Origin of the sequence: Marinobacter sp., assembly GCF_041687235.1 — a bacterium.
In the GTDB taxonomy this organism is placed as follows: domain Bacteria; phylum Pseudomonadota; class Gammaproteobacteria; order Pseudomonadales; family Oleiphilaceae; genus Marinobacter.
Genome location: NZ_JAWLCH010000016.1, coordinates 27,317 through 84,131, shown reverse-complemented (window position 1 = coordinate 84,131; position 56,815 = coordinate 27,317). Strand labels below are relative to the sequence as shown.

Genomic DNA, 56,815 nt, shown 5'->3' with positions numbered 1-56,815 from the left:
AGTCGAAGTTTTCCATGGTATGGCCCGAAACAAACGGGGCCACAGCAGCGAGGATGAAAGCGACCATTATCGCATTCGAGGCTGGTTCGATCTGTACTGCACACATGCGGAGCGGGACACCGCCAAATTCAGCGAACTGGCTGAGAAGCATCGGCATTTCTCCGTGGCGCATACGGGCTGGCCAAAGCTGGACCCGCTTTTATCCCAGCCGGTGCGTGGGCCAAGGTTACGGGAGGCGGATGAACCGCCGGTGGTGTTCTATGCATCCACATTCAGCCGATCGGTTACGTCGGCGCCGGCTCTGGTTGAAAAAATCGGCGAGCTCTCCAGAAGTGGCCGCTGGCGGTTCATCGTGACTCTGCATCCAAAAATGGATCCGCAGGTCGTCGAGCAGTACCGGAAACTGGCCGGCGACAACCTGCGTTTTGTGGAGAGCGATGAGGACCTTCTTCCGATTCTCCCGCAAGCAGACGTGATGCTCTGCGATACGTCCTCAATCATGTTCGAATTCATGTTTCTGGATCGGCCAGTCGTTACCTACAGGACAAAAATGCCCGGGCCTTACCTGATCGATGTGGATGACATTGGAGAAGTTGAGGCTGCGTTGTCGAAAGCGATGGAGTACCCGGTTGAGCTGATGGAAGCAACGCGGGAGCTCTGCAACGATCTTCACAGTTTCCGTGATGGTTGTTCCAGTGTTCGAGTCATGGACGCCGTGGACGACTTTTTGGAGAACCAACAGGGGAGGCTCCGGCGCAAACCCCTCAATATTGTGCGGAAACTGAAGGTCCGCCGCAGGTTGGCTCGCGAGATGCGTTTGAATTCTTTCTAAAGGCGGTTTTCACGATAGTCGGCTCGGAGTCTTTCCAGGGCGGAGTTCTGTCGCTCGAGAATCTGGCTAAGTGCCGCGTCGGAGGACAACTGCTCTTCCCTGTGCTCCGTCAATGACCTCAGACTGGCGATTAGCTGATCTCTTTGCCTGGACGGTGAAGCCCTTAATGCATAGGGTAGTCTCGCCCACTTCTCTGGCCCCACGCCCATCCTGTTTAGCCACCTTTTCCCACGATTTTCCAACCCTCTCCAAAACGGCGGCGTCTGTTGGTAGACCATCGGTAGCGGCTGGATTTTCAATTCGAGGGACATGGATTCTGCCCAGTCAAACCATTTCTCGGCATTGAAGTTTGGTGCAAAGCTGACCGCAACCCAGGGAATTCTCAAAATATCAGAGGTGATTGCTCCATGCATTGCTTCGGTGATGACGGCTCTACACTGCGAAATCGAGTCGATAAAGGACTCTACCGACTGCCTTGGTGAGATAAACGTCAAGCCAGCAGCGTCGCACACTGATTGCCAGTCAACGTAACGTTCACTTCCGTGATGGGGCACGAAACCGATTTCGCCGCCGGGGTGTTTGATATTACCCTGAGGCAGGTTCTTTAGCAGGTAGGCTCCGTCACCGATTACGTGCTCTGGTGTAAGTCCGAGTGCCCGGGCCGTTCTTGGGCCCCTGACGCCATACACACGGCAACGATGGTCGAGAACTGGAAGGTCGACGCCCCAGCTCCCCGACGAAAAGACCACTATCCGACGAGTCTGAGCCAGCTTGGTCTCGAACCTGCGAGCCTTCAGCAAGGTCCCGATTCCGAGAAAATGAATTCCGTCGGTCTCACTGAGGCATTCCGGCATAAGTTTGGGCCAGAGCCAGGCATTCAGGTCGTCCCCAAAATTCATTTTCTCTGGAGCGTGTTTATCAATCTTCATCTTTATCCAATGGTTGACCTGAGGCGGGACGTCCCAATGTCCACAGTCCTGCGTATTTGTTGAACGTAACCTGTGCATACGTTACAGCCGTAAGATAGCCCACAGCGCCGTCCAGAAAACCGAACCGAATGAAGTAAACCTGCAAAAATGTCATCAACCCTCGCACGGTGGGGTAGATCATGGTTCGGGTTTTTTTGCCCCTCCGGTGTTTCTCCTTCGCCCCCAGCCAGGCATATTTGGCGCTCTTTTCCAGGGAGTGACCGAAATCCCGGTGGGTGTAATGGGTCAGGCGACCGCGAAGTGTTCTGGTTTTGCGTCCACCGGGGATCAGAATTCGTTCGTGCACCAGTGCATCGGAAAAGCGGACGCCTTCCCGGCGGAAAAGCCGCAGGGGCGCACGGCCACTGCGCCCGAAGTCCAGCCGCTTCCCGTAGATGGTTACCGCCCAGGGCAGTTTGTATGCGTCTGCGTCCGGGTCTGCCAGGTGGTGATTTATCTCACGGGCCAGCTCCGTGGTAATCCGCTCGTCGGCATCCAGTGAAAGCACCCAGTCGCCAGTCGCTCTTTCCAGAGCCCTCTGTTTCTGTACACCGAATCCGGGCCAGTCTGTAACCTCAACAACGTCGGCATATTCTCTGGCGATATCCGCGGTTCGGTCACTGCTGCCACTGTCGAGAACGATGATCTCATCGGCCACAAGTCTGGCCGATTTCAGGCAGTCAGCGATGTGCTCCTCTTCGTTCTTGGCAATAATTGTCGCAGAGACTTTCACCTTCCGCTTACGGGTAAAAGAAGCGTTCAGTTCGGTGAACAATGCTGAGGCCAGAGCTGAAATCGAGAGCAGGTAGAAGGTAAGAAACAGGCTTCGGTTGAAGGTGGCTTCTGTCAGCCCGAACACCAGGTATCCGATGCTGACCATGGTGCCTGCCACGGCGATATGTGCCGTGGGTTGGTGTTTGTTAAAGAGATTTCTGGCGAATACAGCCAGCGGTATGAAAATGAGGAACGCCCAGCTCAGTACTCCAGGTATGCCGCTTGTTGCCGCGTTATTGAGCAGGTCGTTGTGGGCGTGCCCGGTACAGCAGGCTGCCAGATGGGCGTGTTCCGGTTCTGACTCTGCTACCTGCTCAACATGAGTGGTGTAACCACCCAGGCCGACGCCTGTCCAGGGTTGGTCCACGAACATGCCTGCTGCTACTTGCCAAAGCTCCAGGCGTATTTCGATTCCCGGGTCAAGTTTTTCGCCCTCAAGGGCATTTTCGATAGACTGCTGCATGCGGTCACTGCTGAATAAAAAGATCAGCGATATAAGCGCGATGGCGGCAAGACCCGCTAGACGCAGTTTCCGGCTGACCAGGGGTAGGAGCAGAAACAGGAGAACGGGAAGGGCAATGAGGTTGCTTCGGGTTCCTGAAAGCATCGAGATGATGATGGCACAAGCGCCAAGCCCGAAGACAGCGATTGCCACCCCTGATTTGCCGGTCTTCAAGAAATAGGAGCCACCCACAAGGGCGAGGGAACCCCCAAGCAAGGAAAGGTTGCCGAAGCTGATCGGATTGATACCGGCACCGAAGCGCGTCTGAAGCAGCTGGCTCAAGCTTTCATATTCAGTTGCGAGGGCCACCAGTAACGCGACTACCGAAGAAAGGGCAACAATCGCGGTGGTTGCGAACAGATGGTTGGCACGAAACCCTGAAACCGTAAAGGCAATCACCAGAGGCCAGAACAGAATAAAGCGCGCGTGGGTACCCAGGGTTTTTCCGCCTTCATAATCAAACCCTTCCATAGTCCATGAAAAGGCACTCGCAAGCACGAAGAACCAGAATGCGAAATGCAATAACCGGAGCTCTTTTGGCGTGTCCCAACCTGCTTTGGGCAAGGCCCTGGTTTTGATGAACGCCAGCCCGAAAATTGCCGCAAGCAAGGTCGCAGCGGCCAGGATGCTGGACGAAAGAAGTGCTCCTCCGAGACCGACCATAATCAGGACAGTGGGAAGCAGGCGAATCGGTTGGGTCATAGCGTTGGTATCCGTTCTCAGCTTTTTAGCAGACTCTGTCGGGATTGTAGGGGTTGATCTCTCCCGGCGGCCGATGGCGCATACGCTTGTACTCCCATTGATACTGCTCGGGGATTTCTCTTACGCACTGTTCAATGGCGTGATTCATCGCGGTGGTTGCGGCAACCGGGTCTTTGTCTCCCAGGCCGGGGCCAGTCTCGCGCACGACGATCCGGAACCCGGAAGCGTCCGGAAGGCGTTCCGCATAGGTGATCAGCACGTTGGCGCCGGTGCGCTGGATCAGCTTGGACACCAGGGTCATGGTCTTCACTTCCATGCCAAAGAACGGCGCAAAGGCGTTGCCTTTCCCTCGGGGAGACTGGTCCGGCAGGATGCCGGCAACGCCCCCTTCCCGGAGAATCGAGGCGAGTCGGGCGAGGCCCCTGCGGTCGCCCCGGACCAACTCCGAACCAAGTCGCCCGCGGACCTTGATCATATAATCCTCAAACTCCGGCATATTCGGGGGGCTGTAAAGCGCTGCCATTTTGTACCGCGAGGAAAAGAACAACCCGGCCAGTTCCCAGTTGCCCAGGTGCGGCGCGAGCAGGATCAGCCCCGTGTCGCCGGCCATGGCCTTGTCGATCAGTTCCAGACCTTCGGTTTCCCGGATCAGGCCAAGGCATTTCTCCACCGGCCATTCCCACATAAGGGGAACCTCGAGCATGGTCATGCCGGTCTGGGCAAGGGACCTTTTTGACATGACTGCGCGTTGGGTGTCTGAAAGCTCCGGCAAGCAGATGGACAGGTTAATGTCGGTTACCTGTCTGGACTTGGAAGGCAGTCGCCATACCAGATAGCCTACGAAACGACCCACCCGCTGAGCGCCAGCAAGGGTTAACCAGCCGGCAACCCTGAGCAGCCCGGCAATGACGAAATACTTGAGCTTGCTCATTTCCGGCCGTACCGATCCTCGTAACGGACAATATCGTCCTCACCCAGGTAAGAGCCCGACTGGACTTCGATCAGTTCCAGGTCAATGACCCCCGGATTCTCCAGCGAGTGCACCTGGCCAACCGGAATGTAGGTGGACTGGTTCTCGGTGACCAGATAGGTTTTCTCGCCGTTGGTGACCCGGGCGGTGCCACTGACTACGATCCAGTGCTCGGCTCGATGGTGATGCATCTGCACAGAGAGCTTGGCGCCAGGTTTTACCGTGATGCGCTTGACCTGGTAGCGGGCGCCGTTATCGATGGAATCGTAAACACCCCAGGGCCGGTAGACTTCCCGATGGTTCATATGTTCGTGGCGGCCATCGGTCTTGATCCGTTCCACCACGGTTTTGACGTCCTGAACGCTGTCTTTATGGGCAACCAGCAGGGCGTCCTTGGTTTCGATCACCACCAGGTTGTCCACGCCAACCGTTGCCACCAGCCGGCTATCGGCACGGACCAGGGTGTTGGTGGTGTTATGGGTGATGACGTCGCCGGTCAGGCTGTTGCCGTCTGCGTCCTTGTCACTGACTTCCCAGAGCGCAGACCAGGAGCCGATATCGCTCCATCCCGCATCCAGGGAAACCACGGCGGCCCTATCGGTCTTCTCCATGACGGCATAATCGACGGAGTCTGAGGGGCACTCCGCGAATCGTTCGGCGTTGATCCGGGTGAAGTGCAGGTCATCGGCGGTATCCGCGATGGCGGCACGGCACGCGTCCAGGATATCCGGGCGATGGGCTTCCAGCTCCTCGAGGTATTGACGGGCACCGAACAGGAACATGCCGCTATTCCAGAGGTACTCGCCGGAATCCAGGTAGCGGTTTGCCGTCGCCTGGTCCGGCTTTTCGACAAACTTGTCCACCAGGTAGCTGTCGGGACCCAGTTCTTTGCCACGATGGATGTAGCCGTAGCCGGTTTCCGGATGGTTCGGGACAATGCCGAAGGTGACCAGTTTCCCTTCCCGTGCGAGCGGAATGGCTTTTTTCACCCCTTCCTGAAAGGCGGTGACGTCCTTGATCAGGTGGTCAGCTGCCAACACCAGCATCAGGGGATCATCGGCTCCATTTTCTGCAGCCTCGGTCAGCTGTAGTGCTGCCAGTGCAATGGCCGGTGCTGTATTGCGGCCGCAGGGCTCAAGAATGATCCGCGTATCCTCGTGGCCGGATTGGCGCATTTGTTCCGCAGCCAGGAACCGGTGTTCCTCGTTGCAGATCAGAAGAGGATTTGCTGCGTCCATGCCCTCAAGCCGCGCAACGGTGGCCTGCAGCATCGACAGAGGGCCGTTGGTCAGTTTCAGGAACTGTTTCGGATTCAGCTGGCGCGACATCGGCCAAAGGCGCGAGCCGGTGCCGCCAGCCATAATGACGGGGTGAATCATCTGTACACTCCGGGCTTGAGTTAGAGAATTCCATTAAAAACATCGAAATCAGGCGCGTCATCTTATCATAAGGCAACCGTGATATTGTTCTGACCACGCCGTAAACTGAATGCGCTGACACCAGGATTTGTGATGAAGCTACCGCTGTCCGTTTATTACATCACCCAGGACGAAGAACTGCGACTGCCAGAGTCCCTGGCGAAGGTTTCGGGTTGGGTCGATGAGATTATCGTAGTCGATTCCGGGAGTACTGACAGAACCCGGGAAATCGCAGAAGCGGCGGGTGCCCGGTTCGTACACAATGACTGGCAGGGGTTTGCCTGCCAGAAAGCCTTCGCCGCAAGCCTGTGCCGCAATAACTGGGTGCTGGATCTGGATGCGGATGAGGTGCTGTCGGATGAGCTTGTGGCCAACATCAAGAACCTGTTTTCTAAGCCGGTTGACCCGGATATTGCGGGGTTCCGGATGCGCTGGGTGCTGTCCCAGCCGGATCCCCGGCATCCGTTCCGCCACGACAAATCGAAAATGATCCTCAGGCTCTATAATCGCAACAAGGCGGTCATTGAGGCAGAAAAAGACAGCAACAACGACAGGCCCCAGGTGAAGAGCGGGACCGTTCAGGACCTCAGGGGTGATGTGTTGCATCGCACGCTGATTTCACTGGAGCAGATGGAGCGCAAGTATTGCCAGTTATCGACGGAGCAGGCCCGTTTTCTTGCTGCAAAGGGCCGACGTATCTCGAGCGCGCGTCTGTTTGCGGAGTTTCCCCTGAAGTTCCTGAAGTACTATCTGCTGCATCGGCAGATCCTGAACGGATGGTTTGGCCTGAGCGTCGCTATTACGGCGGCCAATCGCAATTTTATGCGACTGGCCAAGGCCCGGGAGATGCAGATGCTGTCGAAGTTTGAGGATGAAAATACCCGGTAACACTGAGCCTATCGCCATGGTTTGTGAGTGACTGGGCGTTCACGGATTGCTTTCACGTAAAGGGCTTCTGTCTGTTCAGCCATGGCGTTAACGGTCAGCGTTTCATGGGCGAACGCCATGGCGGACTGTTGGCTATGCCTCAATGCCTCCAGATTCGCAAGCGCCCGGGAGATAAGATCGACGAGGTCCTGAACCTGGTGTCCGGCGCTGAGAGATGAGTCCGGGAGGAGGTCCCGGGGACCTGACACTGGCGTGGAGACGACCGGACAGCCGTAAAGCAGGGATTCGACCAGAACATAGGGGAAGCCCTCACGCTCGGAGCTGATCACCGTCAGGCTGGCCTTGCGGTAGACCGACGCCAGGTTTCGGCTGAATCCGGCCAGGGTAACCGAGTTTTCGAGTCCAGACTGTTGGATCAACCGTTCAAGATGTGGCCGCTGGGTTCCCTCGCCAAAGATCGTTAGGTGGGCATTGCCTAAAAACGTGCCCAGTTTGGCCCAGGCCCTGATCAACGTCTCAAAACCTTTGACGGGTTCCAGTCGCCCCGCGGCGATGACGTTGGTAACTCCTTCCGGGAGTCGCGGCCCGGTTTCTGGTCGATCGTTCTGAGGTTGGGTTTTCACGCCGTTATAGATCAGGTGCTTTTCGGGGTGTCGCAGAGCTATCAGGATCTGGGGGCTTACCGCGATGACATAGTCAAGGCGGTCAAAGGCTTTGTGGCTGGATTTGATGCCGTGAACTGTCCCCAGGCGCACCCGGGCGAGTTTCCCGGTTTTGCCTGCCAATTGCGCGGCCTTGTTGCCCTGGGCGTGCAGAACATCCGGTGACAGCTCCCGAAGGCGCCTGCGAAACATGAGTTGGAGCCAGAGATTTCGCCGCCCGAGTTGAACCGGTATCGGATGAAAATCGACAGCAGCCGGGAATTTGTCCCGGTAGGTTCTGTGGCCAAAAACATGTACGTTATGTCCCCGTTCGGCCAGCGCGCCCGCAAGGTCAGCGGTGTGCTGCTCCATGCCGCCCCAGGTGGTGCCGGGTGTGGCAAGCAGAAGGGCAATGGTTAATGGCTGTGAGGTGATCATGATCGGCCAGCGGCGCTCTTCAGGACGTTTTCATACACCTGCAAGGTCGCCTCGGTCTGTGCTTCCAGCCGGAATCGATGGGGGATCTCGATGGCCGGCGGTTCGGCATCCAGCAGCCGGGAAACGGCCAGGGCAAACGCCTCGACGTCATCCGGAGGCACCAGTCCATCCCGGAAACAGGCCTGGAGTGTTTCCGCTGCGCCTCCGCGGTTATAGGCGACGACGGGCGTTCCGGATGCCAGGGCTTCGGTCACCGTCCGGCCGAAGGGTTCCGGCTTGGTGCTCATGTGGCACACCACATCGGCAAGCAGGTACAGCGTGGTCATGTCATTGCGCTGGCCAAGAAAGCTGACCTTGTCGGTCAGGTTCAGGCGGGCGCGTTCCTTTTCCAGTTCCTCAAGAAAGTGCTCCTTGCCCGGTTCCGCACCTCCCACGATGATGCCATGGCAATCGGGTCGCTCCCGCACCAGTTTCGACATCATCGCGAGAAAATCCAGTTGGCCTTTCCAGCGGGAAATCCGCCCGGGCATCATGATGATTTTCTGGCCGGCGAGCTGGGGGTATTGCCGGAACCAGCGGTCCAGCCATTGCTGGCTGAGTTCCCGCTGGTGAAAGGCATCCACATCGACACCACGCTGAATGACGGTCAGCTTTTCCGCCGGCACCGGATAGTTGCTCATGACGTAGTCTCTTACACACTGGGACACAGCAATGATGTGATCCGCGCGGGTCATGATGGCGCTGTAGGGCGTGACGGAGTACATGCCATGGAATGTGGATACAATCGCAGGGCGTTCCTGCTTCGGAATGCTTTTCAGGGCCAGGAAGATAATCCAGGCGGGCATGCGCGAGCGGACATGAACGATGTCCGGTTTCAGCTCGAGAAGCAGTTTCCGCATCGGCAGTATCTGCCCGAAGGATGCCGGGGTCTTCCGGTGTATCGGCATGAAGATGTGCTTTGAGCCCTGTCCACGCAATTGCTCGGCCATAGGGCCGCCCTTGGAGACGACAAAGGATTCGTGACCGCGCTTGACGAGATCGGCGGCGAACTCGACGGTGCCTCGTTCCACCCCGCCGCTGTAAAGCGCTGGAAGCGCCTGAAGAATTCTCAAGTCTGAGCCCCTTTATGCTTGCCTTGTATGGTTTGAGTGTTCTGTGGCAACAGTCCCTGTTCGAGCACCCATCGGGCGGCGCGGTTGGCTTCCCAGAGCGTTCGATCATGGTCAGCCCGGCCTGCCATAACGCTGGCGTGATCTGTCCATTGGGCGACATAACCGCCCCGCACCAGTCGTTCCACACCGTCCACCACCCGGCTTCCGGCTCGGGCCGGCAACTCAAACAGCCCGGTCGGTACACCGGACGTTGCCGCCTCGCAGACCATGGACATGCTGTCAGGAGTCACCCAAACCGCCCGGGAGGCAGAAAGTTGATGGCTCAGCCAATCCTCGTGAGTCTGCTCGGGATGAACAACGGTAATCCGAAGCCCGGCCATGTCGTTAAGTCGCTCCTTCATGGGCTCCGGTGTTCGCCGCGAGGTGCTGATGGTCCAGCGCCAGTCGGGATAGTGGCCGATCAGGTGAGCTACCTGGCCGAGGACGACATCGTCGTCCCAGTCGAAATGGGGTGACGGCCCACCAATAAGCAAAAGCGCTTCCCGCTTTTCGGTGATTCTGGCCAGGGGTGTAATGGTATTCAAAACGCCTTCGGTTAACAGGATTCTCGGGCCTGGCTGGACGCGATCATGAGCTGGAATCAGGGCGCCACTTACCAGGCCCAGCGGAAACGCGGGCTTCATCATAACCAGCGTCCGGGTTCGGCGGCGTTTTCGCAGTGCAAGCAGCAATCGATGCGTGCCGGACCCTGCGGCAATCACCAGATCGGGGCGCGGCAGATGCGCGTCCATCCGGGGCGGCGAAGCCAGCAAGGCCCGCCAGAGCGGTACCCTGACTGACAATGTATCGACCCAGTAGGTGCTCGCTCCTGCCAGGACGCGGAGCCGGTTGCCAAGCCCTTTCAGCTGGTTCCGGTGGCCCGGCTTGTTGTCGGTCAGAAGCCACACCACGGGGGCGGGTTCGTCCTGCTTCCTGGACTCGGGTCTGGCCATGGCGTTCCGGCATGCAATGCCGGCCTCCGTATTGCCTGAGTTCTTTGGTTTCACCGGCGTTTGTAGAAGCCCGGATCGTTTTCATCCGGGCGAGTTTTGAAACGCCGGTGCATCCAGAGGTACTGATCCGGTGCGCGCCGAACTTCTCGCTCGATAGTCTGGTTGACCAATGTTGCATCCTTGAGATCATCTCCGCTGGGAAAATTCTCAAGGGCAGGGTGGAAGTAAATGTCATAGCCCGGTCCATCGTCACGCCGAAAATGGCTGAACGGAACCACCTTGCACCCGCTCCGCTCTGCAATCCTTGATGTAGCGGTAATGGTGCCAGCGGGAATGCCGAAAAACGGCGCAAACACGATATCCTTACGGCCATAGTCCTGATCGGTGGCGTACCAGACTGCCCGGTTTTTCTTGAGGCTGCGGAACAGGCCACGCAGGTCTCTGGCGCCCAGAACGGTGCCGTAGCGACGCTCCCGGGCTCGGGTCATCACGGCGTTCATCAGGGGGTTATTGTGGTCCCTCTGCATGACGTCCGCCTCGATGAACTCGGTCACCAGACTCCCTCCAAGATCCAGGGTGCTGTAATGGCCGCCAAGCAACAAAACGCCTTTGCCTTCGGCTCGCGCTTGCTCGAAATGCTCAAGGCCATGGACTTGTGTGATGTCTGTCAATTTGGCGGGATTGCGAAACCAGGCGATGCCAAGTTCCAGCAAACCGATACCATTGGCAATAAACGCATTCCTGACCAGCGCTGATTGCTGAGCGGCCGTAAGTTCCGGAAAACAAAGCTTGATATTCACCTCGGCGATGTGCCGGCGACTGCGGGCAAAGCGGAACGCCAGCAGTCCCGCCAGCTTGCCTAACCCCCACTGAACACGAATTGGCAGCCGGGATACACACCACATCAAAGCAATTCCCAGCCAGGTTGGCCACCAACGGGGATGGCGGTAGGCTGAGTAATCGGTGTTTCGCGGTAATTTGCGGTATTTCTTTTTCACGTAAAGCGGGTCCTGCCAGGTCTGAATCGATTGAAGGTGGCACAATGGCTCAAGCGATCAATCGGAAGCAAATCAATAGGTTTTACGCTATGATAGCGCACTGTTTTGCCCGGAGTCCTGTGTGCTGCAATTTATCTACTCCCAGCTTATTAGGCTGATTCTGCCTTTCATTTTACTGCGTCTGTGGTGGAATGGTCGTCGAGCTCCAGAACTCAGACGCAACTGGTATCAGCGCCTTGGGATCGTGCCGAGGGCGAGCGGTACGGTGGTGTGGGTTCATGCCGTCTCTGTGGGCGAAACCATCGCGGCGGCGCCGATGGTCCGGCGTCTGTTGGCTCGTAACCCCGGGATTACCATCCTGATGACCGCCATGACTGACACCGGTCTGGCCCAGGCGCGCAAGATGTTCGGTGACCAGGTGCAGTATGCTTACGCGCCCTATGACACGCCGGGCGCGATACGTCGGTTCCTCGACCGGGCCAACCCCCGGATCCTGGTCATCATGGAGACCGAGATCTGGCCAAACATGATTCGCCAGTGCCGGGCACGCCGGGTACCGGTGTTTCTCATAAATGCCCGCCTCTCAGAACGTTCCGCCCGAGGCTATGAACGAATTCGCAGCCTCGCTGCCCCCATTATGCGCAGTATCAGCTGGGTAGCTGCCCAGGCCGAGAAAGACGCCGAGCGGTTCCGGCGAATCGGTGTTGCGTCAGAAAAAGTGGCCGTCACGGGCAGTGTGAAATTTGACGTCGATATTCCAGACGATGTGCGAAATGCCGCAATGGAACTCCGGAAAGACCTGGCGGATCGGCCAGTATGGATTGCCGGCAGCACCCACGGTGGCGAGAACGACCAGCTGCTGGCGGCTCATGGAAAAGTCCTGGAAAGGCATCCCGATGCCCTGCTGATCCTGGTCCCGAGGCACCCCGACCGATTCGTGCCCGTGGCGGAAAAGGCGGTCAGAGAGGGGCTGACGCTTGCCCGGCGGTCCTTGGGGGAGAATCCCTCCTCGGCGCAGGTGTACCTCGGAGATACCATGGGGGAACTGATGATGCTCTACGGAGCCAGCGACCTGGCTTTTGTTGGCGGTTCGCTGATTGAGCGCGGTGGGCACAACCCCCTCGAGCCGGCAGGGTGGGGCATCCCGGTTTTTTCAGGCCCTCATATCTTTAACTTCGAGACGATTTACCAGCGCCTGCTTGATGACCGGGGCGTTAAGCTGGTTGGAGATGCAGACGAGCTGGCCGAGCATGTGTCGTCACTTTTCAGTGATGAGCAGGAGCGAAAAGAGATTGGCCAGAGAGCGTTGAAAGTGGTCAATAAAAACCGGGGCGCCCTGGACAAGGTCGTCGATGGCATCATCGAGCGAGTCTGAGACGCTTCCAGAGTGACCCGTGGGCGAGCCGTCAGGCCCGCCCAGCCGAGACGTTACTGGGTCGGATCGTCCAGAATCTCTTCTTCGTTTGCCAGTGCCTCGATGCCCGGTGCGGCCGCGCTCAACCAGTTGTTCAGGTCAATCAGGTCCCGGGGACTCAGCGTGCCTGCGGCCTGTTTCAGCTGGAGCGAATTGATCACATAGTCGTAACGGGCGTTGGCATAATCTCTCAGGGCAACGTAATAGGCCCTCTCTGCATCCAGCACTTCCACTATGTTTCGTGTTCCTACCTCATACCCTGCACGCGTGGCGTCCAGTGCGCTGCGGCGGGATACTATCGTCTGCTCCAGTGCGGAGGCGGTTTCAACGTTGTTGTTGACGGTCAGGAACAGGCTGCGGGTGTTCACCCGGACATCGCGACGAACGGTATTCAGGGATTGTTCAGCGACTGTCACCAGCGACCGCTGCTGGCGCACGCCGGCCTGGGTACCGCCCCCGGAATAGAGGGGGACATTCAGCGTGAGCCCGATGGTTCCGCGGGTCGTTGTGCCGTCCCTCTGGGTTTGAATGCTGGCCGGGTCTTCAATGCCATCCAGGTCGGTTTTGCCATAGGACGCGTTCAGATCCACGGTCGGGTAGTGTCCGGCCTTGGCTTCCCGGAGGCTGGCTTCATTGGCATTGAGCTCGTAAAGAGCCGACTGGATAGACCAGTTCTGCTCCAGAGCGGTTGCTTCCCAGGCGGAAGGATCCATCGGATCCGGGCGACCGAGGGGGAAGTTCCGGCGCAGGTTGTCCAGTTCCTCAGCGTATTCGCCTGTCAGCCGGGCCAGTTGTTCCCGGGCGACATTAAGCTGGTTCTCGGCTGCAATGCGCTGGCTCTTGCTGTCGTCGTAGCTGGCCCGCGCCTCATACACCTCGGTGATGGCGATCAGCCCCACATCAAACCGTTCCTGGGCCTGTTCGTACTGGCGCTGAATAGCGGCCTCGGTTGCTCGTGCGGTGGTGACCGTGTCCCGGGCCCGCAGCACGTTGAAGTAAGCAGTTGCTACGTCCAGAATCAGCTGCTGTTGGGCCAGATTGTATTCTGCCTGCGCGGATTCTGTCTGAAACTTGCTGGCGTCATAACGGAACCAGGCGTCGGCCCGGAACAGGGGTTGGGTCAGCTGAAGACCGTAGTTCAGCTCCCGGTAGCTGTTATCCTGGTTGGGACCGTCCACATCGATGTAATTGCCTTCGCCGTAAGCGCCGATCTGGGGCAGTAATGTGCTCAGGCTGACATCGCTGGCTGCCTGCTGCGCCTCAAAGCTTGCCCGGGCAGCGGCAATGCCGGAGTCGTAGGAAAGCGCTTTCTCATAGGTCTCGACCAGATCCATGGAAAGGGCGGACTGGGCGGCCATGAGGCCAATAAGTCCGGAAAGCAATCGCTTCTTCATTCTATCTCCTGAATACAGTTACGCATCTTTGCCCGGTAGTCGGGGGGCATGTCAGGCTGGCAGCCACGCATCTTTGCCCCGTTATTGTGGGCCGACGGGTCTGGTTGGCCATTATGGACAATAATTGCCCGCAGCTCTACACTTGCAAATGGCACTCATTGTGGGTGTCATGCATTACAGATTCGCGTCTTGACGGGGTGCTGGTCTGCTTTCCGGAAACTGGAAGCAACCGGCTGAGATTGCATCGCAGAACCCGCGACCTGATCCGGATAATACCGGCGTAGGGATTTAAGACCACAGTGCTGCCTGACCAGTATTCTCCCCAGAGAGAAACCGTGTCGAAAGCTCCGTCATACGCGACCCGAAATCCAAAAATTGTTCCGGGAGCGAATGATGACTGACTTGCCTGATTACCTCAGCGATTCCGCAAAGGTGGATTCCGCCGCCATCAAACCCCTGCCAAGCTCACGCAAGATCTACGTACAGGGTAGCCGACCCGATCTGCGGGTGCCCATGCGGGAAATTACCGTGCAGGACACGCCAACCGAGATGGGCGGTGAAAAGAATCCGCCGGTGGTGGTGTACGACACCTCTGGTCCCTATACCGATCCGGACGCGACCATTGACCTGCGCAGGGGGCTTAAGCCTGTGAGGGCCGGCTGGATTGCAGAGCGTGGCGATGTGGAACAACTTTCCGGTTATTCCTCCGAGTTCACCCGCCGCCGCATGAAAGATCCGCAGCTCGACCCACTGCGGTTTATGGACGAGCGCAAACCCCTGCGTGCAAAACCGGGCTATAACGTTTCCCAGATGCATTACGCCCGTCAGGGCATTGTTACCCCGGAAATGGAGTACATCGCCATTCGGGAAAATATGAAACTGCAGGAAGCCCGGAAGCGGGGGCTGCTGAAAGACCAGCATCCCGGTCAGTCCTTCGGCGCCAATTTGCCTCCGGAAATCACACCGGCATTCGTCCGCGATGAGGTGGCTCGTGGTCGTGCGATTATCCCGGCCAACATCAATCACCCGGAAATCGAACCGATGATCATCGGTCGCAACTTCCTGGTGAAGATCAACGGCAATATTGGCAACTCTGCGGTCAGTTCCTCCATTGAAGAAGAGGTGGAGAAACTCACCTGGGGCATCCGCTGGGGCGCCGACACCATCATGGATCTGTCCACCGGCAAGAACATCCATGAAACCCGTGAGTGGATCATCCGCAACTCGCCGGTTCCCATCGGCACCGTTCCAATCTATCAGGCGCTGGAGAAAGTCGGCGGTGTGGCCGAGGACCTGACCTGGGAAATCTTCCGGGATACGCTGATTGAGCAGGCCGAGCAGGGGGTGGATTACTTTACCATCCACGCGGGCGTTCGCCTGCATCATGTGCCCATGACTGCAAAGCGCACCACGGGCATTGTTTCGCGGGGCGGTTCGATCATGGCCAAATGGTGCCTGGCCCACCACAAGGAAAGCTTCCTGTACGAGCATTTCGACGACATCTGCGAAATCATGAAAGCCTACGACGTGTCCTTCAGCCTCGGCGACGGGCTGCGCCCCGGCTCCATCGCCGATGCCAACGACGCGGCCCAGTTTGGCGAACTGGAAACTCTGGGGGAGCTCACGAAAATCGCCTGGAAGCACGACGTCCAGTGCATGATCGAAGGCCCGGGCCACGTGCCCATGCATCTGGTGAAGGAGAACATGGACAAGCAGCTCGAATGCTGCGACGAAGCCCCGTTCTACACCCTCGGCCCGCTGATCACCGACATTGCGCCAGGTTACGATCACATCACCTCCGGCATCGGTGCCGCCATGATCGGCTGGTACGGCTGCGCCATGCTCTGCTACGTAACTCCCAAGGAGCACCTGGGCCTGCCAAACAAGGACGACGTGAAAACTGGCATTATCACCTATAAGATCGCCGCCCATGCGGCAGACCTGGCCAAAGGGCATCCAGGCGCCCAGATCCGCGACAATGCGCTCTCCAAGGCTCGCTTCGAGTTCCGCTGGGAAGATCAGTTCAACCTGGGGTTGGATCCGGACACGGCTCGTGCCTATCACGACGAAACCCTGCCGAAAGAATCCGCCAAGATGGCCCACTTCTGTTCGATGTGCGGACCGAAGTTCTGCTCCATGCAGATTTCCCAGGAGGTTCGGGATTATGCCAGGGAGCATGGTCTTGATGAGGTGTCAGCAGTGGATGTTGGCATGCAGGAGAAATCCCGCGAGTTCGTGGAGTCCGGGAGTAAGCTGTACGACAAGGTTTGAACTTGAAGTAATACCCAACTAAAGGCTATCGTTCCAAGTCGATTCAACGACCGGACAAAAAATGGCCAAACCGTTCCAGTTCAAAGCCAGCGACGTCAACGTCGAAAAGCGTGAAACCGTCTTCCAGGGCTTCTTCCGCATGGATAAGCTCTGGTTGACCCACCCGCGTTTTGATGGCCGGGATATGCCTTTGTTTACCCGGGAGCTTTTTATTCGGGGGGATGCGACCTGCGTGCTTCCCTACGACCCGGAGCGGGACGAAGTGGTACTGCTGGAACAGTTTCGCCTCGGTGCATTGGGCCGAGACCAGTCGCCCTGGTTGCTGGAGCTGGTGGCCGGCATGAACGAAGACGGCGAAACCCCGGAAGAGGTGGCTCAGCGGGAAGGGCAGGAAGAGGCCGGGCTGACGTTTGAGCCGCTGGAAAAGATTTGCGATTACCTGGTTTCGCCCGGCGGCAGTACCGAGATGATTCATCTGTACTGCGGCCGCGTGAGCACCGAAGACGCGGGTGGGCTGTATGGTATGGAGCATGAGCACGAGGATATCCGCGCCCATGTGGTGTCATCCGACGATGCCATAGCGATGATCCACGATGGCCGTATCAACAATGCTGCGGCCATTATTGCCCTTCAGTGGCTCGAGCTGAATCGGGCCCGTTTGAGAGAAGGGTGGCAGTGATGGGTGAGTGGACCATGAAGCCCAAGCGGTACGTTCCGGATCTGCGACAGCTCGGTGCCCTGTGTGATGGGAACTATCAGCGGTTAAAGAAACTGCGGCAGCTGGAGGTGGACGGCAAGCCCGTCTGCGAATTCGAGCTGCACCGTGAAAACCATTATCTGGGGCGAGTCCGGATTCAAGTGCTGCAGACTGCAAAATTCACCGAAACCCTGTTGCTTGAACAGGTTCATAACTCGGGACGCTGGCTCAACAACCCGCAGATGACCGTGCGGGTCTACCACGACGCCAATATGGCCGAGGTGATCAGTTGCTACCGTGATCGCCAGATTGCCCCTGTAAACGATTACCCGAATCGCTTCATGCACCACCCGGACGAGAAGGTGCAGGTAAACGGTTTTCTTGCCGACTGGCTGGATTACTGTCTGCGATTTGGTCACCTACCCATGGAACATGCCGCCTGGTCTGCCGGTGAAGGCGTCGACTGAGGCGGCCTGTTAAGGATCCAGGCAGGACTAAAGTGGTGTGGCTATGGCCTGTTGATGTGCCATAGTTGTCAAAAATTGCAATATTTCGCCAGCGTCTGGCCAGAATGTGACCCCCGTTCGATTCGAAAGTGATAAATCCGCGAACCGGCGTCGTACACTTGGGTTCAGACCACGTATTGCCAGTGAGTAGATCCAGAAAGCCATGACCACGAAGGAACAAACCCGGCCACTGCGGGTACTGCAGCTGACTGATCCGCACCTGATGGCGCATGCCGACGGAGACCTGCTGGGCGTAAAAACCCGGGAAAGCCTGCAGGCCGTGATTGCAGAAGTGTTGAAAGTGCACGGCCAGCCGGATCTGATTCTGGCAACCGGCGATCTTGCCCAGGACGGGTCGGTGGAAGCATACCGGGTGTTCGGCGACAGCCTGAAGGTCTTTTCCTGCCCTTCAGTCTGGATTGCCGGCAACCATGACCACGTTGATCATCTGGTCAAGGTAGCAGGCGAGTATGATGCCAATGCCCGCCATGTTGTTCAGGGGGGCTGGCAATTCGTCATGCTCGACTCCTCTGTGCCCGGCAAGGTGTTTGGTGCGCTGGCCGATTCGGAACTGGCATTTCTGGAGGAAACCCTGGCGCAGCATCCGGACCTGCCAGCTGTAATTGCCTTGCATCACCATCCGGTAGACATCGGATCGGACTGGATGGAAAAGATCGGCCTTACCAACCGCGATGCGTTCTGGCAGGTGGTGGAGCGGTTTCCTCAGGTCCGGATCGTTCTGTGGGGCCATATCCATCAGGAACATGAGCGGGAACGTAACGGGGTACAATTGATGGCAACCCCGTCTACCTGTATCCAGTTCACCTCCGGTTCCAGTAAATTCTCGGTTGAAGACTTGCCGCCGGGTTACCGATGGTTCGAGTTCCATGACTCCGGGGACTTCACTACGGAAGTCCGCCGGGCCACAGATTTTCAGTTCGATCTGGATCAGAACAGCACAGGTTACTGAACCCCCTCCCGCAGTTCCCGGGCTGCAGCCACCATGCTTTCAAGCGCAGGAATTACCTCCTCCCACTGACGGGTCTTCAGACCACAGTCCGGATTGACCCAGAGCCGCTCCGCCGGTATGCGCTCTGCGGCCTTCACCATCAACGATCGGATTTGCTCGCGGTCAGGGATGTTGGGTGAGTGGATGTCGTAGACTCCGGGACCGATGTCGTTCGGATACTGGAAGCCCCGGAAGGCATCGAGAAGCTCCATGTCGGACCGGGAGGTTTCGATGGTGATGACATCCGCGTCCATCCGGGCGATGGCCTCGATAATGTCGTTGAACTCCGAGTAGCACATGTGGGTGTGGATCTGGGTTTCGTCTCGAACGCCATTGGCGGCAATCCGGAATGCGTCAATCGCCCAGTCCAGGTATTGGTTCCAATCGGATTTCCGCAGTGGCAAGCCCTCTCTCAGGGCCGCTTCATCAATCTGGATAATGCCCACGCCGGCGGCTTCCAGATCAAGAACCTCCTCCCGAATGGCCAGTGCCAGTTGGAGGCAGCTCTCCCGCCGGGGCTGGTCGTCCCGAACAAACGACCAGTTAAGGATGGTCACGGGGCCGGTCAGCATGCCCTTGAGAGGCTTTTTGGTCAGGGACTGGGCATACCGGATCCACTCGACAGTCATGGCCTTTGGTCGGGAGATATCGCCGAACAGGATGGGTGGTTTTACGCACCGGGAACCGTAGGACTGAACCCAGCCGAACTGGCTGAATGTGTAGCCGGCCAGCTGCTCGCCGAAATATTCCACCATGTCGTTCCTTTCGGCTTCACCGTGTACGAGAACATCGAGCCCAAGAGCTTCCTGCTCGGCAATGCAGCGGCGCACTTCCTCTCGAATCCGGGTGGTATAGTCTGCCTCGGTCAGTTCGCCCTTGCGGAACTGGCGCCGTGTTTGGCGGATATCCCGGGTCTGGGGGAAAGACCCGATGGTGGTAGTCGGAAAACGCGGCAAGCCAAGCTTCTGCTGTTGGGCAGTGATGCGTTCCGGGTAGGGGGTTCGACGCTGACCGAGCGCCGGGTTGATCTCTGCGGTTCGGGCCCGAACCGCCGGGTTGTGGACTCGTTCGGATGTTTTCCTGCTGTTGATGGCTGCAGTCGATTCCGCGAGTTGTTTGAGAACCACAGTTCTGCCGTGATTCAGCGCGGTGGCGAGAACATGCAGTTCATCAAGCTTCTGGTTTGCGAATGCCAGCCAGTTGCGGATTTCCGGATCCAGCGTCTGTTCGTTGGCCAGATCCACCGGCACGTGCAGTAGTGAGCATGAGGGAGCGATCCAGAGGCGGTTTCCCAGTTTTTCATGGACGGGTTCCAGCCAGTCCAGGGTTTTTTCCAGATCGGTTCGCCAGATATTCCGGCCGTTAACGACCCCCAGCGAAAGCTGTTTGTGTGGTGGCAGCCAGTCAACCACCCGGGCGACTTCCTGTGGCGCGCTGACAGCATCGATGTGCAACCCCGCCACCGGCAGTTCGAAGGCCAGCTGCAGGTTTTCTCGCAATTCGCCGAAGTAAGTGGTTACCAACAGCTTTGGCGCGCTGGTTTTCAGGTGGTGGTAGGCCAGGCTGAAAGCGTGGCGCCAGTCTGCCTCCAGATCAGTAACAAGGGCGGGCTCGTCCACCTGGACCCAATCGACGCCCTGATCTGCCAGTACACTCAGAAGCTCTGAATAAACCGGCAGGAGTGACTCCAGCAGCGCCAGTCGATCGCTTTCATCCTTGGCCTTACCCAACCAGAGATAGGTGATCGGCCCGATGATGACCGGCTTTGGTGTGAGACCCTGGTGTCGGGCCTCGGCGAGTTGTTCAATCAACCGGTCAGCGTTGAGCTGGAAGCGGGTGTGCTGGTGGAACTCGGGCACGATATAGTGGTAGTTGGTGTCGAACCACTTGGTCATTTCCCCCGCCTGCACGCCGCAGCACGAAGACTCCTGTCCGGAGCGACCCCGGGCTACCCGGAAGTACCGTTCGAGCTCGCTGCCTCCGGATTCTCTGACCCGTTCAGGCAGATTGCCCAGGGTGACGCTCATATCCAGTACCTGATCGTAAAAGGAGAAGTCCCCCACGGGCACCCGGTCGAGGTGCTGCTGACTCTGCCAATGCCTGCGACGCAGATCCGCGCCGGTTATCTGCAGCTCCTCTTCGCTGACCTGCCCCTTCCAGAAGGCTTCCTGAGCAAACTTCAGCTCGCGGCGGGTTCCGATACGAGGGAATCCGAGATTGTGTGTGGTTACCATGCTGGGTCCTCTGCTTGATCCGTTGGTTTGCAAGAGGGGGCAGAATATCCGCTCGATGTGATGAAGAATAATGGTAATATTTCAGGTATCGATGAATATTAGTCATGCATGGGGTGGTAATGATCGAACGTAGCCATCTGGCGATTCTCAGGGCAGTCAGTCAGCAGGGTTCTCTCACAGCGGCGGCCGAGCACCTGCATCTCACCCAGTCTGCCCTCAGCCATTCCGTTCGTAAGCTTGAGCATCAGTTAGGCACCGATATCTGGATCCGGGAAGGGCGACAGCTTCGGTTGACCCAGTCAGGTGAGTATCTTCTGTCACTTGCCACCAGGCTGTTGCCACAGCTGGAACACGCGGAGATGCTGATTGGCCAGTTCGCCCGGGGGCAGCGTGGCACTCTTCGCATCGGAATGGAGTGTCATCCCTGTTACCAGTGGCTGCTGAAAGTGGTCGGTCCTTACCTTGAGCGCTGGCCTGGCGTGGATGTGGATGTGAAGCAGAAATTCCAGTTCGGTGGCATTGGGGCTCTGTTCGGTCACGATATCGATATGCTGGTGACCCCGGACCCGTTGCATAGGCCGGGGCTGGTTTTTGAACCCGTGTTCGACTACGAGCAGGTGCTTGTTGTGGGCGAAGACCATCCGTTGGCAGGCAAGGCCTGGGCTGAACCCGAGGATCTTGAGAAGGAGGTTCTGATTACCTACCCGGTGGAAATTGAGCGGCTGGATATCTATACGCGTTTCCTGCTGCCGGCCCACACCAGTCCGGCGCGGCACAAAACCATTGAAACGACGGATATCATGCTGCAAATGGTCGCCGCAGGGCGTGGCGTGGCAGCTCTTCCGCGCTGGTTGGTAGAGGATTACGGTGCCCGGATGCCGGTTCGACCGGTCCAGCTTGGTGAGGCTGGTATTCCCAAGCAGATCTTCCTGGGCCTTCGTGAGCGGGACCGGGAAGTGGATTACCTGAATTCGTTCATGAAGCTGGCAAGTGAGGTTCGCTGGAGCTAACGTCTTCGGTTAAACTGCGCAAAAAATTTTCTCAGGAAAACAGACTATGAGCGAGATACCCGCAGATCTGAAATACATTGAGACCCACCAGTGGGTTCGCGTGTCCGATGATGGCACGGCGACGGTCGGCATTACGGATTTTGCCCAGGAGCAGCTGGGTGATGTGGTTTATATCGGGGTTCCGGATGTGGGCGCTACGGTTAACGGTGGTGAAGAGGCTGGTGTGGCCGAGTCGGTCAAGTCGGCTTCGGATGTGTTCAGCCCGGTGACGGGCGAGGTTATTGAGGTGAATGAGAGCCTTGAGGATGAGCCGGAGAAGGTCAACGAAGATCCTTATGGCGACGGCTGGCTCTACAAGGTTCGGCTGGAGGATGCCGGTGAGCTGGATGGCCTGATGGATGCTTCGGCTTATGCGGAGCATGTGGCTGCCGAGGAATAATACTTCCATTTGGGAGGCTGGCCTGACGGGGCGGGCCTTCCAAAACACGCTGTGAATACGTCCCTGTACGCTTGGCTCCGCACAGTTTTGGAAGGCCCGCCCCGTCAGCCCGTCATACATCGGTATCAGTTTCAACTCATCTTGTATAATCCCTGTCTTTCCTTTCCAGGTGGTCTTTATGAATTTTCCGGTTCTGTATCTTCGAAAAGGCGCAGAGCGCCGTCTCCGTGCTGGCCATCTCTGGGTATACAGTAATGAGGTGGACACCCGCCGCAGCCCGCTGACGGATTTCGAGGCCGGTGTTCAGGCGGAGCTTCGTGCCTCGAATGACAAGCCATTGGGCACGGTGTTCGTGAACCCCCATGCGCTGATTTGTGGCCGGCTGATCAGTCGGGACCCGGGCCATGGTATGACGCCGCAGCGCTTGACCCAGAGGATGGAAGCCGCGCTGGCGTTGCGGGAGCGGCTTTTTGACAAGCCGTTTTATCGTTGGGTGTTTGGCGACAGTGACGGGCTGTCGGGGCTGGTAATTGACCGGTTTGATTCCACGGTGGTGGTGCAGATTTCCACGGCCGGTATGGAGGCGATGAAGGAAGCGGTTGTTCGGGCGGTGCAGCGGCTGGCGCATCCGGATGCGATCATCCTCAAGAACGATGGCAAGATGCGCAAGGTGGAGGGGCTGGATACCTACGTGGAGCAGGCTCATGGCGCTGAAATCCGTCTTCTGGAGGTGGAGGAGAACGGTGTCCGGTTCGAGGTGCCTTTGGAAGGCGGCCAGAAAACCGGCTGGTTCTATGATCACCGGATGAATCGTGCTCGTTTGCAGGCCTATGCCCCGGGCAAGCGGGTTCTGGATGTGTTCAGTTACGTTGGTGGCTGGGGTATCCAGGCGGCTTGTGCGGGGGCCACCCAGGTGACTTGTGTGGACAGTTCCGCCAGTGCCATTGATTCGGTCCACCATAACGCCAGGCTCAACGGCCTGGATAATGTGGAAACCATTGAAGGAGATGCCTTCGAGGCCCTGAAGGCGCTGGCGGATGAGAAGGAGAAGTTTGATGTGGTGGTGCTGGATCCGCCGGCACTGATTCCCCGGCGCAGGGATCAGAAGGCGGGGGAGGAGGCCTATGCCCGCCTGAATCAGCTTGGTCTGCGGTTATTGGAGCGCGACGGCATTCTGGTGTCCGCGTCCTGTTCCATGCACCTCTCGCAGGAGAAGCTGGTGGACATCATTCGTGGAAGCGGCCGGAAGATCGACCGCTTTGTCCAGTTGCTGGAGCAGGGGCATCAGGCTCCGGATCATCCGGTGATTCCGGGTATTCCCGAGACCGATTACATCAAATCCTGCTTTGTTCGCTCACTGACTGGCTTCTTCTGAGAAAGCTAAAGCCGGGGTCCGATGAACGCTTTCATCGGACCTCATGTTCACGTTTCAGCCTCTCAATGACATCACTTTCCAGCCGTTGTCCCGGGCAAATTGCTCCAGGGTCGGGTCCGGGTCGACGGCCACCGGGTTGTCCACTTTCTTCAGCAGCGGCAGGTCATTGTGGGAGTCGCTGTAGAACCACGCCCCCTCAAGTGTCCTGTTATGGGCTGCCAGCCAGTCATCCAGGCGCGTGACCTTGCCATCCTGAAAGCTTGGAGTGCCAGCCACTTCGCCTGTGTAGCGGCCGTTGACCAGCTCTGGTTCGGTGGCAATCAGGTGTTCTATTCCGAGTGCTTCGGCAATCGGCTCGGTTACGAAGCGGTTGGTGGCGGTGATGATCATCAGCGTATGGCCCTGCTCCCGGTGGCTGTCCAGAAGGGTGTTCGCGCTGGGCTGCATCATGGGGCGTACTTTTTTTTCCATGAAGGCGTCCCGCCAGGCCAGCAGCTCGCTCATGTTATGACTGGCCAGCGGCTGAAGGGCAAAGCCCAGGTAATGCAGGATATCCAGTTCACCGTTCAGGTATTCCTGGTAGAAGCGATCGTTGGCAAGGCGGTATTCCTCGGCATCGACGATGCCTTCCTCTACCAGAAACTCGCCCCAGGCGTGGTCGCTGTCGCCGGCCAGAAGGGTGTTGTCCAGATCAAAAATTGCGAGCGTCAAGCGGTTACCTCCGGTGATCACAGGGCTTGCAGGAAAACGCCAAGTCTACCACGACCTGTCCCCAACGGCTCCGTTTGCCGAACCCTTGGGATTCTGTAAGAATGAGAGCAACTTGGACAAATCCGACCGGTGAATTTTTGTGCCGGTCCACCGACTTTTGAGAGGACTGTGCCGTGATCGATTCAGACGGTTTCAGACCCAACGTCGGAATCATTCTGGCCAACCACAGGGGAGAAGTTCTCTGGGCAAGGCGAATAGGGCAGGACTCCTGGCAGTTCCCCCAGGGTGGCATCAAACACGATGAATCCCCAGAGGACGCACTGTACCGGGAGCTTGGAGAGGAAATCGGTCTCTGTGCAAACGATGTGGAAATCATCAGCTGCACGCGAGGCTGGCTGAGGTATCGACTCCCGAGGAGGATGGTACGCCAAAACTCCCACCCCGTTTGTGTGGGCCAAAAACAGAAATGGTTCCTGCTGAGGATGTTATCGCCGGATGCGCAGGTTTGCGTGGACGGCACGGATTCACCGGAATTCGATGGCTGGCAGTGGGTAAGCTACTGGTATCCGTTGGGACAGGTGGTTTCCTTCAAGCGAGAAGTGTATCGACGTGCGCTGAGAGAGCTTGCGCCGCGGCTGTTTTACAACATGGAACAGTGGCATCAGGCGGAACAGGGGCAGCGCTTACAGGAACATACGAAATGACGGACTGATACCGCCATGCTGAGCATTCTGCGAAGTCTTGTACAAGAGGTAAACAGCGCCCGCGATCTGCAGGAGGCGCTGGATATCATTGTATCGCGGGTGCAGAAGGCCATGGGAACCGAGGTCTGTTCCGTCTACCTGCTTGATCCGGCCACCAACCGCTACATTCTGATGGCGACGGAAGGCCTCTACCGCAAGGCGGTGGGTCAGGTGAGCCTGGCCTATTCCGAAGGCCTTGTGGGACTCGTGGGTTCGCGCGAAGAGCCGATCAATCTGGAAGATGCACCCTCCCATCCCCGTTATCGCTATTTCCCGGAGACCGGGGAAGAACGTTTCCGCTCTTTCCTCGGTGTTCCGATTATTCACCATCGCCGGGTATTGGGGGTTCTTGTTGTCCAGCAGCGGGAAAGTTCCCGGTGCTTTGATGAAGGCGAAGAGGCCTTTCTGGTTACCGTCTCCGCACAGCTGGCCGGGGTTATCGCTCACAGTGAGGCGACCGGCGCCATCAGCGGGCTGTCCCTGACCGGTGAAGAGGCTCACGATGTCAGCTTCAACGGTGTGCCAGGCGCTCCGGGTGTTGCCATCGGCAGTGGCGTCGTCGTTTACCCGTCGGCCGATCTGGATGTGGTTCCGGAAAAGCCCACCGACGATATCGATCAGGAGCTGGAACTCTTTGGCGCTTCGGTCAAGGCAGTCAGGGAAGATATCGAGCGCGTCGCCAAACGGCTGGCTTCGCAGCTGCGCCCGGAAGAGCAGGCGTTGTTCGATGTCTATCTCAGAATGCTGGGCGACGATGCCATGCCCGGGGAGGTCGCTAACAAGATCCGGGAAGGTATCTGGGCCCAGGGCGCGCTGAAGCAGGTGGTACAGCAGTATATCCGTCACTTCGAGATGATGGATGATCATTACCTCCAGGAGCGCGCTGTTGATATCCGGGATCTGGGTCGCCGCCTGCTGTCTCACCTGCAGGAGGGGGAGCAGAAACACCTGAATTATCCCGAGCGAACGGTGCTGGTCAGCGAGGAGCTCACACCAGCCATGCTGGGCGAGGTTCCCAAGGGGCAATTGATTGGCCTGGTGTCGGTCAAGGGCTCCAGTAATTCCCACGTGGCCATTCTTGCCCGCGCCATGGGCGTGCCCACGGTCATGGGGCTGGTGGACATTCCAGTCAACCAGCTCGATGGCAAGGAACTGATTGTTGATGGTTTTGAAGGTCAGATCTTTGCATCACCCTCCTCAGATCTCCGTTCCTATTACCAGGCAATCTGCGATGAAGAAGACGAGCTGATCCGGGGGCTTGAGGTCCTCAAGGACAAGCCCTGTGAAACCACGGATCATCACCGGGTTTCGCTGCTGGTGAACACCGGTTTGATGACCGATGTTGTCCGTTCGCTCTCCCACGGTGCTGAGGGTATCGGCCTGTACCGGACCGAAGTGCCGTTCATGATCAAGGATCGGTTCCCCTCTGAGCAGGAACAGCGCGAGTACTACCGGGAGCAGCTCGAAGCCTTTGCGCCCAGCCCGGTTACCATGCGTACACTGGACATTGGCGGCGACAAGGCGCTGACCTACTTTCCGATCCAGGAAGAAAACCCGTTCCTGGGCTGGCGTGGTATCCGGGTCACGCTTGACCATCCGGAGATCTTCCTGGTGCAGGTCAGGGCCATGCTCAAGGCCAGCGAGGGGCTGAACAACCTCCAGATCATGCTGCCGATGATCTCCAATATCTCGGAAGTGGAAGAGTCCCTGCACCTGATTTACCGGGTGTATCACGAGGTTCGCGAGGAGGGCTATGACATTCACATGCCCAAAGTGGGTGTGATGGTCGAGATTCCTGCTGCGGTCTACCAGATCCGGGAGCTGGCAGACCGGGTGGACTTCCTCTCTGTTGGTTCCAACGACCTGACCCAGTATCTGTTGGCGGTGGATCGGAACAACCCCCGGGTAGCCCAGCTTTATCATTCCTATCACCCGGCGGTGCTTCAGGCGCTGGTCCGGATTGCCCAGGACGCTCACTCTGTCGGTAAACCGGTTGGTATCTGTGGCGAGCTGGCGGGTGATCCCGGTGGTGCGCTGCTGCTGATGGCCATGGGGTACGATTCCCTGTCCATGAACGCGGCCAGTCTGCCGAAGGTCAAGTCGGTGATTCGTAGTGTCAGCCGGGAATGGGCCATCCAGTTGCTGGAAGATGTGCTGCTGCTGGATTCGCCTCATGTGATCAAGAGTTGTGTGGATCTGGCATTGCGAAATGCTGGCTTCGGCCGTTACCTGCGGCCTGGCAAGTCTACGGCCATGGCGGTATCGGAGGCGGCCGTTTCCTGATCACGGGCCCGATGTCGGCAATTATAGGGTGTGTACTCTAACTACGGTTGTTATCTTGGTACCTGAAGTATCCGGCGGTCCGTGTGACGGACCCGCATTCGTTATCCGGAAAAGGGAAGGCTATGAAGTCGCCAACTGATCATAAATCCGCGCCCCGCATCGGCCTCGCCCTCGGCGGTGGTGGCCCCTTGGGCGGAATTTATGAGATCGGAGCTCTCCGGGCTCTGGATGAAGCACTTGATGGTCTCGACTTCAACAATATTGATGTGTATGTGGGTGTGAATGCGGGTTCTTTCGTGGCGGCGAATCTGGCCAACCAGATGACCACCGCGCAATTGTGCCGGATTTTCGTGCGCAATGAAGCAGAGGTGCACCCGTTCCATCCTGAAGTGTTTTATCGGCCTGCCTTCCGGGAGATTGGCAGCCGTTTGCTGGCAATACCGGGTCTGGTTTCGACAGCGGTGAGCCGCTTCGTCAACAATCCCTACGACCAGAGCCTGCTTGAAGCCATGACGATCCTGGCGCAGGCAGCGCCCGCCGGGCTGTTTGATAACGAAGGCCTGCATGAGTACCTCAAGCGGGCCTTTACGATGCTCGGTCGTACCAATGATTTCCGTCAGCTCAAGCGAAGCCTCTACATAGTTGCTGCTGATGTCGAAAGCACCGAGGCTGTCTGCTTTGGCGCGCCGGGCTTTGATCACGTGCCTATTTCCAAGGCGATTCAGGCCAGCACCTCCTCGCCGGGCCTGTATGTGCCTGTGGATATTGATGGGCGCTATTACGTGGACGGTACCTTGCGCAAGGGGTTGCACGCCTCGGTTGCCTTTGAAGACGGTGCTGACCTGGTTTTCGCCGTTAATCCTCAGGTTCCGATTGACGCCAGCGCTGCGGTCCGGGCCGGCTCCATGAAGCCGGGCGAACTGACCCGCTCTGGCATGCCCCACCTTCTGTCGCAAACCTTCAGGACCATGGTGTACTCGAGGATGCAATCCGGTATTGCCCAGTACGCCCGGGATTATCCGGACAAGGACATCCTGCTGTTTGAACCCACCCGTGACGACGCCAAGCTGTTCTTCTCCAACGTATTCAGCTTCCAGTCCCGTAGAATGGTGTGTGAGCACGCCTACCAGATGACACGTCGTGATCTTCTGAACCGTGCCGATCAACTGGAGCCCAAGCTGGAAAAATATGGCATTACCCTGAGGCGGGATCGTCTGGAAGATGAACAGCGGACGATCAGTACCAGCCTTTATGGCGAAATGCTGCCACTTTATGTGGCCAAGGGCAGGAAGAAAAAAGCGGAAAAGGGTCGATTGGCGACCGGGTTGGGCAACGTCTCGCACCTGTTTTCAAAGGCGCAGTAATGCCGGGATAGAGTAAGTCGGGGCCAGACGAAGTTTCCCTCTGACCCCGGGTCGCTATTCAGAGAATATACCGGCTCAGATCCTCGTCTTCTGACAATTCTCCAAGCTTTTCATCGACGTATTCGGCGGTCACCTCAAAATCGTCGGTCACCTTGTCGCCGGCATCGAAAGACAGGGTTTCAAGCAACCGCTCAAGCACGGTATGCAGCCTGCGAGCGCCAATGTTTTCGGTGCTTTCGTTCACCTTCCAGGCAACCTCTGCAATGCGGGCGATCGCATCTTCCTGGAATGTCAGTTTGACACCTTCGGTCAGCATCAGTGCTTCGTACTGCTGCACCAGGGATGCATCCGGTTCGGTCAGGATTCGCTTGAAGTCCTCAGGCGTCAGTGCCTGAAGCTCAACACGAATCGGCAGACGGCCCTGAAGCTCGGGTATAAGATCCGAAGGCTTGGACAGGTGGAACGCGCCGGAAGCGATAAACAGAATGTGATCGGTGCGCACCGAACCGTATTTTGTACTCACAGTGCTGCCCTCAATCAGCGGCAACAGGTCACGCTGGACACCCTCGCGAGAAACATCCGAGGAGGTGTTTTCGGATCGCTTGGCTACCTTGTCGATCTCGTCCACAAATACGATGCCGTTCTGTTCTACCGCTTGAATGGCTTTCTGTTTGATCTCCTCCTCGTTGACCAGTTTGGCCGCTTCTTCTTCCTTGACCCGTTTGAGGGCGTCCGAGACCTTCATTTTTCGGGTCTTGCGCTTGTCGGAAGAGAGGTTGGAGAACATGCTTTGTAGCTGGTTGGTCATCTCCTCCATGCCCGGAGGTGCCATGATTTCCACACCGGCTCCGGAATTGCGCAGGTCAATTTCAATTTCCTTGTCATCCAGCTCGCCTTCCCTGAGCTTTTTCCGGAACAACTGCCGAGTGGAGCTATCTGAGCTGCGTTGGCTGTCTTCACCGAAATCCCTGGGGGGTGGGATCAATGCGTCCAGAATCCGCTCCTCCGCTGCGTCCAGTGCCCGCCCTTCGTGGCGCTTCATCTCGGCTTCGCGCAGCATTTTGACCGCCATATCTGCCAGATCACGGATAATGGATTCCACGTCACGGCCAACATAGCCGACCTCCGTGAACTTGGTGGCTTCCACTTTCAGGAACGGGGCGTCGGCCAGCTTCGCCAGGCGCCGGGCGATTTCGGTTTTACCGACACCGGTGGGGCCGATCATCAGAATATTCTTGGGGGTTACTTCATCGCGCAGGCTGCTGTCCAGCTGCATCCGGCGCCAGCGATTTCTCAGGGCGATCGCCACCGCCCGCTTGGCTTCTTCCTGGCCCACGATGTGTTTGTTGAGTTCGTGGACAATCTCACGGGGAGTCATTGCAGACATGGTCGCTCCGGATCAGTCGTTTTTGGAGAGCACTTCGAGGGTGCGGTTGTGGTTGGTGTAGATACAGATATCTGCGGCGATATCCAGACCTTTCTCGACAATCTCGTGGGCGGACAGGTCGGTGTTCTCAAGCAGAGCCCGGGCCGAAGCCTGAGCAAAGGGGCCACCCGAGCCGATGGCAATCAGGCCCTGTTCCGGCTCTATGACATCGCCATTGCCGGTGATAATCAGGGATGCGGTTTTGTCTGCCACGGCCAGCAAGGCTTCAAGTCTGCGCAGTGCACGGTCTGTCCGCCAATCTTTTGCCAGTTCAACTGCAGCTCTGGTGAGGTTGCCCTGATGCTTCTCAAGCTGGGCCTCGAAACGCTCGAACAGGGTAAAGGCATCGGCAGTGCCGCCCGCAAAACCGGCGATCACCTGGCCGTTGTAGAGACGGCGTACCTTCCGGGCATTGCCCTTCATCACGGTGTTGCCGAGGGAAACCTGGCCGTCGCCACCCATGGCAACTTCGTCATCACGCCTGACGGAAAGAATGGTAGTCATTTGGGCTCCAATTGCCTGATTGAAATTGGTATCCCGTTGTTATGGTGGCTTCTGGTGTGAATTCAAGGTGTACGCCCGGAGCGCGAAAGATCACCCTTCCTTGGGAATCTTTCGGACCAGGGGCTGGATATTCAGGGAAACCAGTTTGTCGATAGCGGAGTTCATCTGGCTTCGGGATGTGAACGGGCCAACGTTGACGCGGTACCAGACGGAACCGTTGTCCAGGTCAATCCTCTGAGTGCTCGCCCGCAGCCCTTGAAAGGCAATCTGGGCTCGCTGCCGCTCGGCATCTTCCTTGCTCCGGAAGGAACCGGATTGGAGCAGGTAGTGAAAGTCTGTCTGCGTCGGGCCGGGTGTGTATTCCTCGACCTTTGGCGGAATTACCTCAGACTCCGGAAGCATCTCGTAGAAACGGAAGCCGGGTTTATCCTCCTCGCTGGCCGTTTCAGCGGGCTTCTGGGCGGGTTTCTGCGCCGGTTTTTCAGTCACCGTCTGTTGTGGCCCGGGACTCGTCGGAAGAGAGTTAAGATACACGATAAACCCGATAAAGCCGCCCACAGCGGCCAGGGACAGTATCCACTTGAGTGACAAGCCGCCGTGCTGGGAGCGGGCACTAGGTGTGGACTTTGGCCGGGCTGCCTTTGGCTTTGACGGCTTCGCAGGTTTCCTGTGCGAAGTCGCTGAAGCCTTGGCGGGTCGATCCTTGCGGGCGTAGTCTCGGGACATTCGTTCTTACATCTCTTCCGGTGCGCTGACGCCCAGCAGGTCCAGGCCGTTGGCAATCACCTGCCTGATCGCCAGGTAGAGGCTGACCCTGGCATCGCGAACGGCGGTGTCCTCAATCAACACCTTGTGGGCGTTGTAGTAGGTATGGAACTGGCCCGCCAGATCCCGCAGATAGTGCGTGAGGTGGTGCGGTTCACGTTGGGCCGCGGAATTGGCAATCAGTTCCGGGTACTTTGCCAACTGGTTGGCCAGGTCTTTTTCCTCATCCAGCGTTAACAGAGAGAGGTCCCCGAGGCACTCGTTCCGGCCACGCTCCACGCCTTCATCGGCCAGTTTTCGAAGCACGCTGCAGATGCGCGCATGGGCATACTGAACGTAATAGACCGGGTTTTCATTGGTCTGGGAGCGGGCCAGATCGATATCGAAGGTCAACTGGGAATCCACCCGGCGCGCGGCCAGGAAGAACCGGGTGGCGTCGCGGCCAACTTCATCAATCAGGTCCCGGACGGTCACGTAGCTGCCAGCGCGTTTGGAGATTTTCACCTCCTGGCCGGAGCGGGTCACCATCACCATCTGGTGCAGTACATAGTCTGGCCAGCCTTCCGGAATACCGGCATTCAGCGCCTGCAAGCCGGCGCGAACGCGGGTAACGGTAGAGTGGTGGTCGGCACCCTGTTCGTTGATAACGGTGGTAAAGCCCCGTTGCCATTTGTCCAGGTGATAGGCGACATCCGGCAGGAAGTAGGTGTAGCCACCGTCCTTCTTGCGCATGACCCGATCCTTGTCGTCGCCGAACTCGGTGGTTTTCAGCCACATGGCGCCATCCTGCTCGTAGGTGTAGCCATTTTCCTGCAGGCGCTTGACCGTGGCTTCAACCTTGCCGTCTTCGTACAGGGAAGATTCCAGGAAATAGACATCAAACTGAACGCCAAAGGCTTTCAGGTCCAGATCCTGCTCCCGGCGCAGGTAGGCGACGGCAAATTCGCGGATGGCGTCGCGGTCTTCCGGATCCGCCTTGGCGGTCACTGCCCGATCGTCCGCCGTGACGGTATCGCCAGCAAGGTAGGCCTTGGCGACATCAACGATATAGTCTCCACGATAGCCGTCCGCCGGCCAGCTCTCGTCGTCCGGCGTCAGACCTTTCACCCGGGCCTGAACAGAACGCGCCAGGTTATCAATCTGGGCCCCGGCGTCGTTATAGTAGAACTCCCGGGTTACATCGTAACCGTTGGCTTCCAGCAGCCGGCAAAGGCAGTCACCGATCGCCGCGCCACGGCCGTGGCCAACGTGGAGGGGGCCTGTGGGGTTGGCCGAAACAAACTCCACCTGAACTTTTTCACCCTTGCCCTGATTGTTGCGCCCGAAACGATCGCCTTCATCAAGTATGGTGTTGATCACTTCGAAAGCGCTGGCCGTGCTCATGAAGAAGTTGATAAAACCGGGCCCGGCAATCTCCACTTTCTCCACGGCTTTGCTCTGCGGCAGATTGTCGATAAGGACCTCCGCCAGTTTGCGAGGCGGGCAACCGGCAGCCTTTGAGGCAACCAGGGCAATGTTGCAGGCGTAGTCCCCGTGAGACTTGTCCTTGGTGTTCCCCACCTGAGGAGTGAAGGACTGGTCCGCAGGCAGAGTGCCATCGGCTTGGAGTGCTGCCAGTGCAGACTGGAGCAGATCGGAAACGGTCTCTTTCATGCTGTCAGATGGCTCGGTTTACAGAAGAATTGGATTCGGGGCAGGAGGCCCGTTGAAAACAGAAGGCGGCTATTATCGCGGAAAGTTTGGCTGCAAGCAAAAGACCCGGGTGGTTGTGATCCATGTTCTCTTTAACCGGTCTCTTGCGGGTCAACATCAATCATCCATCTGGCCCCATTTGGCAGCTTTCTCTGGTCCAGTTCCTGACAGATTCCGGTCAGCAAACTGTTCAGTCGTTTCCGGTTCCGGGCATTAAGGATAAGTTGTGCCCTGTGCTTGTCGGCGCGCCGGGCAATCATCGCCGGCAGCGGGCCCCAGGTTTCAACGTCGGAACTATTGGCAAGCGGTTTTATGGCATCGAGAACTTGCAGGCTCTTTTCCATGGTGTCCGCCTCCGCCCGGAAGATCGCCATGGCGCGGAATGGCGGGAATTGGCCTTCTTCACGTTCTTTGAGGAGTTGGTCGGCGATATCGAGATACTGGCCTTCGCAGAGCGTTTTCAGTAACGGGTGGTCACTGTGGCAGGTTTGCACCAGAACTTTGCCGGGTTTTGTGCCGCGGCCGGCACGGCCGCTGACCTGCAGAAGGGTCTGAATCAGTTGTTCCGGGGCCCGGAAGTCCACGCTGAACAGCCCGCCGTCGGCGTTGACCACCACGACGAGCGTAACATTCGGGAAATCGTGCCCTTTGGCCAGCATCTGTGTACCGACGAGTACGCACGGCTTGCCACTGTTCACCTGGTTCAGGATGCCCTGAATGCTGCCTTTCCGCTGAGTGCTGTCGCGATCCACCCGCACCACAGGCGTATCCGGGAAGGTGGTGGCCAGAATGTCTTCCGTCCTTTCTGTGCCTTGTCCGACAGGTTTGAAGGCATCGCTCCGGCATTTGGGGCAATGCTCCGTGGCCGCAGTCTGGTAGTCGCAATGGTGGCACCGCATCGCCCGGTCCCGGCGATGATAGGTCAGGCGGGTGTCGCAGCGTGGGCACTCGACCATGTGGCCACAGTCAAAGCACATCATGACCGGGGCAAATCCCCGCCGATTAACGAAGACCAAGGCCTGCTCACCTTTTGCCAGGGCCTGCTTTATGGCGTTCAGGGCGGGGCGGGACAGGCCCCCTTCCAAGGGGCGACTGCGGATGTCGAGCAGGCTGATGACTGGTGGTGTCGCATTGCCGGCTCGTTCCTCCAGCTTGACCAGGTGGTATTTGGCCTGTTTCGCGTTGTACACGGATTCCAGTGATGGCGTTGCCGACCCCAGAATGACGGGGCAGTTGTTCAGATGTGCGCGATAGACGGCGAGGTCGCGGCCCGAGTAGCGGAATCCTTCACCTTGCTTATAGGAGTTGTCGTGTTCTTCATCAACGATAATCGTTCGCAGGCCAGTGAAGGGAAGCAATACCGCTGACCGGGTGCCAACCAGGATAACCGGTTCCCCGTTGCGGACCCTCAGCCAGGTTGTCAGGCGCTCCCCATCGTTCAGGGCCGAGTGCCAGACCACGATCCGCCTGCCGAAGTAACGTTGGAACCGGGCAACGGTTTGCGGTGTGAGATTGATCTCCGGAACCAGCACCAGGGCTTGATCCCTGTCTCCGAGTTGTTGTTTCAGATAGTGGAGGTAAATCTCGGTTTTTCCGCTGCCGGTAATACCGTATAGAAGGAAGGCGCCGAATCCTTCGCTGGGAGGTGCCAGCTCTTTCGCTGCAGAAGTCTGGGCGCCAGACAGGTCTGGCCGCCGAGCCAGAAGTTCAGGCTCCTCAGAGAATGCCTTCTGTAACGGAGGTAAGACAGTTTCGATCAATTGTCTTTCGCGAAGGGCGTTGAGCTGGGCTCGACCGAATCCGGCCTTGAGTACATCGGTTGCAGGGGCGCCCTCAGGGTGCTGGCTCAGCCAGTCGAAAAGCGCCTTTTGTTTATGGGCGTTCGCCGGGAGCGTTGCGTTGTTGTCGAGCACACGCCACCACTCCTCCGTTTTTTCTTCCGCTTTTCTCCCTCGTCTGAGAGCCGGGGGTAGGGCGGTGAACAGGCACTCGCCCAAAGGATGCTGGTAATAGTCGCTTGCCCAGCTGAGGAGCCTGAAGGTTTCGGGGGGGAGTGCTGGCCAATCCTCTACCACACCGGCCACAGGTTTGAGGTTGATGCCGGCCGGTGGCTCAACGCCGATCTCCACGACGAGGCCAATTGCTTGTTGTCGACCGAAGGGAATTCGCACTCGCTGGCCCGGGACCAGTTGCAGGTCGTCGGGAACAAGGTAATCGAAGAGTCGGCGTAGCGGACGATTTAGGGCAATGCGTGCGATCAGTGGCACTGAATGCTCCAGAGGATTACGGATGTCACGGTTTTTCCCTATCCTGTTGCGATCGCTGGCCTGCCGTGAATTCCGGAGTGGGCGAGCCTGTAGAACAGCGTGGTACTTGCCTGCGAGAATAATTGCAAGTAAGATTCGCGGTCTGTTTCCGGCAGGGCATGATTGTGCCCCGTCTTCTCAATTGATTCAAACATGCGGTGCCTGGCACCCGGGTGGTTTATCTGCCCCGTGATCAGGTAGCGGCATGACCCAACGAGGTTCGCCATGAAAGAAGGTATCCACCCCAAGTACGAAGAAATAACCGCAACCTGCTCCTGCGGCAATTCTTTCAAGACCCGCTCTACCTACACCCATGATCTGCAGCTGGATGTGTGCTCCCAGTGCCACCCGTTCTATACCGGCAAGCAGAAGGTTATGGATACCGGTGGTCGCATCGACCGTTTCCAGAAGCGTTTCGGTGGTCGCATCGGCGCCAAGAAAGACTGATCGCTGTGGATTGGGAAAAGCGCCTTCGGGCGCTTTTTTTGTGCCCGGAAATGAGTATGTATTCAAAGAGTACATACGCAATTAGCACTATTGACTGTTCACAAAATGTTCATGGGCCACTTGTCGTTTCGGGTCTGGCGGGCCATAATGGCGCGCTCCGCTGGCTAGGGAGCCTCCCTAGCTCCGGCGGTTCATTACCTTTAAACGTGACAAACGGAACAGTGGCAATGTCTCAAGATCTGAAAGAAGCAGCCCTTGAATATCACGCCAAGCCGCGGCCTGGTAAGCTGAGTGTAGAAATCACCAAGCCAACCAAGACTTCCCGCGACCTTTCCCTGGCGTATAGCCCCGGGGTTGCCGAACCGGTCCGCGAGATCGCAAAGGACCCGGAGAACGCATACAAATACACCGCCAAGGGCAACCTGGTGGCTGTTATCTCTGATGGTTCCGCGATTCTTGGTCTGGGTAACCTGGGTCCGCTGGCAAGCAAGCCGGTTATGGAAGGCAAGGGCGTACTGTTCAAGCGCTTTGCCGGAATTGATGTCTTCGACATCGAAGTCAATTCCGAAAGCCCGCAGGCGTTTATTGAAACAGTTGAGCGTATCGCAGACACCTTCGGTGGTATCAACCTGGAAGATATCAAGGCGCCTGAGTGCTTTGAGATTGAGCGCGCTCTGATCGAAAAGTGCAGCGTGCCCATCTTCCATGATGACCAGCACGGTACTGCGATTGTAACTGCAGCCGGCATGATCAATGCTCTTGAGCTGCAGGGTAAGAAGATTGAAGAGGCGAAGGTGGTCTGTCTGGGGGCCGGTGCAGCCGCTATTGCCTGCATGAAGCTGCTGATCAGCTGCGGCATTCGCTCTGAGAACATCTTCATGCTCGACCGCAAGGGTGTGATCCACTCTGGTCGTGATGACCTGAATCAGTACAAGGCGATGTTCGCCAATGACACCGACAAGCGTACTCTTGACGACGCTATTGATGGCGCTGACGTATTCCTGGGTCTGTCCGGTCCGGATCTGCTGACTGCGGACCAGCTCAAGAAAATGGCACCGAAGCCCATCGTTTTCGCCTGCTCCAACCCGGATCCGGAAATCAGTCCGGAAGTGGCCTTGGCAACCCGCGATGATCTGATCATGGCCACCGGCCGCTCTGATTATCCGAACCAGGTCAACAATGTGTTGGGCTTCCCCTTTATTTTCCGTGGAGCGTTGGACGTTCGTGCCACCGCGATCAACGAGGAAATGAAAGTCGCTGCCGTCAATGCAATCCGTGAGCTGGCCAAGGAGCCTGTGCCGCAGGAAATCTGTGAGGCTTATGGTGTAGATAGCTTTGAGTTCGGTAAGGAATACATCATTCCCAAGCCGATGGACGTTCGCCTGCTTGAGGTGGTTCCTGCAGCGGTTGCACGTGCTGCCGTGGATTCCGGGGTTGCCCGTAATTCATACCCGGCGCACTACCCGCTCAAGTCCATGGATGACATTATCTGATCTGTCGTTCAGGGCGAAAAAAAACCGGCGGTGATCCCGCCGGTTTTTTTGTGTCTGCCGTCTGGCGTCTCAGAAGATCCTGCGTGAAAGATCATCATCCTCGGACCCGCCGTTTGCGTCGTTCTCGCTTTCTGACGTCAGAGGTGGTGGTGCGTCTTCCTCGCGGAATACTTCAAAGACTCCGTCTTCGCCGGGTCTCGCCCGCTGCCCGGTTTCCGGGTTTATGCGGATGTTTACGATGCCGTTGGGTCTGGGCATGAGAGAAGATGGTCTTCCTTCAAGAGCCACTTTCATGTAGTCCAGCCAGATCGGTAGGGCGGTGCTGGCGCCAAACTCGCGTCTGCCGAGAGGTGCGGGCTGATCAAAGCCGACCCAGGTGGTGGTGGCCAGTTCGTGGTTGAAGCCCGCGAACCAAGTGTCCTTCTGCTCGTTGGTGGTTCCGGTTTTGCCGGCAATGTCATCTCGCCCGAGAGCTAGCGCCCTTCGACCGGTGCCGAGGCGAATTACGTCCTGCATCATAGAGTGAAGGATGAACACGGCGCGTTCGTCTGCGAGTCTGCGCATGACGCGGATTTCTGGCGATGTTTCATCGTCTGTTGACGCTTCTGCATCCGAATCTGAATCGCTTTTTTCAACGCCTGATGTCGCCAGTTCTGTGACTTCCTGGCAGTTTTCGTCGCACAGGATGGTTTCCGGAGCCTGGTAGACGGTGTCCCCTCTGGAATCGCTGATGCTCTCGATCAGGTAGGGTTCAACGTCATAGCCACCGTTAGCGATAACTGCCATGGCTCTGGCCAGTTCCATGGGGGTGAGTTGGCCGCTGCCGAGTGACAGCGACAGGTCGTCAGGCATGTTATCGACCGGGATTTCCAGTTGTGCCAGGTAATCAATAGTTTTCTTGATGCCCAGGTCCCGAAGCAGTCGGACCGAAACAAGATTCCGCGAGCGATAGAGTGCTTCTCGAAGGCGGGTCGGGCCGTAGAACTGTCCGGATGAGTTCTGGGGGCGCCAGGAGGTCTCCAGTTCGGAGTCGTCGAACACGATGGGCGCATCGTTATAGATGGTCGCGGGTGTCATTCCGTTTTCCAGCGCGCTCAGGTAAAGGAAGGGCTTGAAGGTTGAGCCCGGCTGTCTTCGTGCCTGGAGCGCCCGGTTATACTTGCTTTGACCGAAGCTGTATCCGCCGCTCAAGGCCTCAATGGCTCCGGTTTTTGCCTCAAGTGAGATCAGAGCACCTTCGGCCCTCGGAATCTGTGCCAGTGACACCGTTAGCGGCCCGAGTTGTTCTATCGCACCTGTGTCGGAATCCGCCTCGTCAGATTCGGGCTCAAGGGCGATGTGTTCAGGTTTTTCAACCCGGACATAAACGACATCGCCGGGGGCGACGACATCGGAAGGTTTCTCCGGTTCCGGGCCGACGAGGTTTTCGGTTTTGTACCGTCTTGCCCAGGTCATGGTTTCGAAGGGCATGATCGCCTGGCCGATGCGACGGACATAAGTCTCGACTTCACCGGATTCGTCATCAATGCCTGTAACGATGGCGGGCAGCAACGACTCGATCCGGGGATAGTTCAGAATGAGGTTGGACAAGTCGCCGTTGGCCAGCGTCTCCGGGTCAATCTGCCCGATCGCGCCCCGAAAGCCGTGGCGTCTGTCATAGGCTTCAAGGCCGGCTCTCAATGCGTCGGTGGCAACCTGCTGTTTTTCGCTGTCAACGGTCAGGGTGACGCTGTACCCGTCGGTATAGGCTTCTTCGCCAAAGCCTCTCACCATCTCGGAGCGTGCCATTTCCGCAACGTAGTCGGCGTCAACTTCTGTTTCGGTACTGTTGTAGCTGGCGGTAAGGGGGGCGGAAACCGCAAGTTCGTAGGCGTCCTGGGTTATATAGCCCAGATCCTGCATTCGCCCGAGGATCCAGTTTCGGCGGATCATCGCCCGGTTCGGGTTGGCCAGCGGATTGTAGGCTGAGGGGGCTTTGGGAAGTCCTGCCAGCATGGCCATCTGGGCCAGCGAAAGTTCCGAGACCGGTTTGTTGTAATAGACCTGCGCGGCGGCGGCAATTCCGTAAGCCCGGTTGCCGAGGTAAATCTTGTTGAGATAAAGCTCCAGGATGCGGTTTTTGTCCAGTTCACGTTCTATCTGAAGAGCCAGAAGTATCTCGTTGAACTTCCGGATAAAGGTCCTGTCGCGTGACAAAAAGTAATTTTTTGCAACCTGCATGGTGATGGTACTGCCCCCGGACTGTATCTCGCCGGTTGAGATCAGTTCGATGGCAGCCCGCGCCAGGCCTTTGATGTCGACCCCGAAGTGCTCGTAGAAGCGGGCATCTTCAGCGGCCATAAAGGCTTGTAACTGAATTGTTGGGATCTGTTCGATTGTGATGGGTGCCCTTCTCTTTTCACCGAATTCTGCTATTAATCTGTTGTCTTTGCTATAGACCCGTAATGGTGTCTGCAGCTTGATGTCCAGAAGCTGATGTACAGGCGGAAGGCCAGGGCGAAGGTAGAGATAGAAGCCTGAGGTTACGATAACGGCGACACTCAGTCCGGTAAGAAACAACCAGGCAAAAAGGCGAGATGTGCGCAACAAATGAGACATTTTTTTCTGACAACTGTTGGATATAGGTCTATCATTTGAGAAATTGCTTTAGGAAGGATGAGTCGCTTCACCGTTGCAATGGTTCTCAATTAAAGAAGAACACGCATTGTAGACGGAATACTGAAGAAATTCTCTTAAATAAAAAACACATAAGTTACGTAACCGGGTGCATCTAACCAGGTATAGGGTGAGCGCGTGTTCGGATTGTTAGGAAAGAAATCCAGTGCAGTGCTGGGCGTGGATATAAGCTCCAGCTCGGTCAAACTTCTGGAGCTGTCGAAGCAGGGCGATCGCTATAAGGTCGAAAGCTACGCGGTGGAGCCATTACCGGCCAATGCTGTGGTTGAGAAGAACATCACGGATGTCGAGGCGGTGGGTGAAGTGCTCAAGCGCGTGGCCTCCAAGTCCCGCACCGGCGTCAAGCAGGTAGCGGTGGCGGTCTCCGGATCTGCTGTTATTACCAAGGTCATTCAGATGGATGGCGGCCTCAACGAATTCGAGATGGAAGATCAGATTGCCCTGGAGGCAGATCAGTACATTCCCTATCCGTTGGACGAAGTTGCTATCGATTTTGAGGTTCAGGGTCCCTCTGAAACCAATCCCGACCAGGTGGACGTTCTTCTGGCGGCTTGCCGAAAAGAAAATGTCGACATACGTGAAGACGCGCTCGAGATTGCCTCGCTGACCACCAAGGTGGTGGATGTCGAAGCCTATGCTCTGGAGCGTGCCTATGCGCTGATCGAGCCGCAACTCGACTCCCAGGGAGAAGAGTTGGTGGTGGCCATCGTCGACATCGGCGCGACCATGACGACCCTGAGTGTTCTGGCCGGTGGCAAGACCGTTTACACCCGCGAGCAGATTTTCGGCGGCAAACAGCTGACCGAGGAAATCCAGCGTCGTTACGGCCTGTCCCTCGAAGAGGCCGGTCTCGCCAAGAAACAGGGCGGCCTGCCTGACGATTATGAATCTGAAGTGCTGACCCCGTTTCGCGAAGCTGTTGTGCAGCAGGTGGCCAGAGCGCTTCAGTTCTTCTTCGGTGCCAGTCAGTACAATGCTGTCGACTATGTGGTTCTGGCAGGCGGTACTGCCTCGATACAGGGGCTGACGGAGATGGTCGAAGAAAAAACAGGAACGCCGACGCTGGTTGCAAACCCGTTTGCAGATATGGCTGTAGGGTCCCGGGTCAATGCATCAGCACTGAGTAATGATGCTCCTTCTCTGATGATTGCCTGCGGCCTGGCAATGAGGAGCTTCGACTGATGGCAAAAATTAACCTTCGACCCTGGCGCGAGGAGCTTCGTGCCGAGAAGCAGAAGCAGTTCGTGGTCATGATTCTGGGAGCAGCGATCATTGCTGGCGGACTGGTCTTCCTCTGGAAATCCGACATGGACAGCCGTATCGCTTATCAGCAGTCGCGGAACGCCTATATTGAGACGGCCACCAAGAAGTTGGATCAGCAGATCAAGGAGATCGAGAACCTCAAGCGCAAGCGTGATGAATTGCTTGCCAGGATGCAGGTCATCCAGGACTTGCAGGGCAAGCGTCCGGTCATTGTTCGGGTCTTTGATGAGCTGGTGAGAACTTTGCCGGATGGTCTCTTCTATACGGATCTGAAACGCACCGGTGATCGTGTCGATATCGTCGGAATGGCCGAATCTAACAGCCGAGTTTCCACGCTGATGCGTCAGTTCGAGGAGTCCGACTGGTTCACGAATCCGAACCTTTCGAACGTCTCTGCCGCCGACAGCCGCCGGGCCGGTTACAGTCAGTTCAACCTGTCGGTACAACAAAAAACGCCCGAGCCCGAAGGGGAGGATAAGTAATGAGCCTCGCGGACTCTCTCAAAAGCCTTAACGAATTCGATATCAACGATCTCGACGTTAACAACGCCGGTATCTGGCCCGCTCCGGTCAAGGCCATCGTGGTTCTGATTATTTTCGGGTTAATTGCCGGGGGCGGGTACTGGTTCTTTATCAAGGATCAGTATGCACAGCTTGAACGCGTTGAGCAGACTGAACAGGACCTTCGCAAGAAGTACGAAGAGAAAGCGTATCAGGTAGCTAACCTCGAGGTCTTCAAGGCCCAGATGGCAGAAATGGAAGAAACCTTCGGAGCTTTGGTGAGGCAGCTGCCCAGCGAGACCGAAGTGCCAGGTTTGCTGGAAGATATTACCAATACCGCGCTGGGTAGCGGCCTGGCACTTCAGGAAGTAAAGCTGCAGCCGGAACGGCGTCGGGATTTCTATTCCGAGCTTCCGATCAATATCCGGGTGTCCGGCTCCTATCATGAGCTGGCGTCCTTTGTCAGTAGCGTGGCGAGCCTGCCACGGATTGTCACGCTGCATGACCTGACCATAAAACCAACTGGCGGAGACGGAGAACGGCTTGATATGCAGGTCGTGGCTCGTACTTACCGCTACCGGGCTGGAGAATGAGCATGACAGGAAAGCATGCGGTAAAGGCCTGGCTGGGTGTCTGTCTGGTGTCTCTCCTGACAGCCTGTTCCCAGGGCGGCGGATTTTCAGACCTTGATCAATTCATGGCCGAGACGCGGGCGAAACCGAGGGGATACGTTGAGCCCCTGCCCGAGTTCAAGGCCTACGAGGCTTTCAGCTACTCTGCGGCCGATCGGCGGGCGCCTTTTGAACCACCTATCGACGTTCAGTTGACCATGGTGGATGAGCAGCCGGTCAGTGACGTTGAGCCGGATCTGGATCGGCCCCGGGAGGTCCTTGAAAACTTTGATCTCAAGTCGCTTCAGATGGTGGGTACACTTCAGGGCGCATCAGGCAGCCTGTTTGCCCTTATTGAAGACGATAACGGTGGAATTCACCGGGTCCAAACCGGAAATTACATGGGGCAGAACTACGGCCGTATTGTCGGCGTCAGTGAAACCCGAATCGAGCTTATTGAAATCGTTCCCAATGGCCGGGGTGGCTGGGTCGAGCGTCCTCGCTCCCTGACCCTGGAAGAGGGCGAAGGCTAAGGAGCGGCTGGATGAAAGTTGAAAGAACCATGCACGTACAAAAAAGTTTAGGGTCGAGGCTAGCGATGTTCAGAAAACTCAATGTATACGTCAGCGTGATTGCTCTTGGGTTGTTCTCCGGCCTGGCCAACGCGGTCACGCTGGAAGACGTGTCGTTTTCGTCGCTACCGGGCGAGCGGCTTGAAATCACTTTGCAGTTTGATGGGGCGCCGCCGGAGCCCTCTGGCTACACTATTGAGCGCCCGGCTCGAATTGCAGTCGACCTTCGGGACACGACCAGTGGCCTCGACAGCCGAAGTGTCCCGCTGGGCTCTGGCAACGCCCAGAGTATGACCGTAGTGGAAACCAAGGACCGTACCCGGCTGATTTTTAATCTGGTCGAACTGGTTCCCTACGACACGGTTCGCTCCGGTAACTCTCTGGTCATGACAATCGGCGGAGAGTCAGACGGAACGGTAGCAAGCTCCCCGGCTTCTTCCTCTCAAAGCACTTCCGCCTCGGGCGCCGGGTCTGCCAATGCGCTGGCTGGAGTAGACTTCCGCCGCGGCAAGGACGGGGAAGGCCGGGTCCTTGTTGATCTTGGTAGCGCCAGCACACCGGTGGACCTGTCCGAGCAGGCCGGAAAGATCCGCCTGACGATGGATGGGATCTCGGTGCCTTCCGATCTTCGTCGTCGGCTTGATGTGACAGATTTCGCCACACCGGTGACCCGTATCGATACGTTTGTTGAAGACGGGAATGCCGTGGTCGAGATCAGCCCCGAAGGAAACTACGACTACATTGCCTATCAGTCCGGCAGCCAGTTTACCGTCAGCGTCGAGGAGTTGACCCAGGAAGAAGCAGAATCCCGCCGGGAAGAGAAGTTCCCTTATACCGGTGACAAGCTGTCTCTGAACTTCCAGGACATTGAGGTTCGTTCAGTCCTGCAGTTGATTGCCGACTTCACCGGCCTGAATCTCGTTGCCAGTGACACCGTGGGTGGCAGCATCACCCTGCGCCTGCAAAATGTTCCCTGGGACCAGGCGCTGGATCTGATCCTGAAGACTAAAGGTCTCGACAAGCGTCAGATCGGTAACGTGTTGCTGGTAGCTCCAGCGGATGAAATTGCCGCGCGGGAAAAACTGGAGCTCGAGACCAACAAGCAAATTGCTGAGCTGGCGCCGGTTCGCCTGGATATCGTTCAGGTTAATTACGCCAAGGCGGCGGACATCGTGGCTTTGATCAAGGAAGACGAAGAGCTGATTTCTGATCGCGGCTTTGTTTCTTCTGACGTTCGTACCAACACTATCAGTGTGCGTGAAACTGCTGAGAAGCTTGATGAAATCCGTCGCCTGGTGTCGACATGGGACGTGCCGGTGCGGCAGGTTTCTATCGAGGCTCGCATTGTGCGTGCCCAGACCAACGTGGCAGAGAATCTCGGTGTTCGCTGGGGTGGTGCCGCGTATGACATAAGCGGCGATAACATCTTTTCAGTCGGTGGCGGCCTTGACGGCGTGCAGGATGCAAGGGACTCCGCGGCCACTCCCGGGTCGTTTGAAACTTCATTCCCGGGCGCCCTTGCGGTTGACCTTGGGGTAAGCGGTGACGGCGCCTCCTCCTTCGCCATCGGCTGGGGTAGTGACGACTTCCTGGTAGACCTTGAGCTTTCAGCCCTTGAGAGTGATGGTCAGGCCGAGGTGGTATCCCAGCCCCGCGTGGTTACCGCCGATCGCCAGACAGCATCGATCAAGTCGGGTGAGGAAATTCCCTATCAGGAAGCGTCCTCAAGTGGTGCAACTTCCGTATCGTTCAAGGAAGCTGTGCTTTCCCTGGAGGTAACACCGCAGATTACACCGGATGACAAGATCATCATGGACCTGGTCGTCAATCAGGATTCCCGTGGCGAAGTCACTGCCGGTATTCCATCCATCAATACCAACGAAGTTACTACCCAGGTTCTGGTTGGCAATGGTGAGACAGTGGTCCTTGGCGGTATTTTCCAGTCTGAAGTGGCCACCCAGACTACTAAAACCCCGTTCCTTGGAGACATTCCCTACCTGGGCCGTATCTTCAAGCGTACAGAGCATATCGATGAGCGCAGTGAGCTGTTGATCTTCATCACGCCGAAGATCATCAAGAACGATCTCATCCGGTAATTGGGAGGGTCTTGAAAAGCCGCCGCTTGGAACCGGCGGCTTTTTTGTGTCTGTGTTACCGCCGTTTGGGGTCCTGAACTTATGCAATCTCCGGCCCTGTGATATTCTCACCCGCCTGAACAGAACTGAGCGGAAGTTATGTCTTTGCCGAAACGCGTTGTCCTCGTTGGCCCGATGGGAGCAGGAAAAAGCACGATTGGCCGGATGCTCGCCAAAGAGCTCGGCTATCGTTTTCTTGATTCTGATCGCATCATTGAAGAACGTTGCGGGGCCAACATACCCTGGATTTTTGATGTTGAGGGGGAGGAAGGATTCCGTTTGCGGGAAACGGCCATGCTGGATGAGTTGTCTCATGAAGACCGCACGGTGCTGGCCACCGGAGGTGGGGCAGTCATGCGTCAGGAGAACCACCCTATCCTGAAAAGGGATGCGACGGTCATCTATCTGAAAACGTCAATAGAGCAGCAGGTAGAGCGAACACGCAAAGACCGGAATCGGCCCCTGCTCCAGAACGACGATCCAGAGGCGGTTTTGCGGAAACTTTTCTCGATCCGCGATCCGCTGTATTCGAGCCTGGCAGACATCATTATGTACACAGACAGGAAAAGTCCCAGGCTTGTTGTGCGCCAGTTGGTTAACCGGCTGAATCCGAAAACCCCCCGCCAGAAAAGGCAGATCCGGAAGGAAGGTCGAAATCATGTCTAACCTGTTTCGCGAACTTACCGTCGAGCTCGGTGAGCGCAGCTATCCCATTTTTATCGGTCAGGACCTTCTCGAAACCCGGGATCTGTCTCCGTTTGTGGGCGGCAATCAGGCCATGATCGTAACCAATGAGACGGTGGCACCGCTCTATCTTGAGCGGGCAAAGGCGTGTTTCCCGCAAAAGCGGGTTGATACCGTGGTCCTTCCGGATGGCGAGAAATTCAAGGACTGGGAAACCCTCAACAGGATTTTTGACGGCCTCCTTGAGCAGCGCCATACCCGGAAAACGACACTGGTTGCGCTGGGAGGCGGTGTTGTTGGCGATATGGCGGGCTTTGCCGCAGCCTGTTATCAGCGAGGCGTGCCATTTATCCAGATTCCAACGACCCTGTTATCCCAAGTAGATTCATCGGTAGGTGGTAAAACCGGCATTAATCATCCCCTTGGGAAAAACATGATTGGTGCTTTCCATCAGCCGCAAGCGGTTCTGATCGACACTTCAAGCTTGCAGACCCTGCCCCCGCGCGAGGTGTCAGCGGGCCTGGCGGAAGTTATCAAGTATGGACTGATTCGCGACCAGGCGTTTCTTGCCTGGCTTGAAGAGCATATGGACGCTCTCGTCAGGCTGGATCCGGAGGCGCTTGGAGAAGCCATTTTCCGATCATGTGCCTGCAAGGCCGAGATTGTTGCACTCGACGAGCGTGAAGGTGGCCTCAGAGCGATACTGAATCTTGGACATACCTTTGGGCATGCCATTGAAACCTATGCCGGTTACGGCAACTGGCTCCACGGGGAAGCCGTGGGCACCGGGATGCTTATGGCCGCCGAACTGTCTGCCCTTGAGGGGATGATCAGCCGTGCCGATCGCGATCGGATAAATCGTTTGATCCTGAGTGCGGGATTGCCCGACACCCCCCCGTCAGGCATGACGGCCGATGATTTCATGACCCTGATGGCGGTTGACAAGAAAAATGTGGATGGATTGCTCAGGCTGGTCCTGCTTCGTTCGGTTGGCGATGCCATCGTAACGGCAGAGGCAAGCCCGGAGAATCTGGCGTTAACCTTTGCCCGGTTCTGTAGCCCGAAATGATGCCAGCCCGGCGGCGTTGAGGATTTGGTAACGGACCAGCAGACAAGGAAGACCCGTGACTGAAGAAAGCTTGAACAGTCTTGATGGCGGTGGCCTGTTTCCAAGGTTGCAGCAGCGCTATAGCCTTCGGGCTAATCCCCTGGAAATGGAGACGCCGTTTTTTCCGGATGCCATGCGTCATCACGCTCTCGAAGCGTTGCGTCATCTGTGTGGCTTTGGCGATATGGCGCTTTTACTGACTGGTGCGACGGGAGCGGGTAAGACAAGAATTCTGGCGGAGTTGGTCCGCAGTGAGTCGTCCCGGCTCGACTTTCACCGGATACCCGCCGCAGCCCTGACCAGCACGCAGGCCCTGGCCCGTGATCTGAAATCAGTTGCCCGTTCCAGTCTTGGCCCGGACGACAGTCCACGAGATCTGGTTTATCGTTTTTTCCGGTGGTCGGAATCCCGGGTTCGAAAGGGCCAGCGAATGGTATTGCTGATCGACGACGCTGATCGGGCACCCGTGGAGTTGCTCCGACTGATTCTGTCCGCTTACCTGGCTTCTGAGCGTGGATCTTCAGCCGTCCCGGTGTTTGCCGGAACCGATAATCTGGTGCAACTGCTGGCACTTGAAGATGCCTCCACAACTGTTCATCAGATCCACCTCCGCCCCCTCACAAAAGATGAAATCCTTGGCTACCTAGAGCCCAGGGTTCACGCGGCCGGCGGCAAGGCTGCCGAACTTCTCAGTCCGGCGAGGATTTCGAAAATTCATGCGCTGAGCCAGGGCAGTTTTGCCAGGCTCAAGCGGGTTACGCCCGGGGTCTGGCTGGACATGGTCGCTACGCCGAGTGCAAACAGCTCACGCGACCTGCCGTGGAAGCGGTTTCTGTGGCCAGGGCTGGCTTTGATCCTGCTTGCGGGTTCCTGGTGGTTTGTTTCTCGCCAGTATGATGAATCAGTTGCCGACGAGGCTGCGAACGCACCGGAGCCGGTAAGAAAGAGCGTCAGCATCGGGCCTGAGACCGAGAGCATCGCATCGTCTCCTGATGAGCCCGTCGATGAGCCTCCTGAAGTTCTGTTGACAGGGCCGGCCACGGAACCAGAAGCTATCCAGCCAGAGCCAGAGCCAGAGCCAGAGCCAGAGCCAGAGCCAGAGCCAGAGCCAGAGCCAGAGCCAGAGCCAGAGCCAGAGCCAGAGCCAGAGCCAGAGTTCAGTCCGGCGAATCCAGGGCGTTTTGTGGCCATTGACGAGTTTCGGGCCCGCAATGGCTGGACGATCCAGCTGGTTGCCGGCAATCTGGAACAGACCGCACTGAATGTCGTATCCAGCTATTCAGAGCTTGCCGACCTTGTGTATACCCGCGGGGAAAGGCAGGGGCAGCCCTGGTTTATGGTATTCTATGGTGAATTCCCGACCAGGGAGGCGGCGAACGCTGCAGCGTCCGATTTGCCAGAGGATCTGGCCTCGGGGTCGCCCTGGGTGCGTCCGTTCGACAATTTGTAGCGGTGCTGTTTCTGGCGCTAACTTGTTGTTCCGTAACCTTGTCGATTGGTAATTGCCGTTTCGGCATCCCACAATAACTCCACGCCGATTTGAGTACGTATTTCTACGTGTGTAAAATAGCCAGCCCCCATTTTCAGTGTCAAAGGGTGGTTGTATGGCTGCGCGCCAATTAACTCTTTGATTGAAAAGCATTTCTACGCGAGAGAACGCTTATGATGACAGGTTTGTATCATCCCGATGAATTCAGGGACAACTGCGGATTCGGTCTGATCGCCCATATGAAGGGCGAGGCCAGCCACAAGTTGTTGCAAACTGCCATCGAGTCTCTGACCTGCATGACCCACCGAGGTGGTATCGCTGCAGACGGTAAGACCGGCGATGGTTGTGGCCTTCTGATCCAGAGCCCGGATGGCTTCCTGAAAAAAGCCGCCAAGGCCGCCTTTGGTAAGGAGCCAGGTGACCTCTTTGCTGTGGGTCAGGTGTTCCTGAACCCGGATGAAACCAGGGCTTCTGCTGGTCGGGCAGCCATCGAAAAGCGGTTGACCGAACAGGGCCTGGAGATCCTCGGCTGGCGCGAAGTGCCAGTGGACGACAGCTGTCTGGGGCCCATGGCCCTGGATTGCCTGCCTCGTATTGAACAGGTTTTTGTGGTGCCTGGTGGCAAGGCAGAGCGTGATTTCGCGATCAGCCTGTTCGTAGGTCGCCGGCATGCCGAAAGCGATATGTCCGACGATCCTGAGTTTTACATCTGCAGCCTGTCGCACCGGACCCTGGCCTATAAAGGCCTGATGATGCCGGCGGACCTTGCCAACTTCTACAAGGATCTGGGTGATCCGGATCTAGAGACCGCAATCTGTGTATTCCATCAGCGGTTCTCCACCAATACCATGCCGCGCTGGCCGCTGGCCCAGCCGTTCCGTTATCTGGCCCATAACGGTGAGATAAACACCATCGACGGCAACCGCAACTGGGCCATTGCCCGGGCTGCCAAGTTCAGTTCACCGGAACTTCCGGATCTGCAGACCCTTCAGCCGCTGGTGAACCTCACAGGTTCCGATTCTTCGAGCATGGACAACATGCTGGAAGTGCTGCTTGCCGGTGGCGTCGACCTTTTCCGTGCCGTGCGCATGATGATCCCGCCGGCCTGGCAGAATGTCGACAGCATGGATTCGGAGTTGCGGGCGTTCTACGAATACAACTCCATGCACATGGAGCCCTGGGACGGCCCCGCCGGCCTTGTGATGTCAGACGGTCGTTACGCCGTTTGTATGCTGGACCGGAACGGTCTGCGTCCCGCCCGGTGGGTCATCACCAAGGACGACTTCATTACCCTGGCGTCGGAGATCGGCACCTACGGCTATCAGCCCGATGATGTGGTTGCCAAAGGCCGTGTCGGGCCGGGACAGATGCTGGCTATCGATACCGAATCCGGTGAAGTCCTGCATACCAAGGACATTGATCAGCGTCTGAAGACAGCCCAGCCCTACAAGCGTTGGTTGCGAGAGAACGCGCTCCGTGTGGAAACCACGCTGAACCAGGATACCCCGGATTTCAGGTTGATGGATTCCGACGAACTTCTGGTGCACCAGAAGATGTTCATGGTCTCCTTCGAGGAGCGTGATCAGGTATTGCGTCCGCTGGCCGAAAACGGCCAGGAAGCGGTCGGCTCCATGGGTGACGATACCCCGATGGCCGTGCTATCAAGCAAGGTGCGACATGTGGCGGACTATTTCCGCCAGAAGTTTGCCCAGGTTACCAACCCGGCGATTGACCCCCTGCGTGAAGCGATTGTCATGTCCCTGGAGACCTGTCTGGGGGCCGAGCGCAACGTGTTCGAGGAAACTGCCGATCACGCGGACCGCATTATCCTCACGACACCGGTTCTGTCGCCGGCCAAGTTCCTCAAGATCAGCAACAATGACCGGCCCGGATTTGAGGTGGCGCGAATCTCCATGAGCTACCGCCCTGAGCAGGGTCTTGAGCAAGCGATTCGCCAAGTCTGCGAGGAAGCGGAGCAGGCGGTGCGTGATGGCAAGGTCTTGCTGGTTCTGACCGATAAGGATCTCAAGGAAGGGGAGCTGCCGGTCAACGCCCTGATGGCAACCGGTGCGGTTCACCACCATCTGGTCCAGAAAGGTCTGCGCTGCGATTCCAACATCATTGTGGAAACCGGCTGGGCCCGGGATCCCCATCACTTTGCCGTGCTCTTCGGTTTCGGTGCCACGGCGGTATATCCGTACCTTGCCTACCAGGTCCTTAACGATCTGATCCGCACCGGCGAGCTGCTGATGGATCCGATCGATGCGAAGAACAATTACCGGAAGGGAATTAACAAGGGACTGCTGAAGATTCTCTCAAAGATGGGTATCTCGACCATCACTTCCTACCGTGGCGCCCAGTTGTTTGAGGCGATCGGCCTGGCTGATGAAGTGGTCGAGCTATGTTTCAAGGGTGTTCCAAGTCGTATCCAGGGTGCGAGCTTCTATGACTTCCAGCAGGACCAGGAGCAACTGGCTTCCGTTGCCTGGAAGCCGCGCAAGCCGATTATTCAGGGTGGTTTACTGAAGTATGTCCACGGTCAGGAGTACCACGCCTTCAATCCGGATGTGGTCGGCAAGCTTCAGGAAGCAGTAACCAGTGGCGACTACGGTCATTACAAGGAATATGCCGGTCTGGTCAATGAACGTCCGGTAGCGACCCTGCGGGACCTGCTGGGCTTCCGCCAGGATCTGAAACCGATCGACCTTTCCGAGGTTGAGCCTGTAGAGAATATCTTTCCGCGCTTTGATTCCGCGGCCATGTCCCTGGGTGCGTTGTCCCCCGAGGCCCACGAGGCTCTGGCAGTTGCTATGAATACCCTGGGTGGGCGCTCGAACTCAGGCGAGGGTGGTGAAGATCCGGCTCGCTACGGCACGGAGAAGCGGTCCAAGATCAAGCAAGTGGCTTCCGGGCGTTTCGGGGTTACTGCGGAATATCTGCGTAGCGCCGATGTCATGCAGATCAAGGTAGCCCAGGGCGCCAAGCCTGGCGAAGGCGGCCAGTTGCCGGGTGGTAAGGTCAACGATCTGATTGCGCGCCTGCGTTACTCGGTGCCCGGCGTGACGCTGATTTCACCGCCGCCGCACCATGATATCTACTCTATCGAGGACTTGGCCCAGCTGATTTTCGACCTTAAACAGGTCAACCCCCAGGCCCTGGTGTCTGTGAAGCTGGTCTCCGAGCCTGGTGTCGGCACGATTGCGGCGGGTGTTGCCAAGGCCTACGCCGACCTGATCACCGTTTCAGGTTACGATGGCGGCACCGCTGCAAGCCCGCTGACGTCCATCCGCTATGCCGGTTCCCCGTGGGAGCTCGGTCTGACGGAAACCCAGCAAGCGCTGCGTGCCAACGATCTGCGGGGCAAGATCCGCCTGCAGACGGATGGCGGCATCAAGACCGGTCTGGATGTGGTGAAAGGCGCGATCCTGGGTGCCGAGAGTTTTGGTTTCGGTACCACGCCGATGGTGGCTCTGGGCTGTAAATACCTCCGTATCTGCCACCTGAATAACTGCGCGACCGGTGTGGCAACCCAGAACGATCACCTGCGTGAAGAGCACTTCAAGGGCACGGTGGAAATGGCCATGAATTTCTTCCGCTTTGTGGCTGAGGAAACCCGTGAGTGGATGGCAAAGCTGGGTGTGCGCAGCCTTGAGGAACTGGTCGGGCGGGTTGATCTGCTGGAGCGCTTGCCGGGTGATACCGAGCGCCAGAAGAAGCTGGATCTCAGTCGCCTGCTGTCCAACGACCATATTTCGGCGGATAAACCGCAGACCTGCCAGGTTGAGCGGAACCATCCATTCGATGAGGGTAAGCTTGCGGAGCAGATGGTTCAGGATACCGCTGCGGCTATCAAGGAGAAGAGTGGTGGTGCCTGGTCCTACCGGGTAACCAACTGTGATCGCTCCATTGGCGCGCGTCTGTCCGGTGAAATCGCCCAGCTGCACGGCAATCAGGGGATGGTCGATGCCCCTATCACGCTGGATCTCACCGGCACAGCCGGCCAGAGTTTTGGTGTCTGGAACGTAGGTGGTCTCAACCTGATTCTGGAGGGTGACGCCAACGACTACGTGGGCAAAGGCATGACCGGCGGCAAGCTGGTGGTGAAGCCGCCCCGCGGCAGTGCCTTCAAGACCCAGGAAACTTCCATCGTCGGTAACACCTGCCTGTACGGTGCCACTGGCGGCAAGCTCTTTGCCGCTGGAACCGCCGGCGAGCGCTTCGCGGTTCGTAACTCCGGCGCCCATGCGGTTGTGGAAGGCGCTGGGGATCACTGCTGTGAGTACATGACAGGTGGTCTGGTGACCGTACTTGGCTCAACCGGGCACAATTTCGGTGCTGGTATGACCGGTGGCTTTGCCTATGTGATGGATCTCAACAACACCTTCGTGGACAAATACAACCACGAGCTGGTCGAGATCCAGCGGATTTCCAGCGAAGACATGGAGTCTTACCGAAATCACCTGCGTGGCGTCATCCGTGAGCACATCTCGGAAACCGGCAGTGAGTGGGCTGAGCACATTCTTGAGAATTTCGACGACTACATCGGCCGTTTCTGGCTGGTGAAACCCAAGGCTGCCAACCTGCGCAGTCTGCTGGCCAGCACCCGGGCGCGTCCGGAATAAGACGCTGGGAAGGTTTGGGGCGTGCAGCCTTGCTGTCGCCCTTGTCGAAATTGAGTTGATGAGAGCATCCTGATGAAAGAACGACTGAGTAACGACTTCCAGTTTGTCGAGGTTGGACGGATTGACCCGAAGAAGGTCCCGGCCAAGAAGCGGAAGAAAGAGTTTGGTGAAATCTACCACCCCTTCACGGCGGATAACGCGGCGTCCCAGTCCCACCGCTGTCTTGAGTGTGGTAATCCGTATTGCGAGTGGAAGTGCCCGGTTCACAACTACATCCCGAACTGGCTCAAGCTGGTTTCCGAGGGCAACATCATGCGGGCCGTTGAGTTGTGCCACCAGACCAACTCCCTTCCGGAGGTCTGCGGCCGGGTCTGCCCGCAGGATCGCCTGTGTGAGGGTGCCTGTACACTGAACGACGGCTATGGTGCAGTCACCATCGGCTCTGTCGAGAAGTACATCACCGACACCGCCTTTGCCCTGGGCTGGAAGCCGGATATGTCCGCCGTGAAGTGGACAGACAAGAAGGTTGCGGTTATCGGCGCCGGCCCTGCCGGTCTCGGATGCGCGGACGTTCTGGTTCGCAATGGCGTCAAGCCGGTTGTATTCGATATCTATCCGGAAATCGGCGGTCTGCTGACCTTCGGTATTCCAGAGTTCAAGCTGGAAAAATCCGTCATGACCCGTCGCCGCAAGGTGTTCGAGGAAATGGGCGTGGAATTCCGCCTGTCCACCGAGGTGGGCAAGGACGTTCAGCTGCAGGACATCATTGACGAATACGATGCCGTCTTCATGGGCATGGGCACCTACACCTACATGAAGGGCGGTTTCCCGGGTGAGAACCTGCCTGGCGTCTACGACGCTCTGCCGTTCCTGGTCTCCAACGTCAACCGCCGTCTGGGTTTCGAGAAAGACGAAGCAGACTTCATTGACATGAAGGGCAAGCGGGTTGTTGTTCTCGGTGGCGGTGATACCGCCATGGACTGCAACCGCACCTCGATCCGTCAGCAGGCCGAGAGCGTTACCTGTGCCTACCGCCGGGATGAGGCCAACATGCCGGGTTCCCGTCGTGAAGTGGCCAACGCCAAGGAAGAGGGCGTCAAGTTCCTCTTCAACCGTCAGCCCATTGCCATCATTGGCGAAGATCGGGTTGAAGGTGTGAAAGTGGTTCAGACACGCCTGGGCGAGCCTGATGAAAACGGCCGTCGCCGCCCCGAAGTGGTTCCGGGCAGTGAGGAAGTCATTCCTGCCGATGCGGTGCTGGTGGCGTTCGGTTTCCGTCCGAGTCCGGCTGACTGGTTCGACGAGCTGAAAGTGAATACTGACGACTCGGGCCGGGTAACAGCGCCGGAAGAGGCCGAGTTTGCTTTCCAGACCAGCAACGAGAAAATCTTCGCGGGCGGTGACATGGTCCGCGGCTCGGATCTTGTCGTAACGGCTATCTGGGAGGGCCGTCAGGCCGCCGAAGGTATCATGGATTACCTGGATATCTGATTGCTGGATTGATCCTGATCAGAAGGGCGGTTTCCTAAGGGAAAGCCGCCCTTTTTTATTCCCGCAAACCGGGTATTATGGCTCCCCATCCAATTTTCCCCTTTGTACAGAACACGCTGGATTTCCTATGACCGAGCTGAAGAATGATCGTTTCCTCCGCGCCCTGATGCGCCAGCCCGTGGACCGCACCCCGGTCTGGATGATGCGACAGGCGGGGCGTTACCTGCCGGAATACCGTGCGACAAGGGCGAAGGCCGGGGATTTTCTCAGCTTGTGCAAGAACACCCCGTTGGCCTGCGAAGTGACGCTGCAACCCCTGGAGCGCTTCCCGCTGGATGCGGCCATCCTGTTCTCGGACATCCTGACCATTCCGGATGCTCTGGGTCTCGGCCTGTACTTCGAAACGGGTGAGGGTCCGAAATTCCGGAACACGATCCGCTCCGAGGCCGATGTTGCTGCTCTGCCGAAGATCAACGCGGAAGTGGATCTGGATTACGTCATGAACGCGGTGTCTACCATCCGCGGTGCTCTGAACGGCAGCGTTCCCCTGATCGGCTTTTCCGGCAGCCCATGGACTCTCGCCACCTATATGATTGAAGGCGGCTCTTCCAAGGATTTCAGGGAGGCGAAGAAACTCATGTACGGCCAGCCCGAGGTTATGCATCGGTTGCTGGACCATCTGGCGGATGCGGTTATTGACTACCTCAACGGCCAGATCAAAGCCGGTGCCCAGGCCGTGCAGATTTTTGATACCTGGGGTGGTGTGCTGAGCAGTTGGGCCTATGAAGAGTTCTCGCTTCGCTACATGAAGAAAATCGTCGATGGCCTTATTCGCGAGAGCGACGGTCGCCGGGTACCGGTGATTCTGTTCACCAAAAACGGCGGTCAGTGGCTGGAATCCATTGCCGATTCCGGTGCGGATGCGGTCGGCCTGGACTGGACCACCGATATCGGCAACGCCCGAGCCCGCATTGGCGACCGGGTCGCCCTCCAGGGGAACATGGATCCGGCCATGCTGTATGCACCGCCCGAGCGGATTCGCCAGGAAGTGGCCGATATCCTTCGGCGCTTTGGTTCCGGCCCCGGCCATATCTTCAACCTTGGTCACGGCATTACGCCGGATGTGGATCCTGAGCACGCCAAGGCATTCATTGAAGCAGTGGTTGAACTCAGTCCAGAGTATCATCGCTGAGTATTAGAGTTCGTTTTCTTCCAGCCTGCTGATCATGTTGGCTGGACCGTGATGGGGCCCTTTCCAAAAACCGCTACGAGCACCCCTCCGGGGTCCAGCCAGCAATCACAGATTGCTGTCGTTCGGCTGTCGCATGAAGCTTCGCTTCATAAACGCTCGGCCTCACCCATGTGCGCTTGTCCTCGGCCATCCTTGGCCTCCGACATTTTTGGAAAGGGCCCCACCACGGCCCGAGTCTTACCTCAGAGATATATCCTTTTGAGAGTCCCGTAGGTCGGATTAGGCGCGTAACGCGCGCCGTAATCCGACAACCGAGCTCCCCTCAAAAACTCCTCTGGATGCAACCTCCTGTCCGGTCTATAGTCAGATAAAACAAGACCGGTAAACAGGAGTAACCCGTTGCCCACCAAGACCCCCGAAAAACGCCGGTTCCACCGGATCGAATTCGACGCGCCCTGCGAGCTTCACTGCCAGGAGTCTGTCTGGAAGACCGAGGTGCTGGATATTTCCTTGAAAGGCGTTCTGGTAAAGCGTCCGGAAGGGTGGGACGTACCGTTGAAGCAGCCCTGCGAAGTGATTATTCACCTGAATGATCATGAGGCAGCCATTGTGATGGCGGTGGAGCTTCGTCATATAGAGCCCCACCGGTTGGGGTTTAAGTGCCAATACATTGACCTCGACAGTGCCACTCATCTGAAACGTCTGGTTGAACTTAATCTTGGTGATCAAGCTCTTCTGGAGAGGGAGTTTGCGCATCTTATTGATTAGGCAGGTTTTGTCGGATTACGGCTTTGCCTAATCCGACCTCCTTGGCTGGCTGTTACCAGTTTTCGCCTTCCGGAATCCGTCTTCTAGAGTTTTAAAAGTCGGAGTCCTGCACTGCAGTAAGCAGTCTAGCCGTTAACTCCCAAACTGGCCTATAACTTCAGAAAATTCAGGTCTAGAGTTCTTCGAGGGCCGTAAGCGCATCACTCAATTTGGTCACCGGAATTACCTTCATGCCGTCGATGGCCTTCCTTGGGGCATTGGATTTTGGCACCAGGGCCCGGGTAAAGCCGTGCTTGGCGGCTTCGTAGATTCGTTCCTGGCCGCTGGGTACCGGGCGGATCTCGCCGGAGAGGCCGACTTCGCCGAAGATCACCAGGTCCTGGGGC

Annotated in this window: 45 protein-coding genes and 1 riboswitch; of the genes, 27 read left to right on the top strand and 18 right to left on the bottom strand. The window is 57.4% G+C overall.

Going from position 1 to position 56,815, the window contains the following annotated elements; translation table 11 throughout:
* Positions 1 to 832: CDP-glycerol glycerophosphotransferase family protein (locus ACESMK_RS17355; protein WP_373001433.1), on the top strand; the 832-nt coding region annotated here is incomplete at its 5' end.
* Here ACESMK_RS17355 and ACESMK_RS17350 read toward each other — a convergent pair.
* From ACESMK_RS17350 to ACESMK_RS17335, 4 genes are read right to left on the bottom strand one after another with little or no spacing between them, the layout of a single operon-like run.
* Positions 829 to 1,761: a polysaccharide pyruvyl transferase family protein gene (locus ACESMK_RS17350; protein WP_373001431.1), complete on the bottom strand. Its 933-nt coding sequence runs from the start codon at positions 1,759 to 1,761 to the stop codon at positions 829 to 831. The two genes, ACESMK_RS17355 and ACESMK_RS17350, sit on opposite strands and share 4 nt — an antisense overlap.
* The gene (locus ACESMK_RS17345; protein ID WP_373001429.1) at positions 1,751 to 3,778 is read right to left on the bottom strand and encodes an O-antigen ligase family protein; all 2,028 of its coding nucleotides are present in this window, start codon (positions 3,776 to 3,778) and stop codon (positions 1,751 to 1,753) included. Before ACESMK_RS17345 ends, ACESMK_RS17350 begins: the two co-directional genes overlap by 11 nt.
* A 25-nt stretch (positions 3,779 to 3,803) precedes the next feature.
* Entirely contained in the window at positions 3,804 to 4,709 is a 906-nt protein-coding gene (locus ACESMK_RS17340) for a lysophospholipid acyltransferase family protein (RefSeq protein WP_373001427.1), read from the bottom strand.
* Positions 4,706 to 6,127, bottom strand: a complete 1,422-nt coding sequence (locus ACESMK_RS17335) for a mannose-1-phosphate guanylyltransferase/mannose-6-phosphate isomerase (protein WP_373001425.1) — start codon at positions 6,125 to 6,127, stop codon at positions 4,706 to 4,708. Before ACESMK_RS17335 ends, ACESMK_RS17340 begins: the two co-directional genes overlap by 4 nt.
* A 132-nt stretch (positions 6,128 to 6,259) precedes the next feature.
* Between ACESMK_RS17335 and ACESMK_RS17330 the strand changes: the two genes are divergently transcribed.
* Positions 6,260 to 7,054, top strand: a complete 795-nt coding sequence (locus ACESMK_RS17330; RefSeq protein WP_373001423.1) for a glycosyltransferase family 2 protein — start codon at positions 6,260 to 6,262, stop codon at positions 7,052 to 7,054.
* A gap of 8 nt (positions 7,055 to 7,062) precedes the next feature.
* Here ACESMK_RS17330 and ACESMK_RS17325 read toward each other — a convergent pair whose 3' ends face one another.
* The 4 genes from ACESMK_RS17325 to lpxL are packed head-to-tail and all read right to left on the bottom strand — an operon-like array spanning position 7,063 to position 11,235.
* On the bottom strand, positions 7,063 to 8,133 hold the full coding sequence (locus tag ACESMK_RS17325; RefSeq protein WP_373001421.1) for a glycosyltransferase: 1,071 nt from the start codon (positions 8,131 to 8,133) through the stop codon (positions 7,063 to 7,065).
* Entirely contained in the window at positions 8,130 to 9,245 is a 1,116-nt protein-coding gene (locus ACESMK_RS17320; protein WP_373001419.1) for a glycosyltransferase family 4 protein, read from the bottom strand. The genes ACESMK_RS17325 and ACESMK_RS17320 overlap by 4 nt, the downstream gene beginning before the upstream one ends.
* Positions 9,242 to 10,237 carry an ELM1/GtrOC1 family putative glycosyltransferase gene (locus ACESMK_RS17315; protein WP_373001417.1) on the bottom strand — a complete coding sequence of 332 codons (996 nt, stop codon included), beginning with the start codon at positions 10,235 to 10,237 and terminating at the stop codon, positions 9,242 to 9,244. The genes ACESMK_RS17320 and ACESMK_RS17315 overlap by 4 nt, the downstream gene beginning before the upstream one ends.
* A gap of 50 nt (positions 10,238 to 10,287) precedes the next feature.
* Entirely contained in the window at positions 10,288 to 11,235 is a 948-nt protein-coding gene (lpxL, locus tag ACESMK_RS17310) for an LpxL/LpxP family Kdo(2)-lipid IV(A) lauroyl/palmitoleoyl acyltransferase (protein WP_373001415.1), read from the bottom strand.
* A gap of 121 nt (positions 11,236 to 11,356) precedes the next feature.
* Between lpxL and waaA the strand changes: the two genes are divergently transcribed.
* Positions 11,357 to 12,610, top strand: a complete 1,254-nt coding sequence (gene waaA / locus ACESMK_RS17305; RefSeq protein WP_373001413.1) for a lipid IV(A) 3-deoxy-D-manno-octulosonic acid transferase — start codon at positions 11,357 to 11,359, stop codon at positions 12,608 to 12,610.
* A 53-nt stretch (positions 12,611 to 12,663) separates the two neighbouring features.
* On the opposite strand, the gene ACESMK_RS17300 is transcribed toward waaA, so the two are convergent.
* Positions 12,664 to 14,043, bottom strand: coding sequence for a TolC family outer membrane protein (locus ACESMK_RS17300; RefSeq protein WP_373001411.1), 1,380 nt, complete (start codon positions 14,041 to 14,043; stop codon positions 12,664 to 12,666).
* A gap of 183 nt (positions 14,044 to 14,226) precedes the next feature.
* A riboswitch (TPP riboswitch) is annotated at positions 14,227 to 14,348 on the top strand.
* An 88-nt stretch (positions 14,349 to 14,436) separates the two neighbouring features.
* Here ACESMK_RS17300 and thiC point away from each other — a divergent pair.
* The 4 genes from thiC to cpdA all read left to right on the top strand — a co-directional run bounded on the left by thiC (position 14,437) and on the right by cpdA (position 18,487).
* Entirely contained in the window at positions 14,437 to 16,314 is a 1,878-nt protein-coding gene (gene thiC / locus ACESMK_RS17295) for a phosphomethylpyrimidine synthase ThiC (RefSeq protein WP_373001409.1), read from the top strand.
* A 61-nt stretch (positions 16,315 to 16,375) separates the two neighbouring features.
* Positions 16,376 to 16,993, top strand: coding sequence for an NUDIX domain-containing protein (locus ACESMK_RS17290; protein WP_373001407.1), 618 nt, complete (start codon positions 16,376 to 16,378; stop codon positions 16,991 to 16,993).
* Positions 16,993 to 17,478 (top strand): DUF1249 domain-containing protein, encoded by a 486-nt coding sequence (locus ACESMK_RS17285; RefSeq protein ID WP_373001405.1) that lies wholly within the window; start codon positions 16,993 to 16,995, stop codon positions 17,476 to 17,478. Before ACESMK_RS17290 ends, ACESMK_RS17285 begins: the two co-directional genes overlap by 1 nt.
* Positions 17,479 to 17,680: 202 nt before the next feature.
* Positions 17,681 to 18,487: a 3',5'-cyclic-AMP phosphodiesterase gene (cpdA, locus tag ACESMK_RS17280; RefSeq protein WP_373001403.1), complete on the top strand. Its 807-nt coding sequence runs from the start codon at positions 17,681 to 17,683 to the stop codon at positions 18,485 to 18,487.
* On the opposite strand, the gene metE is transcribed toward cpdA, so the two are convergent.
* A complete protein-coding gene (metE, locus tag ACESMK_RS17275) occupies positions 18,481 to 20,760 on the bottom strand; it encodes a 5-methyltetrahydropteroyltriglutamate--homocysteine S-methyltransferase (RefSeq protein WP_373001401.1) in 2,280 nt (759 codons plus the stop codon). The genes cpdA and metE overlap by 7 nt on opposite strands.
* A 119-nt stretch (positions 20,761 to 20,879) precedes the next feature.
* On the opposite strand from metE, the gene ACESMK_RS17270 reads away from it, so the two are divergent.
* The 3 genes from ACESMK_RS17270 to ACESMK_RS17260 all read left to right on the top strand — a co-directional run bounded on the left by ACESMK_RS17270 (position 20,880) and on the right by ACESMK_RS17260 (position 23,584).
* Positions 20,880 to 21,770: a LysR family transcriptional regulator gene (locus tag ACESMK_RS17270; protein ID WP_373001399.1), complete on the top strand. Its 891-nt coding sequence runs from the start codon at positions 20,880 to 20,882 to the stop codon at positions 21,768 to 21,770.
* A gap of 46 nt (positions 21,771 to 21,816) precedes the next feature.
* Complete coding sequence (gcvH, locus tag ACESMK_RS17265) at positions 21,817 to 22,209, top strand: glycine cleavage system protein GcvH (RefSeq protein ID WP_373001397.1); 393 nt, start codon at positions 21,817 to 21,819, stop codon at positions 22,207 to 22,209.
* A gap of 178 nt (positions 22,210 to 22,387) precedes the next feature.
* Positions 22,388 to 23,584: a class I SAM-dependent rRNA methyltransferase gene (locus ACESMK_RS17260; protein ID WP_373001395.1), complete on the top strand. Its 1,197-nt coding sequence runs from the start codon at positions 22,388 to 22,390 to the stop codon at positions 23,582 to 23,584.
* A 54-nt stretch (positions 23,585 to 23,638) separates the two neighbouring features.
* Here the strand turns inward: ACESMK_RS17260 and ACESMK_RS17255 are convergent, their stop codons facing one another.
* Complete coding sequence (locus ACESMK_RS17255; protein WP_373001393.1) at positions 23,639 to 24,295, bottom strand: HAD family hydrolase; 657 nt, start codon at positions 24,293 to 24,295, stop codon at positions 23,639 to 23,641.
* A 173-nt stretch (positions 24,296 to 24,468) separates the two neighbouring features.
* On the opposite strand from ACESMK_RS17255, the gene ACESMK_RS17250 reads away from it, so the two are divergent.
* From ACESMK_RS17250 to ACESMK_RS17240, 3 genes are all read left to right on the top strand, one after another.
* Entirely contained in the window at positions 24,469 to 24,999 is a 531-nt protein-coding gene (locus tag ACESMK_RS17250) for an RNA pyrophosphohydrolase (protein WP_373001391.1), read from the top strand.
* A 15-nt stretch (positions 25,000 to 25,014) separates the two neighbouring features.
* Positions 25,015 to 27,321 carry a phosphoenolpyruvate--protein phosphotransferase gene (ptsP, locus tag ACESMK_RS17245; RefSeq protein ID WP_373001389.1) on the top strand — a complete coding sequence of 769 codons (2,307 nt, stop codon included), beginning with the start codon at positions 25,015 to 25,017 and terminating at the stop codon, positions 27,319 to 27,321.
* 122 nt (positions 27,322 to 27,443) lie between these two features.
* Complete coding sequence (locus tag ACESMK_RS17240) at positions 27,444 to 28,685, top strand: patatin-like phospholipase family protein (protein ID WP_373001387.1); 1,242 nt, start codon at positions 27,444 to 27,446, stop codon at positions 28,683 to 28,685.
* A gap of 58 nt (positions 28,686 to 28,743) precedes the next feature.
* On the opposite strand, the gene hslU is transcribed toward ACESMK_RS17240, so the two are convergent.
* The 5 genes from hslU to ACESMK_RS17215 form a co-directional block, all read right to left on the bottom strand.
* Entirely contained in the window at positions 28,744 to 30,072 is a 1,329-nt protein-coding gene (gene hslU / locus ACESMK_RS17235; RefSeq protein ID WP_373001385.1) for an HslU--HslV peptidase ATPase subunit, read from the bottom strand.
* Between the two features lie 12 nt (positions 30,073 to 30,084).
* Positions 30,085 to 30,615 carry an ATP-dependent protease subunit HslV gene (gene hslV, locus ACESMK_RS17230; RefSeq protein WP_008170810.1) on the bottom strand — a complete coding sequence of 177 codons (531 nt, stop codon included), beginning with the start codon at positions 30,613 to 30,615 and terminating at the stop codon, positions 30,085 to 30,087.
* Between the two features lie 90 nt (positions 30,616 to 30,705).
* A complete protein-coding gene (locus tag ACESMK_RS17225) occupies positions 30,706 to 31,341 on the bottom strand; it encodes an SPOR domain-containing protein (RefSeq protein ID WP_373001383.1) in 636 nt (211 codons plus the stop codon).
* A gap of 6 nt (positions 31,342 to 31,347) precedes the next feature.
* The gene (gene argS / locus ACESMK_RS17220) at positions 31,348 to 33,033 is read right to left on the bottom strand and encodes an arginine--tRNA ligase (protein ID WP_373001381.1); all 1,686 of its coding nucleotides are present in this window, start codon (positions 33,031 to 33,033) and stop codon (positions 31,348 to 31,350) included.
* Positions 33,034 to 33,164: 131 nt separating this feature from the next.
* Positions 33,165 to 35,339 (bottom strand): primosomal protein N', encoded by a 2,175-nt coding sequence (locus tag ACESMK_RS17215; RefSeq protein WP_373001379.1) that lies wholly within the window; start codon positions 35,337 to 35,339, stop codon positions 33,165 to 33,167.
* 264 nt (positions 35,340 to 35,603) lie between these two features.
* Here ACESMK_RS17215 and rpmE point away from each other — a divergent pair, with 264 nt between their 5' ends.
* Positions 35,604 to 35,825 carry a 50S ribosomal protein L31 gene (rpmE, locus tag ACESMK_RS17210; RefSeq protein ID WP_373001377.1) on the top strand — a complete coding sequence of 74 codons (222 nt, stop codon included), beginning with the start codon at positions 35,604 to 35,606 and terminating at the stop codon, positions 35,823 to 35,825.
* Between the two features lie 227 nt (positions 35,826 to 36,052).
* Complete coding sequence (locus tag ACESMK_RS17205) at positions 36,053 to 37,318, top strand: malic enzyme-like NAD(P)-binding protein (RefSeq protein WP_296933446.1); 1,266 nt, start codon at positions 36,053 to 36,055, stop codon at positions 37,316 to 37,318.
* 69 nt (positions 37,319 to 37,387) lie between these two features.
* Here ACESMK_RS17205 and ACESMK_RS17200 read toward each other — a convergent pair whose 3' ends face one another.
* Entirely contained in the window at positions 37,388 to 39,916 is a 2,529-nt protein-coding gene (locus ACESMK_RS17200; protein WP_373001375.1) for a penicillin-binding protein 1A, read from the bottom strand.
* A 195-nt stretch (positions 39,917 to 40,111) separates the two neighbouring features.
* Between ACESMK_RS17200 and ACESMK_RS17195 the strand changes: the two genes are divergently transcribed.
* The 12 genes from ACESMK_RS17195 (at position 40,112) to ACESMK_RS17140 (ending at position 56,429) form a co-directional block, all read left to right on the top strand.
* Positions 40,112 to 41,176 carry a pilus assembly protein PilM gene (locus ACESMK_RS17195; protein ID WP_373001373.1) on the top strand — a complete coding sequence of 355 codons (1,065 nt, stop codon included), beginning with the start codon at positions 40,112 to 40,114 and terminating at the stop codon, positions 41,174 to 41,176.
* Positions 41,176 to 41,739 carry a PilN domain-containing protein gene (locus ACESMK_RS17190; RefSeq protein WP_373001371.1) on the top strand — a complete coding sequence of 188 codons (564 nt, stop codon included), beginning with the start codon at positions 41,176 to 41,178 and terminating at the stop codon, positions 41,737 to 41,739. Before ACESMK_RS17195 ends, ACESMK_RS17190 begins: the two co-directional genes overlap by 1 nt.
* Positions 41,739 to 42,350 (top strand): type 4a pilus biogenesis protein PilO, encoded by a 612-nt coding sequence (locus ACESMK_RS17185; RefSeq protein WP_373001369.1) that lies wholly within the window; start codon positions 41,739 to 41,741, stop codon positions 42,348 to 42,350. The genes ACESMK_RS17190 and ACESMK_RS17185 overlap by 1 nt, the downstream gene beginning before the upstream one ends.
* 2 nt (positions 42,351 to 42,352) lie before the next feature.
* Complete coding sequence (locus ACESMK_RS17180) at positions 42,353 to 42,901, top strand: pilus assembly protein PilP (RefSeq protein ID WP_373001367.1); 549 nt, start codon at positions 42,353 to 42,355, stop codon at positions 42,899 to 42,901.
* Between the two features lie 65 nt (positions 42,902 to 42,966).
* Entirely contained in the window at positions 42,967 to 45,036 is a 2,070-nt protein-coding gene (pilQ, locus tag ACESMK_RS17175; RefSeq protein WP_373001365.1) for a type IV pilus secretin PilQ, read from the top strand.
* Positions 45,037 to 45,174: 138 nt separating this feature from the next.
* A complete protein-coding gene (gene aroK / locus ACESMK_RS17170; protein ID WP_373001363.1) occupies positions 45,175 to 45,741 on the top strand; it encodes a shikimate kinase AroK in 567 nt (188 codons plus the stop codon).
* Positions 45,734 to 46,828 (top strand): 3-dehydroquinate synthase, encoded by a 1,095-nt coding sequence (aroB, locus tag ACESMK_RS17165; protein WP_373001361.1) that lies wholly within the window; start codon positions 45,734 to 45,736, stop codon positions 46,826 to 46,828. The genes aroK and aroB overlap by 8 nt, the downstream gene beginning before the upstream one ends.
* 55 nt (positions 46,829 to 46,883) lie before the next feature.
* Positions 46,884 to 48,317 carry an AAA family ATPase gene (locus ACESMK_RS17160; protein ID WP_373001359.1) on the top strand — a complete coding sequence of 478 codons (1,434 nt, stop codon included), beginning with the start codon at positions 46,884 to 46,886 and terminating at the stop codon, positions 48,315 to 48,317.
* A gap of 212 nt (positions 48,318 to 48,529) precedes the next feature.
* Positions 48,530 to 52,978, top strand: coding sequence for a glutamate synthase large subunit (gene gltB / locus ACESMK_RS17155; RefSeq protein ID WP_373001357.1), 4,449 nt, complete (start codon positions 48,530 to 48,532; stop codon positions 52,976 to 52,978).
* 72 nt (positions 52,979 to 53,050) lie between these two features.
* Positions 53,051 to 54,469 (top strand): FAD-dependent oxidoreductase, encoded by a 1,419-nt coding sequence (locus tag ACESMK_RS17150; RefSeq protein ID WP_373001355.1) that lies wholly within the window; start codon positions 53,051 to 53,053, stop codon positions 54,467 to 54,469.
* A 127-nt stretch (positions 54,470 to 54,596) separates the two neighbouring features.
* Positions 54,597 to 55,661, top strand: a complete 1,065-nt coding sequence (gene hemE / locus ACESMK_RS17145) for a uroporphyrinogen decarboxylase (RefSeq protein ID WP_104323170.1) — start codon at positions 54,597 to 54,599, stop codon at positions 55,659 to 55,661.
* 399 nt (positions 55,662 to 56,060) lie between these two features.
* Positions 56,061 to 56,429 carry a PilZ domain-containing protein gene (locus ACESMK_RS17140; RefSeq protein ID WP_373001353.1) on the top strand — a complete coding sequence of 123 codons (369 nt, stop codon included), beginning with the start codon at positions 56,061 to 56,063 and terminating at the stop codon, positions 56,427 to 56,429.
* 172 nt (positions 56,430 to 56,601) lie between these two features.
* Here ACESMK_RS17140 and ACESMK_RS17135 read toward each other — a convergent pair.
* Positions 56,602 to 56,815: S16 family serine protease (locus tag ACESMK_RS17135; RefSeq protein ID WP_373001351.1), on the bottom strand; the 214-nt coding region annotated here is incomplete at its 5' end.

Coding starts and splice junctions, on each gene's coding strand:
- gltB (WP_373001357.1), top strand. CDS start 48,530: ATGATGACAGGTTTGTATCATCCCGATGAATTCAGGGACAACTGCGGA.
- ACESMK_RS17185 (WP_373001369.1), top strand. CDS start 41,739: ATGAGCCTCGCGGACTCTCTCAAAAGCCTTAACGAATTCGATATCAAC.
- ACESMK_RS17180 (WP_373001367.1), top strand. CDS start 42,353: ATGACAGGAAAGCATGCGGTAAAGGCCTGGCTGGGTGTCTGTCTGGTG.
- gcvH (WP_373001397.1), top strand. CDS start 21,817: ATGAGCGAGATACCCGCAGATCTGAAATACATTGAGACCCACCAGTGG.
- ACESMK_RS17285 (WP_373001405.1), top strand. CDS start 16,993: ATGGGTGAGTGGACCATGAAGCCCAAGCGGTACGTTCCGGATCTGCGA.
- cpdA (WP_373001403.1), top strand. CDS start 17,681: ATGACCACGAAGGAACAAACCCGGCCACTGCGGGTACTGCAGCTGACT.
- aroK (WP_373001363.1), top strand. CDS start 45,175: ATGTCTTTGCCGAAACGCGTTGTCCTCGTTGGCCCGATGGGAGCAGGA.
- aroB (WP_373001361.1), top strand. CDS start 45,734: ATGTCTAACCTGTTTCGCGAACTTACCGTCGAGCTCGGTGAGCGCAGC.
- ACESMK_RS17200 (WP_373001375.1), bottom strand. CDS start 39,916: ATGTCTCATTTGTTGCGCACATCTCGCCTTTTTGCCTGGTTGTTTCTT.
- thiC (WP_373001409.1), top strand. CDS start 14,437: ATGACTGACTTGCCTGATTACCTCAGCGATTCCGCAAAGGTGGATTCC.
- ACESMK_RS17340 (WP_373001427.1), bottom strand. CDS start 4,709: ATGAGCAAGCTCAAGTATTTCGTCATTGCCGGGCTGCTCAGGGTTGCC.
- ACESMK_RS17350 (WP_373001431.1), bottom strand. CDS start 1,761: ATGAAGATTGATAAACACGCTCCAGAGAAAATGAATTTTGGGGACGAC.
- rpmE (WP_373001377.1), top strand. CDS start 35,604: ATGAAAGAAGGTATCCACCCCAAGTACGAAGAAATAACCGCAACCTGC.
- ACESMK_RS17325 (WP_373001421.1), bottom strand. CDS start 8,133: ATGATCACCTCACAGCCATTAACCATTGCCCTTCTGCTTGCCACACCC.
- ACESMK_RS17260 (WP_373001395.1), top strand. CDS start 22,388: ATGAATTTTCCGGTTCTGTATCTTCGAAAAGGCGCAGAGCGCCGTCTC.
- argS (WP_373001381.1), bottom strand. CDS start 33,033: ATGAAAGAGACCGTTTCCGATCTGCTCCAGTCTGCACTGGCAGCACTC.
- pilQ (WP_373001365.1), top strand. CDS start 42,967: ATGTTCAGAAAACTCAATGTATACGTCAGCGTGATTGCTCTTGGGTTG.
- ptsP (WP_373001389.1), top strand. CDS start 25,015: ATGCTGAGCATTCTGCGAAGTCTTGTACAAGAGGTAAACAGCGCCCGC.
- ACESMK_RS17330 (WP_373001423.1), top strand. CDS start 6,260: ATGAAGCTACCGCTGTCCGTTTATTACATCACCCAGGACGAAGAACTG.
- ACESMK_RS17225 (WP_373001383.1), bottom strand. CDS start 31,341: ATGTCCCGAGACTACGCCCGCAAGGATCGACCCGCCAAGGCTTCAGCG.
- ACESMK_RS17205 (WP_296933446.1), top strand. CDS start 36,053: ATGTCTCAAGATCTGAAAGAAGCAGCCCTTGAATATCACGCCAAGCCG.
- ACESMK_RS17300 (WP_373001411.1), bottom strand. CDS start 14,043: ATGAAGAAGCGATTGCTTTCCGGACTTATTGGCCTCATGGCCGCCCAG.
- ACESMK_RS17335 (WP_373001425.1), bottom strand. CDS start 6,127: ATGATTCACCCCGTCATTATGGCTGGCGGCACCGGCTCGCGCCTTTGG.
- ACESMK_RS17345 (WP_373001429.1), bottom strand. CDS start 3,778: ATGACCCAACCGATTCGCCTGCTTCCCACTGTCCTGATTATGGTCGGT.
- hemE (WP_104323170.1), top strand. CDS start 54,597: ATGACCGAGCTGAAGAATGATCGTTTCCTCCGCGCCCTGATGCGCCAG.
- ACESMK_RS17150 (WP_373001355.1), top strand. CDS start 53,051: ATGAAAGAACGACTGAGTAACGACTTCCAGTTTGTCGAGGTTGGACGG.
- ACESMK_RS17190 (WP_373001371.1), top strand. CDS start 41,176: ATGGCAAAAATTAACCTTCGACCCTGGCGCGAGGAGCTTCGTGCCGAG.
- ACESMK_RS17270 (WP_373001399.1), top strand. CDS start 20,880: ATGATCGAACGTAGCCATCTGGCGATTCTCAGGGCAGTCAGTCAGCAG.
- hslV (WP_008170810.1), bottom strand. CDS start 30,615: ATGACTACCATTCTTTCCGTCAGGCGTGATGACGAAGTTGCCATGGGT.
- ACESMK_RS17290 (WP_373001407.1), top strand. CDS start 16,376: ATGGCCAAACCGTTCCAGTTCAAAGCCAGCGACGTCAACGTCGAAAAG.
- ACESMK_RS17315 (WP_373001417.1), bottom strand. CDS start 10,237: ATGGCCAGACCCGAGTCCAGGAAGCAGGACGAACCCGCCCCCGTGGTG.
- metE (WP_373001401.1), bottom strand. CDS start 20,760: ATGGTAACCACACACAATCTCGGATTCCCTCGTATCGGAACCCGCCGC.
- hslU (WP_373001385.1), bottom strand. CDS start 30,072: ATGTCTGCAATGACTCCCCGTGAGATTGTCCACGAACTCAACAAACAC.
- ACESMK_RS17240 (WP_373001387.1), top strand. CDS start 27,444: ATGAAGTCGCCAACTGATCATAAATCCGCGCCCCGCATCGGCCTCGCC.